Origin of the sequence: Siculibacillus lacustris (genome assembly GCF_004328075.1) — a bacterium.
GTDB lineage: Bacteria > Pseudomonadota > Alphaproteobacteria > Rhizobiales > Ancalomicrobiaceae > Siculibacillus > Siculibacillus lacustris.
Map to the genome: position 1 here is coordinate 1 of NZ_SJFN01000012.1, position 55035 is coordinate 55035.

Annotated in this window: 56 protein-coding genes and 1 pseudogene (1 of these 57 only partly in view); 21 read left to right on the top strand and 36 right to left on the bottom strand. The window is 68.6% G+C overall.

The features are described from left to right. Window positions 1-462, bottom strand: a pseudogene (locus EYW49_RS09525) (flagellar biosynthetic protein FliO); the annotation flags it as partial. Between the two features lie 278 nt (window positions 463-740). On the opposite strand from EYW49_RS09525, the gene flgB reads away from it, so the two are divergent. The 8 genes from flgB to EYW49_RS09565 all read left to right on the top strand — a co-directional run bounded on the left by flgB (window position 741) and on the right by EYW49_RS09565 (window position 7576). Next, the gene (flgB, locus tag EYW49_RS09530) at window positions 741-1157 is read left to right on the top strand and encodes a flagellar basal body rod protein FlgB (protein WP_131308824.1); all 417 of its coding nucleotides are present in this window, start codon (window positions 741-743) and stop codon (window positions 1155-1157) included. A 24-nt stretch (window positions 1158-1181) separates the two neighbouring features. After that, window positions 1182-1598: a flagellar basal body rod protein FlgC gene (flgC, locus tag EYW49_RS09535; RefSeq protein WP_131308827.1), complete on the top strand. Its 417-nt coding sequence runs from the start codon at window positions 1182-1184 to the stop codon at window positions 1596-1598. 77 nt (window positions 1599-1675) lie between these two features. Then, the gene (locus tag EYW49_RS09540) at window positions 1676-1987 is read left to right on the top strand and encodes a flagellar hook-basal body complex protein FliE (protein WP_131308830.1); all 312 of its coding nucleotides are present in this window, start codon (window positions 1676-1678) and stop codon (window positions 1985-1987) included. Window positions 1988-2024: 37 nt separating this feature from the next. After that, complete coding sequence (fliQ, locus tag EYW49_RS09545) at window positions 2025-2288, top strand: flagellar biosynthesis protein FliQ (protein WP_131308833.1); 264 nt, start codon at window positions 2025-2027, stop codon at window positions 2286-2288. A gap of 31 nt (window positions 2289-2319) precedes the next feature. Beyond that, a complete protein-coding gene (gene fliR, locus EYW49_RS09550) occupies window positions 2320-3084 on the top strand; it encodes a flagellar biosynthetic protein FliR (protein WP_131308836.1) in 765 nt (254 codons plus the stop codon). A 4-nt stretch (window positions 3085-3088) separates the two neighbouring features. Continuing rightward, window positions 3089-4174 (top strand): flagellar biosynthesis protein FlhB, encoded by a 1086-nt coding sequence (flhB, locus tag EYW49_RS09555; protein ID WP_131308839.1) that lies wholly within the window; start codon window positions 3089-3091, stop codon window positions 4172-4174. Window positions 4175-4347: 173 nt separating this feature from the next. Then, complete coding sequence (gene cckA / locus EYW49_RS09560) at window positions 4348-6915, top strand: cell cycle histidine kinase CckA (RefSeq protein WP_131308842.1); 2568 nt, start codon at window positions 4348-4350, stop codon at window positions 6913-6915. Window positions 6916-7000: 85 nt separating this feature from the next. Continuing rightward, entirely contained in the window at window positions 7001-7576 is a 576-nt protein-coding gene (locus EYW49_RS09565; protein WP_131308845.1) for a hypothetical protein, read from the top strand. Between the two features lie 97 nt (window positions 7577-7673). Here EYW49_RS09565 and EYW49_RS09570 read toward each other — a convergent pair whose 3' ends face one another. Beyond that, window positions 7674-8591 (bottom strand): pseudouridine-5'-phosphate glycosidase, encoded by a 918-nt coding sequence (locus tag EYW49_RS09570; protein WP_131308848.1) that lies wholly within the window; start codon window positions 8589-8591, stop codon window positions 7674-7676. A 203-nt stretch (window positions 8592-8794) separates the two neighbouring features. Further along, a complete protein-coding gene (locus tag EYW49_RS09575; protein ID WP_131308851.1) occupies window positions 8795-9562 on the bottom strand; it encodes a hypothetical protein in 768 nt (255 codons plus the stop codon). 550 nt (window positions 9563-10112) lie between these two features. On the opposite strand from EYW49_RS09575, the gene recA reads away from it, so the two are divergent. The 3 genes from recA to EYW49_RS09590 all read left to right on the top strand — a co-directional run bounded on the left by recA (window position 10113) and on the right by EYW49_RS09590 (window position 15292). Beyond that, a complete protein-coding gene (gene recA / locus EYW49_RS09580; protein WP_131308854.1) occupies window positions 10113-11192 on the top strand; it encodes a recombinase RecA in 1080 nt (359 codons plus the stop codon). A 178-nt stretch (window positions 11193-11370) separates the two neighbouring features. Beyond that, on the top strand, window positions 11371-14040 hold the full coding sequence (alaS, locus tag EYW49_RS09585; protein WP_131308857.1) for an alanine--tRNA ligase: 2670 nt from the start codon (window positions 11371-11373) through the stop codon (window positions 14038-14040). A 13-nt stretch (window positions 14041-14053) separates the two neighbouring features. Beyond that, window positions 14054-15292 (top strand): cyclic nucleotide-gated ion channel, encoded by a 1239-nt coding sequence (locus tag EYW49_RS09590; protein WP_131308860.1) that lies wholly within the window; start codon window positions 14054-14056, stop codon window positions 15290-15292. Window positions 15293-15342: 50 nt separating this feature from the next. Here the strand turns inward: EYW49_RS09590 and EYW49_RS09595 are convergent, their stop codons facing one another. The 5 genes from EYW49_RS09595 to EYW49_RS09610 form a co-directional block, all read right to left on the bottom strand. Then, window positions 15343-15786, bottom strand: a complete 444-nt coding sequence (locus EYW49_RS09595) for a GNAT family N-acetyltransferase (RefSeq protein ID WP_131308863.1) — start codon at window positions 15784-15786, stop codon at window positions 15343-15345. 321 nt (window positions 15787-16107) lie between these two features. Continuing rightward, window positions 16108-16239 carry a hypothetical protein gene (locus EYW49_RS23600; RefSeq protein ID WP_265937392.1) on the bottom strand — a complete coding sequence of 44 codons (132 nt, stop codon included), beginning with the start codon at window positions 16237-16239 and terminating at the stop codon, window positions 16108-16110. A gap of 108 nt (window positions 16240-16347) precedes the next feature. Beyond that, window positions 16348-16746: a hypothetical protein gene (locus EYW49_RS09600; protein WP_131308866.1), complete on the bottom strand. Its 399-nt coding sequence runs from the start codon at window positions 16744-16746 to the stop codon at window positions 16348-16350. 164 nt (window positions 16747-16910) lie between these two features. After that, the gene (locus tag EYW49_RS09605; protein WP_131308869.1) at window positions 16911-18131 is read right to left on the bottom strand and encodes an NADP-dependent isocitrate dehydrogenase; all 1221 of its coding nucleotides are present in this window, start codon (window positions 18129-18131) and stop codon (window positions 16911-16913) included. Window positions 18132-18262: 131 nt separating this feature from the next. Further along, complete coding sequence (locus EYW49_RS09610; protein WP_206365435.1) at window positions 18263-18640, bottom strand: hypothetical protein; 378 nt, start codon at window positions 18638-18640, stop codon at window positions 18263-18265. A 140-nt stretch (window positions 18641-18780) separates the two neighbouring features. Here EYW49_RS09610 and EYW49_RS09615 point away from each other — a divergent pair, with 140 nt between their 5' ends. From EYW49_RS09615 to rpsD, 3 genes are all read left to right on the top strand, one after another. Continuing rightward, window positions 18781-19590: an RNA methyltransferase gene (locus EYW49_RS09615; RefSeq protein WP_131308875.1), complete on the top strand. Its 810-nt coding sequence runs from the start codon at window positions 18781-18783 to the stop codon at window positions 19588-19590. Window positions 19591-19830: 240 nt separating this feature from the next. Continuing rightward, on the top strand, window positions 19831-20649 hold the full coding sequence (gene murI, locus EYW49_RS09620) for a glutamate racemase (RefSeq protein WP_131308878.1): 819 nt from the start codon (window positions 19831-19833) through the stop codon (window positions 20647-20649). A gap of 216 nt (window positions 20650-20865) precedes the next feature. Further along, the gene (gene rpsD / locus EYW49_RS09625) at window positions 20866-21483 is read left to right on the top strand and encodes a 30S ribosomal protein S4 (RefSeq protein WP_131308881.1); all 618 of its coding nucleotides are present in this window, start codon (window positions 20866-20868) and stop codon (window positions 21481-21483) included. Window positions 21484-21607: 124 nt separating this feature from the next. On the opposite strand, the gene EYW49_RS09630 is transcribed toward rpsD, so the two are convergent. After that, window positions 21608-21835 carry a hypothetical protein gene (locus tag EYW49_RS09630; RefSeq protein ID WP_131308884.1) on the bottom strand — a complete coding sequence of 76 codons (228 nt, stop codon included), beginning with the start codon at window positions 21833-21835 and terminating at the stop codon, window positions 21608-21610. 516 nt (window positions 21836-22351) lie between these two features. On the opposite strand from EYW49_RS09630, the gene EYW49_RS09635 reads away from it, so the two are divergent. Further along, on the top strand, window positions 22352-22813 hold the full coding sequence (locus EYW49_RS09635) for a Fur family transcriptional regulator (RefSeq protein ID WP_131308887.1): 462 nt from the start codon (window positions 22352-22354) through the stop codon (window positions 22811-22813). 68 nt (window positions 22814-22881) lie between these two features. On the opposite strand, the gene EYW49_RS09640 is transcribed toward EYW49_RS09635, so the two are convergent. The 10 genes from EYW49_RS09640 to purC form a co-directional block, all read right to left on the bottom strand. Next, window positions 22882-24216: an MFS transporter gene (locus EYW49_RS09640; protein ID WP_131308890.1), complete on the bottom strand. Its 1335-nt coding sequence runs from the start codon at window positions 24214-24216 to the stop codon at window positions 22882-22884. A gap of 366 nt (window positions 24217-24582) precedes the next feature. Next, window positions 24583-24918 (bottom strand): Grx4 family monothiol glutaredoxin, encoded by a 336-nt coding sequence (gene grxD, locus EYW49_RS09645; RefSeq protein ID WP_131308893.1) that lies wholly within the window; start codon window positions 24916-24918, stop codon window positions 24583-24585. 50 nt (window positions 24919-24968) lie between these two features. Next, on the bottom strand, window positions 24969-25202 hold the full coding sequence (locus tag EYW49_RS09650; RefSeq protein ID WP_131308896.1) for a BolA family protein: 234 nt from the start codon (window positions 25200-25202) through the stop codon (window positions 24969-24971). Window positions 25203-25289: 87 nt separating this feature from the next. Beyond that, complete coding sequence (gene purL / locus EYW49_RS09655) at window positions 25290-27509, bottom strand: phosphoribosylformylglycinamidine synthase subunit PurL (protein WP_131308899.1); 2220 nt, start codon at window positions 27507-27509, stop codon at window positions 25290-25292. A gap of 249 nt (window positions 27510-27758) precedes the next feature. Beyond that, window positions 27759-28445: a phosphoribosylformylglycinamidine synthase subunit PurQ gene (gene purQ / locus EYW49_RS09660; protein ID WP_131308901.1), complete on the bottom strand. Its 687-nt coding sequence runs from the start codon at window positions 28443-28445 to the stop codon at window positions 27759-27761. A 109-nt stretch (window positions 28446-28554) separates the two neighbouring features. Continuing rightward, complete coding sequence (purS, locus tag EYW49_RS09665; protein ID WP_131308904.1) at window positions 28555-28794, bottom strand: phosphoribosylformylglycinamidine synthase subunit PurS; 240 nt, start codon at window positions 28792-28794, stop codon at window positions 28555-28557. A 168-nt stretch (window positions 28795-28962) separates the two neighbouring features. After that, entirely contained in the window at window positions 28963-29469 is a 507-nt protein-coding gene (locus EYW49_RS09670) for a hypothetical protein (protein ID WP_131308907.1), read from the bottom strand. A gap of 63 nt (window positions 29470-29532) precedes the next feature. Continuing rightward, window positions 29533-30036 (bottom strand): hypothetical protein, encoded by a 504-nt coding sequence (locus EYW49_RS09675; protein ID WP_131308910.1) that lies wholly within the window; start codon window positions 30034-30036, stop codon window positions 29533-29535. Window positions 30037-30182: 146 nt separating this feature from the next. Further along, complete coding sequence (locus EYW49_RS09680) at window positions 30183-30677, bottom strand: hypothetical protein (RefSeq protein WP_131308913.1); 495 nt, start codon at window positions 30675-30677, stop codon at window positions 30183-30185. Between the two features lie 107 nt (window positions 30678-30784). Continuing rightward, a complete protein-coding gene (gene purC / locus EYW49_RS09685) occupies window positions 30785-31582 on the bottom strand; it encodes a phosphoribosylaminoimidazolesuccinocarboxamide synthase (protein WP_131308916.1) in 798 nt (265 codons plus the stop codon). A 418-nt stretch (window positions 31583-32000) separates the two neighbouring features. On the opposite strand from purC, the gene EYW49_RS09690 reads away from it, so the two are divergent. Together EYW49_RS09690 and EYW49_RS09695 are read left to right on the top strand one after the other, a co-directional pair. Then, window positions 32001-32324, top strand: coding sequence for a DUF1476 domain-containing protein (locus EYW49_RS09690; RefSeq protein WP_131308919.1), 324 nt, complete (start codon window positions 32001-32003; stop codon window positions 32322-32324). Window positions 32325-32486: 162 nt separating this feature from the next. After that, window positions 32487-33278, top strand: coding sequence for an HpcH/HpaI aldolase family protein (locus EYW49_RS09695; protein WP_165498195.1), 792 nt, complete (start codon window positions 32487-32489; stop codon window positions 33276-33278). Between the two features lie 82 nt (window positions 33279-33360). On the opposite strand, the gene purB is transcribed toward EYW49_RS09695, so the two are convergent. After that, window positions 33361-34704: an adenylosuccinate lyase gene (gene purB, locus EYW49_RS09700; RefSeq protein WP_131308925.1), complete on the bottom strand. Its 1344-nt coding sequence runs from the start codon at window positions 34702-34704 to the stop codon at window positions 33361-33363. Between the two features lie 149 nt (window positions 34705-34853). On the opposite strand from purB, the gene EYW49_RS09705 reads away from it, so the two are divergent. After that, window positions 34854-36104, top strand: a complete 1251-nt coding sequence (locus EYW49_RS09705) for an NAD(P)/FAD-dependent oxidoreductase (protein ID WP_165498196.1) — start codon at window positions 34854-34856, stop codon at window positions 36102-36104. A gap of 6 nt (window positions 36105-36110) precedes the next feature. On the opposite strand, the gene EYW49_RS09710 is transcribed toward EYW49_RS09705, so the two are convergent. From EYW49_RS09710 to EYW49_RS09750, 8 genes are all read right to left on the bottom strand, one after another. Further along, a complete protein-coding gene (locus EYW49_RS09710; RefSeq protein ID WP_131308931.1) occupies window positions 36111-36590 on the bottom strand; it encodes an Lrp/AsnC family transcriptional regulator in 480 nt (159 codons plus the stop codon). Window positions 36591-36764: 174 nt separating this feature from the next. Then, window positions 36765-37796: a P1 family peptidase gene (locus EYW49_RS09715; protein ID WP_131309138.1), complete on the bottom strand. Its 1032-nt coding sequence runs from the start codon at window positions 37794-37796 to the stop codon at window positions 36765-36767. Window positions 37797-38740: 944 nt separating this feature from the next. Beyond that, the gene (locus EYW49_RS09725) at window positions 38741-39856 is read right to left on the bottom strand and encodes a branched-chain amino acid ABC transporter substrate-binding protein (protein ID WP_131308937.1); all 1116 of its coding nucleotides are present in this window, start codon (window positions 39854-39856) and stop codon (window positions 38741-38743) included. Window positions 39857-40268: 412 nt separating this feature from the next. Beyond that, window positions 40269-40616 carry a DUF6867 family protein gene (locus tag EYW49_RS09730; protein ID WP_131309141.1) on the bottom strand — a complete coding sequence of 116 codons (348 nt, stop codon included), beginning with the start codon at window positions 40614-40616 and terminating at the stop codon, window positions 40269-40271. Window positions 40617-40631: 15 nt separating this feature from the next. Then, window positions 40632-41357 (bottom strand): ABC transporter ATP-binding protein, encoded by a 726-nt coding sequence (locus EYW49_RS09735; protein ID WP_131308940.1) that lies wholly within the window; start codon window positions 41355-41357, stop codon window positions 40632-40634. Further along, window positions 41354-42265 (bottom strand): ABC transporter ATP-binding protein, encoded by a 912-nt coding sequence (locus EYW49_RS09740; protein ID WP_131308943.1) that lies wholly within the window; start codon window positions 42263-42265, stop codon window positions 41354-41356. Before EYW49_RS09740 ends, EYW49_RS09735 begins: the two co-directional genes overlap by 4 nt. Further along, complete coding sequence (gene livM, locus EYW49_RS09745) at window positions 42265-43629, bottom strand: high-affinity branched-chain amino acid ABC transporter permease LivM (protein WP_131308946.1); 1365 nt, start codon at window positions 43627-43629, stop codon at window positions 42265-42267. Before livM ends, EYW49_RS09740 begins: the two co-directional genes overlap by 1 nt. 3 nt (window positions 43630-43632) lie before the next feature. Next, a complete protein-coding gene (locus tag EYW49_RS09750) occupies window positions 43633-44550 on the bottom strand; it encodes an ABC transporter permease subunit (RefSeq protein WP_131308949.1) in 918 nt (305 codons plus the stop codon). Window positions 44551-44988: 438 nt separating this feature from the next. Here EYW49_RS09750 and EYW49_RS09755 point away from each other — a divergent pair, with 438 nt between their 5' ends. Further along, window positions 44989-45549, top strand: a complete 561-nt coding sequence (locus EYW49_RS09755) for a flavin reductase (RefSeq protein WP_228259554.1) — start codon at window positions 44989-44991, stop codon at window positions 45547-45549. A gap of 19 nt (window positions 45550-45568) precedes the next feature. On the opposite strand, the gene EYW49_RS09760 is transcribed toward EYW49_RS09755, so the two are convergent. The 5 genes from EYW49_RS09760 to groES all read right to left on the bottom strand — a co-directional run bounded on the left by EYW49_RS09760 (window position 45569) and on the right by groES (window position 51439). After that, on the bottom strand, window positions 45569-46045 hold the full coding sequence (locus tag EYW49_RS09760) for a protoglobin domain-containing protein (protein WP_131308952.1): 477 nt from the start codon (window positions 46043-46045) through the stop codon (window positions 45569-45571). Between the two features lie 131 nt (window positions 46046-46176). Then, entirely contained in the window at window positions 46177-47763 is a 1587-nt protein-coding gene (locus tag EYW49_RS09765) for a multicopper oxidase family protein (protein WP_165498197.1), read from the bottom strand. A 149-nt stretch (window positions 47764-47912) separates the two neighbouring features. Continuing rightward, complete coding sequence (locus EYW49_RS09770) at window positions 47913-49262, bottom strand: ArsB/NhaD family transporter (RefSeq protein ID WP_131308958.1); 1350 nt, start codon at window positions 49260-49262, stop codon at window positions 47913-47915. 199 nt (window positions 49263-49461) lie between these two features. Next, complete coding sequence (gene groL, locus EYW49_RS09775; protein ID WP_131308961.1) at window positions 49462-51099, bottom strand: chaperonin GroEL; 1638 nt, start codon at window positions 51097-51099, stop codon at window positions 49462-49464. A 52-nt stretch (window positions 51100-51151) separates the two neighbouring features. Beyond that, window positions 51152-51439, bottom strand: coding sequence for a co-chaperone GroES (groES, locus tag EYW49_RS09780; RefSeq protein ID WP_131308964.1), 288 nt, complete (start codon window positions 51437-51439; stop codon window positions 51152-51154). Window positions 51440-51792: 353 nt separating this feature from the next. Here groES and EYW49_RS09785 point away from each other — a divergent pair, with 353 nt between their 5' ends. After that, the gene (locus EYW49_RS09785; RefSeq protein WP_131308967.1) at window positions 51793-52074 is read left to right on the top strand and encodes an usg protein; all 282 of its coding nucleotides are present in this window, start codon (window positions 51793-51795) and stop codon (window positions 52072-52074) included. Window positions 52075-52135: 61 nt separating this feature from the next. Here EYW49_RS09785 and EYW49_RS09790 read toward each other — a convergent pair whose 3' ends face one another. Beyond that, window positions 52136-52885, bottom strand: a complete 750-nt coding sequence (locus tag EYW49_RS09790) for a peptidase (protein WP_131308970.1) — start codon at window positions 52883-52885, stop codon at window positions 52136-52138. A gap of 565 nt (window positions 52886-53450) precedes the next feature. Here EYW49_RS09790 and EYW49_RS09795 point away from each other — a divergent pair. Further along, on the top strand, window positions 53451-53630 hold the full coding sequence (locus EYW49_RS09795) for a hypothetical protein (protein WP_131308974.1): 180 nt from the start codon (window positions 53451-53453) through the stop codon (window positions 53628-53630). Window positions 53631-53707: 77 nt separating this feature from the next. Here EYW49_RS09795 and EYW49_RS09800 read toward each other — a convergent pair whose 3' ends face one another. Then, window positions 53708-54520 carry a transglutaminase N-terminal domain-containing protein gene (locus EYW49_RS09800; RefSeq protein WP_131308977.1) on the bottom strand — a complete coding sequence of 271 codons (813 nt, stop codon included), beginning with the start codon at window positions 54518-54520 and terminating at the stop codon, window positions 53708-53710. Between the two features lie 72 nt (window positions 54521-54592). Beyond that, window positions 54593-55035 carry the final stretch of an alpha-E domain-containing protein gene (locus EYW49_RS09805; RefSeq protein WP_131308980.1) on the bottom strand. Its footprint extends 502 nt past the window's final position, so 443 of the gene's 945 nt are visible here — the last part of the coding sequence; its start codon lies beyond the right edge, outside the window — the gene reads right to left on this strand; the stop codon is at window positions 54593-54595.

Below are 55035 nucleotides of genomic sequence, written 5' to 3' on the forward strand. Positions count from 1 at the left end.
TCCGGCGAGGCCGGCGAAGGCGGCGGTGCGGTCGCGGGTGGCCGGCGCGGCGATGGCGTCGTCGCCCGAATCGGCGCGCGGCGCGGCGATCGCCGGGGTGGCGGCGGCCGGGGCGGCGAGGGGGGCGATGGTCGGACCGGCGAGCGGCGGCCGCTGCTGTGCGGCGGCGCGGACGATCCGGCTCTCGACCAGGAGGTCGTTGGGGCCGCCGATCATCACCAGATGTTCGACGTCGTCGCGGCGCAGCAACACCAGGCGGCGGGTGGTGTCGACCGCGGCGGCGTCGACGACGCCGAGGCGGCCGCCCTTGGAATTGGCGAAGCCGCGGCCCGACAGGCGGCGGAACAGCCAGGTCAACCCGATCAGCAGCGCCACCACCACCAGCAGGGCCAGGGCGATCTGGGCGCCCCGCCCGGCGTCGGCACCCAGTTGGAGGTTCAACCAATCCCGCAGCGCGTTCATCTCGGGTACTCCTCGTGGCGACACCGTCCGCGGTCCCGTCCGGCGACGGGGATGCGAATCTGTGGGGCTCGCCGCAATGTTAACCAAGATCGGTCGAACTTGCCGGGCCCACCCTCGTCGTTTACCCAAACTTCACGGAAAACGCGAGCCGCCGATTGCACTTCGTGCCCGTCGTCCCGAAACGGAGGTCGCCGTTAACCGCTCGTTAACCATGCACTGGGAAGATCTTGCCCAGTGACGGTTGCCGCCGACGGTTCGGACGGCGAGAGGGGGATGGGATGGCGATCGGCGACCTCAGACTGATGGACACGCTGAAGACCAAGATGCAGTGGCATCAGGCTCGCCAGCGCCTCCTCGCCGAGAACGTCGCCAATTCCGACACCCCTCGCTACAAGGCCCGCGATCTGCGCCAGCCGGTGCTGGCCGAGGCGCCCAATCCGTCGGGAGTCCAGGCGACCCGGGTGCCGGCGGTGCAACTGGCGGTGACCGAGGCGGGCCACGTCGCCGGCCGCGGTGGCGACAAGGGATTCAAATCCGATTCGTCGTCGAAGTTCGAGGTCACGGCCAACGGCAACGCCGTCGACCTGGAAGACCAGATGGCCAAGTCGGCGGAGAACCAACTCGACTACCAGACCGCGGCGAGCCTCTACCAGCAGTCGCTGGCGCTGATCCGCACCGCGCTCGGCCGCAAGTAACCGCGCCCCACCGGGAGACGCCGCATGTCGACGGAATTCATCCAGTCCCTGAAGATCGCCGCCTCGGGCCTCAAGGCCCAGTCGGGCCGGATGCGGGTGATCGCCGAGAACGTCGCCAACGCCGATTCCACGGCGCGCACCGCCGGCGAAGACCCCTATCGGCGCAAGGTGCCGACCTTCACCGCCCATTTCGACAAGACGCTGGGCGCCCAGACCGTCGAACTCGGCAAGGTCCAGCGCGACCGCACCGACTTCAAGAGCCGCTACGAGCCGGGCCATCCGGCGGCCGACGCCAACGGCTACGTCAAATATCCCAACGTCGAGCCGCTGATCGAATCGGTCGACATGCGCTCGGCGCAGCGGTCCTACGAGGCCAACCTCAACATCGTCACCGCCACCCGCCGGATGATCTCCAAGACGCTGGAGATCCTGAAGGCCTGAGTTTTCCCCGCTCGCTCCCGCCGCGGCGGCGCGGGCGGTTCCGATCCCCGATGCCGCCCCGCCTCCGGAGACGCCCCATGTCGACCGCCGCCTATGCCGCCAATGCCTATCGTCTCGCCCAGGGGCTCGCGAATCGACCCGATCGGGGTCAGAGTGCCGATACCGCCGGCCGGCCCGACTTCGGCCAGATGGTCAAGGCGGCGATCGGCGAAGTCGCCAATCAGGGCCGGGTGTCGGAGAACAAGGCGCTGGCCTATGCCAACGGCAAGGCCGACGTGATCGACGTGGTCACCGCGGTGGCCGAGACCCAGACCGCCTTCGAGACCATGGTGACCCTGCGCGACAAGGTCATCTCGGCCTACGAAGAGATCATGAAGATGCCGATCTGAGCCGCCACGGCCGGTCGGACGACAGTCAGGAGCCGACGTGACCGGACCGGAAGTGCTCGACGTAGCCCGCGAGGGGATCGTCACGCTGGTCCTGGCGGCGGGGCCGGTGATGGTCGTCGGACTGGTGGTCGGCGTGATCATCGGTCTGTTGCAGGCAGTGACCCAGATCCAGGAGGCGACCCTGGTCTATGTGCCGAAGATCCTGGCGATCTTCGCCACCATGCTGATCGCCTTCCCCTTCATGGGATCGCAGCTGTCTGGCTTCTGGGCGCGGATCATCGTCCGGATCGCGGCAGAATGACGCGGGGCGCAACGGGGCGGGAGGATCGGCCATGACCATCCGCCTGCTGCCCGAGGTCGCGGTGCTGTACATGCTGGTGTTCGCCCGGGTCGCGGCGATCGTCATGTTGCTGCCGGGCTTCGGCGAGACCGCGGTGCCGGTGCGGGTCCGCCTCGGCTTCGCGCTGTTCCTGGCCCTGGTGCTGCATCCGGCGGTGTCCGGGCTCTATCCCACGGGTCTTTCGCGCAATGCCCCGGCGGCGGTGACGCTGCTCGCCGGCGAGATCGCCATCGGCCTGTTCCTCGGCATGGCGACGCGGCTGTTGCTGGCCGGTGCCCAGGTCGCCGGCACCACCATCGCCACCCAGCTCGGTCTCGGCTTCGCGATGACCGTCGATCCGACCCAGGGCAGCCAGGGGGTGATCGTCGGCAACTTCCTGTCGATCACCGCGGTGACGCTGATCTTCGTGACCGACCTGCATTTCCCGGCGATCGCCGCGGTGACCTCGAGTTTCGAGCTGTTCCGCCCGGGCACCTGGTTGCCGGCCGGCGATTTCGCGCAGGTGACGGTGCAACTGGTCGCCGAATCGTTCAAGGTCGGGATCCAGATCTCGGCGCCGTTCCTGGCCTTCGGGCTGATCTTCAACCTCGGGCTCGGCATGCTCCAGAAGATGATGCCGCAGTTCCAGCTGTTCTTCGTGGCGATGCCGCTGTCGATCGGCGCCGGCCTGCTCTTGTTCGGTCTGGTGATCGGCAGCGCCATGCTCTGGTACATGGACCACGTGCGCGACGGCCTCGGCCGTCTGGTGGCGGGGTGAGGCCATGGCCGAGGGTGGCGACGAGGACGACGATTCCAAAACAGAAGAACCGTCCCAAAAGAAGATCGACGAGGCGATCAAGCGCGGCGACGTGGCCAAGAGCCAGGAGCTGTCGACCTTCTTCGTGCTGTCGGGGGCGACGATCTTCGTCGCCTTTCTCACCCCCGGCCTGACCCGCGATCTCGCCCGCCCGCTGGCGGCCCTGATCGAACATGCCGACGAGATCGTCCTCGACCAACGCGGGCTGACCGACGTCTATCTGCACATCGGGCTGATCGTCGCCGGGGTTCTGGCGTTGCCGGCGCTCCTGTTCCTGGTCGCCGGGGTCGGCGGCAGTGCCATCCAGCACCGGCTCCTGTGGACGATGGAACCGATCATCCCCAAGTTTTCCAAAGTCTCGCCGCTGGCCGGACTGAAGCGCATCTTCTCGGCCGAAGGGGGGATGCAGGGCGTCAAGGGGGTGATCAAGATCGTCGTCGTCGGGGTGGCGATGGTGATGGCGTTGCGTCCGGAGATGCGCCGGCTCGACACCATGGTGCAGGTCGAGACGGTCGGCCTGCTGGCGGTGATCCAGTCGGCGGCGGTCAAGATGATGTTCGCCGTGCTGATCGTCATGGCCTTCGTCGCTGGTCTGGACTACATCTTCCAGCGTCGGCGCTGGATGAAACGACAGCGGATGAGCCGCGAGGAACTCAAGGAAGAGTTCAAACAGACCGAAGGCAATCCGGAGATCAAGGCCAAGATCCGCCAGATGCGTCAGGCGCGAGCGCGGCGACGGATGATGGCGGCGGTGCCCAAGGCGACGGTGGTGGTGACCAACCCGACCCACTTCGCGGTGGCGCTGCGCTACGAGCCGGGGATGCGGGCGCCGACGGTGGTGGCCAAGGGGGTCGACGACCTCGCCCTGAAGATCCGAGAGGTCGCCGCCCAGCACGACGTGCCGGTGGTGGAGAACCCGCCGCTCGCCCGCGCTCTGCACGCGACCGTCGACATCGACAAGGAAATACCGGAAGAACACTACAAGGCGGTCGCGGAGGTGGTCGGCTTCGTGATGCGGCTCGATCGACGGCGGGGCGCCCGGCCGCTCTGAGCGGTGCGGCAAGCTCTTGTCGCGCCGGGCGTTTCGCGCGACTTTCCGGGCGAGTCCGCGCGGGCAGATTCGCACGCTCCCGGGCGACGTTCCGATGCGGGTGCGGATCGACGGACGCGGCCGGCGCAGGGCCGTGGTGGAACGACGGGCCGTGGGCCCCGGGATCGGATGACATGGGACAGGTCGACGACCTCAACTCGGACACCACGGCGACGATCGACCGCGGTGGCAAGACCGGCAGCATCGGGCTCCTGGTGGCGTTGGCCTTGTCCTTCGTCGCGGCGGCGGCGGCCTTGGCCTTGGTCAAACCCGAGCAGGCCGAGCCCTATGTCCAGATCATTCTCGGCCTCCTGGCGGTGGTCGGCGTCTTCGCGCTGTTCGCCGGGGCGATCGGCCTGGTGCGCTTCGGGGCGCGGCCGCAGGGCCATACGCTGTCCAAAGGCTTCATGGACGACTTCGACGAAGGCGTGCTGGTCACCGACGACGAAGGGCGGATCATCTACACCAACCCCGGCTACGCGGTCCTGACCCGTTCCGACACGCTCAACGACCTGAAGACGATCGAACGCCTGTTCGCGGCCAATCAGGACGCCGCGGAATCGATGTTCCGGCTGTCCGATGCGCTGCGCCGGCGGGTGCCGGCGGAAGCCGAGATCCGCACCGTGCAGCCGATCGGCGCGACCGAGGGCGGCGCCCGCTGGTACCGGGTCAAGGTCAAGCCGCTGCCCGACATCGCCGAGCGCGGCGGCGACGGCCGCCGGCTGTCGGTGTGGCGGATCGCCGACGTGACGCGCGAACGCGATCGCCAGGAATCGAGCTTCCAGGAGTTGCAGCAGGTCGTGACCTTCCTCGACCATGCGCCGGCCGGCTTCTTCTCGGCCGATCCGGCGGGGCGGCTGACCTATCTCAACGCGACGCTGGCCGACTGGCTCGGCTACGATCTCGCCAAGTTCGAGCCCGGGGCGATCCGCCTCAAGGACATCGTCCAGGGGCAGGGCATGGCGCTGATCGGCGACACGGTGCCCGACGGGCGGACGCGGATCGTCGATCTCGACTTCGTCAAGCGCAACGGCCAGAGCCTGCCGGTGCGCCTCCTGCACAAGGTGCCGCCCGGCCCCGGCGGCAAGCCCGGCGACAGCCGCACCCTGGTGATCAACCGCTCGGCCGGCGAGGACGTCTCCGAGGCGCTGCGGGCGGCCGAGGTGCGCTTCGAGCGCTTCTTCAACAACACGCCGATCGCCATCGCCGCGCTCGACCGCACCGGCACCATCGGCCGCACCAACGCGCCGTTCCTGAAGCTGTTCGGCGGCATGGTGCGGGCCGACGCCGACGGCAGCCGCGGCCAGCTGATCGACACGGTGATCGACGCCGACCGGCCGAAGCTCGCCGAGGCGCTCGCGGCGGCGCTCCTGGGGCGCGGCGACATCGCCCCGGTCGACGCCCAGTTGATCGACGACGAAACCAAGAAGCGCTCGGCGCGGTTCTTCGTGTCGCCGGTCGAGGAGGGCACCGGCGAGGGCGAGGCGGCGATCGTCTATGCGCTCGAGACGACGCAGCAGCAGGAGCTCGAGCAGCGCTTCGCCCAGAGCCAGAAGATGCAGGCGATCGGCCAGCTCGCCGGCGGCATCGCCCACGACTTCAACAACGTCCTGACCGCGATCATCGGTTTCTCCGATCTGCTGCTCGGCAGCCATCGGCCGTCCGATCCGGCGTTCCAGGACATCATGAACATCAAGCAGAACGCCAACCGGGCGGCGGCGCTGGTGCGCCAGTTGCTGGCGTTTTCGCGGCGCCAGACGCTGCGGCCGGAGGTCGTGCAGTTCGGCGACACGCTGGCCGATCTGCACATGCTGCTCGGCCGTCTGCTCGGCGAGAAGGTCGAGCTCGACGTGCTGCACGGCCGCGATCTGTGGTCGATCCGCGCCGACACCAGCCAGATCGAACAGGTGATCGTCAATCTGGCGGTCAACGCCCGCGACGCCATGCCGGCCGGCGGCAAATTGACCATCGCCACCCGCAACGTGCCGTCGACCGAGAAACTGCCCTACAAGACCCTCGGCATGCCGGCCGGCGACTATGTGCTGATCGAGGTGTCGGACACCGGCACCGGCATTCCGGCCGACATCATCGAGAACATCTTCGAGCCGTTCTTCACCACCAAGCCGGTCGGCCAGGGCACCGGCCTCGGCCTGTCGACGGTCTACGGCATCGTCAAGCAGACCGGCGGCTTCGTCTATTGCGCCAGCGAGATGGGGGTCGGCACGACCTTCCGGATCTTCCTGCCGCGCCATGTCGAGACGCCGGCGGAAGCGGCCAAGGCGGCGGCGGAGGCGCGCAACGACGGCCCGGCGCAGGTGGCGACAGATCTGACCGGCTCGGCGACGATCTTGCTGGTCGAGGACGAAGAGGCGGTCAGGGCCTTCGCGTCGCGGGCCTTGACCTCGCGCGGCTACACCGTGCACGAGGCCGGCACCGGCACCGAGGCGCTGGCGATCATGGACGAGACCGGCGGCACCATCGATCTGGTGGTCTCCGACGTGGTGATGCCGGAAATGGACGGGCCGTCGCTGCTGCGCGAATTGCGCAAACAGCGACCCGACCTCAAAATAATCTTCGTTTCCGGCTATGCCGAAGACGCCTTCGCCAAGAACCTGCCGGAAGGGGAGAATTTCTCCTTCCTGCCCAAGCCCTTCACGCTCAAGGCCCTGGCCACCGCGGTCAAGGAGGCCCTGGGGCGTTAGAGGGATCGGCGGCGCCCTTCGGGCGCGGCGATCGGCGGGGGCGCGGCCCCGGCGATCGATTCAGCCTCCGCGGGAGGACGATCCAGTGGCCAACAGTACCGCGTATCTTCGTTACGTCATCAGAAGCATGCCCCAGGGCAACGGCTGGCGCGCCCGCGCGCTCAGCGGCGACCTGGCGGTCGGAGCGATCCGCTCGGCCCCGACCGAAGCCGCGGCGATCGACGCCGTACGCGCCGATCTCGACGCCGCGGCGACCGCGCAGGCCGCGCTGCGCGGCGACGACGGCTATCCGACCGCCGGCGAGGTGCGCGAGGCCTATGCGGTGTGCGAGCCGAAGTTCAACTCGACCCAGCGCAAGATGCTGCGCGCCCATCTCGAGGCGCCCGACCACGTCCTGACCGCCACCGATCTGGCGCTGGCGGTCGACCGCACCACCCATCGCTTCGCCAACAGCCAATACGCCATCCTCGGCCACCGGCTGGCGACCGAACTGGCCTGGGAACCGCCGCAGCACGCCGGCGAGCCGATGTGGATCTATGCCCTGGCGGTCGCCGCCGACACCGACGAGACCGCCGGTGACGCGGGCGAAGACCCGACCAAGAGCGGCGACCGCCGCTGGCAGCTGCGCCCGGAAGTGGTCGCGGCGATGACCAAGGGCTGAGGGCCGGCGGTCGCCTCCGGGCGACCGCGGTCGCGGGATGCGGCGGGACGTCGATCGACGTCGCGCCGATCCGCGCTCGGCCTCGCCGATCCGCGCCTCACGCCCCGCGCGCCAGCGCCCCCGCGATCTCCGCCGCCACCGCGGCGTTCGACAGGATGAGCGCGCGGTTGGTCACCAGGCTGCGGCCGGCGGTGGCCTCCAGGATCAGCGACAACAGTCGCGGCGTCACGTCCTTGGCGCGGACGCCCTCGGCATCGGCCCGGGCGATCGCCGCTTCGACCACCGGCTCCATCTCGGCGCGCGAGATCTCGAAGGCGACCGGTACCGGGTTGCCGATCAGCGCGCCGCCGCCGATCCCGAGGCTCTTGCGGGCGCGCCAGAAGGCGGCGAAGCTCGCGCCGTCGTCGATCCGCAAGGGCGCCGGCAGGCCGGAGACGCGCGACCAGAAGGCCGGAAAGTCGTCGGTGCCCCAGCCGATCACCGGCACGCCCTCGGTCTCCAGCACCTCCAGCGTCTTGGGCAGATCGAGCAGCGCCTTGGCGCCGGCCGAAACCACCACGACGGGGGTGCGGCCGAGTTCCTTCAGATCGGCGGAGACGTCGAAGGTCGTCTCGGCGCCGCGATGGACGCCGCCGATGCCGCCGGTGGCGAAGACCTCGATGCCGGCGAGATGGGCGCAGATCATGGTCGCCGCGACGGTGGTCGAGCCGGGGCGGCGGCTCGACACCGCGAAGGCGAGATCGGCGCGCGACAGCTTCATCACACCTTGAGCCTGGGCGAGGCGCTCGAGGCGGGCATCGTCGAGGCCGACGACGATCGCGCCGTCGAGCACCGCGATGGTCGCCGGAATCGCGCCGCCGGCGCGCACCGCCGCTTCGACCTCGCGGGCCACCGCGACATTGTCGGGCCACGGCAATCCATGGGTGACGATGGTCGATTCGAGCGCCACCACCGGCCGGTGGGCGGCGAGGGCGGCGGCGACTTCGTCGGCGACGACGAGGGGAAGAGAGGTCATGGAAGGCTCCCGTCGGGCCGGCCGGAGGGCCGCGCCTGCTGGAGCGTTGGTACACCGGATCGCCGGACCGGCAAACCCGCGGGGTGTGCGGGGCGGGGGCGCCGCGGCGGTCGAGCGGGCGTCGGCCGGCGACCTCGAACCTCTATCGGGTCGATCGAACGGGGGCCTCGTGGGGCGTCGAAGCAGAGCGATCGGTCGAATGATCAGCGCTCAGTGCGGGCTCCTGAAATGAAGTCTGATTCTACTATGCTTCTTCCATACTGATGGTTCTTGGTCATGGGTTCGAGGTCGCTGCCCTTGACCATCTCAGTGATCACTTTTCTTGGAAGCGTTATCCACGGAATCGTCTGCCGGACGCGAGCGATCGAATCGGTGATCTCCTTCACCTCGATCTCGTCGGTCAGCTTTGCTCCGGGCTTCATCGGCGGCTTGCCCAGAATCTCGTAGTCCACCCGAGAAATCGCCACGCCGGCACCGAAGGCCTTTTCCAGATCCGTCGGATCGATCCATTCCGCCGTCGATGGCTGAGCTGGATCCCTGAAGCGAACCAATGCCGGGAGATTCTCGAGCGCGATCGGCGTCTTCGGGCGGGCTTCCACGATCGCGTCGACCGTTCGAGGCATCGGACGATCGAGATACGGACGACCGGCGTATTTGATCAGGAGTCCTTGCTGCGAGTCGCTGCCTTTCCGAGTGATGTCCCGATCGAGGAGGCAGAAGAGGTAACCGCGCGCGCCGAGGTCGACGACGGTGGCGGCGCCCTTCACGTTGAAGAAGATCGCCGCCCCCATTCTGCCCAGCGGGCCGTCGCCGAAGCCGACCCACAGCCGTGCGACGCTCGACCCGACCTTCGGCCCCTCCGGCGTGTCGACGGTGATCGTCAACCGGTAGAGGAGCGCCCGCGGCGGGCTCTCCTGCCGGCAGCCGACGAGCGCCACCACCACCGCCAGCGCGGCCAGAAGCCGTTTCATGTTTCGCCTCCGCGTCGGTCGCAGTGGAGAGGCCGTTGCCTCCGCTCGCGCGCGACCCGTGCACGGACGTCATTCTACGGGCAGAGTTGCTTCGAGCCCGTTTCCGGATTTTCAGGGTGGGGCCTTGTGCCACACGCAGCCGATGCCGGTCTGCGGTCGCAGGCGGCTTCTAGGGTCCTTCGAACGCTCGACGAGAGGGTCGATCGGCCGCCGTCTCCAGTGTCCGCCCCGGGCGTCAGGGGGGTGGCGGCTCGCGTCCGTCCCCGGTAGTCAGGATCGCGCGGACCGGCGACGGCGGGCGATTTCGGCGCCGCGGCGGGGCCGCCCGCGCGCGGCTTCGACGCCTTCGAATCGCCGATCCGCCACCCGCTCGGCGCGAGCCCGACAGGCCGCGCGAAGGGACGCGCGGTGCGGCGTGAACAGATCTCGAACACGCGGCGATTATACGCTTTGTTCCAATGGCTTGAAGACCCCCTTGCGGAACGGAACAAAACATGTACATTGACTGAGTTTGAACGCGAAGGGCACGCGTGACATAAGGAGCGGGACGATGGCACAGGCGCAACTCCGCCTCGTCGAAGGGGACGGCATGGACAAGACCAAGGCTTTGGACGCGGCGCTGCAGCAGATCGAGCGCAATTTCGGCAAGGGCTCGATCATGCGGCTCGGTCAGGGCAAGGTGGTGGAGATCGAGACGGTGCCGACCGGCTCGCTCGGTCTCGACATCGCGCTCGGCGTCGGCGGTCTGCCGCGCGGCCGCATCGTCGAAATCTACGGGCCGGAATCCTCCGGCAAGACCACGCTGGCGCTCCACTGCATCGCCGAAGCGCAGAAGAAGGGCGGCGTCTGTGCCTTCGTCGACGCCGAACACGCGCTCGATCCGATCTATGCCCGCAAGCTCGGGGTCGATCTCGAGAATCTCCTGATCTCGCAGCCGGACACCGGCGAGCAGGCGCTGGAGATCACCGACACGCTGGTGCGCTCCGGCGCGGTCGACGTGCTGGTGATCGACTCGGTGGCGGCGCTGACCCCCAAGGCCGAGCTCGAGGGCGAGATGGGCGACAGCCTGCCGGGCCTGCAGGCGCGGCTGATGAGCCAGGCGTTGCGCAAGCTCACCGGTTCGATCTCCAAGTCCAAGACCATGGTGATCTTCATCAACCAGATCCGTCAGAAGATCGGCGTGATGTTCGGCAACCCGGAGACCACCACCGGCGGCAACGCCTTGAAGTTCTATGCTTCGGTCCGGCTCGACATCCGGCGGATCGGCGCGATCAAGGATCGCGACGAGATGATCGGCAACCAGACCCGGGTCAAGGTGGTCAAGAACAAGATGGCGCCGCCGTTCAAGGAGGTCGAGTTCGACATCATGTACGGCGAAGGCATCTCCAAGGTCGGCGAACTGGTCGATCTCGGGGTCAAGGCCGGGGTGGTCGAGAAGTCGGGCTCGTGGTTCTCCTTCGAGAGCCAGCGGGTCGGTCAGGGCCGCGAGAACGCCAAGCAGTTCATGCGCGACAATCCGGCCGTCGCCACCAAGATCGAGCTGGCGATCCGCCAGAACTCCGGGCTGATCGCCGACAAGATCATCCCGACCGGCACCGCCGAGGACGAGGACGGCCCGGTCACCGACTGAACCGCACCCGCGGGGCCGATCACGATCGGTCCCGCGACGGCCCCGGACCCGTCGCCCGCGTCGTCGCAGAGCTCTGCGGTGCGGATCGCCGTGCGTCGGGCGGACGGCGTCGGTGGACAGCGGGCGATGCGACGGATAAAACCCGAACCCGGTTCCGTTCACAGGACAGAGTTCGAACATGAGTGGCGTCAACGAGATCCGCGCGACCTTCCTCGACTATTTCGCCAAGGCCGGCCACGAGGTGGTGGCGTCGAGCCCGCTCGTGCCGCGCAACGACCCCACTCTGATGTTCACCAATGCCGGGATGGTTCAATTCAAGAACCTGTTCACCGGCATGGAGCGCCGCGACTACGTGCGCGCCACCACGGCGCAGAAATGCGTGCGGGCGGGCGGCAAGCACAACGACCTCGACAACGTCGGCTACACCGCGCGCCATCACACCTTCTTCGAGATGCTCGGCAATTTCTCCTTCGGCGATTATTTCAAGGAAGAGGCGATCTTCCACGCCTGGAAGCTGGTGACCGACGAATTCGGGCTCGATCGCAACCGCCTGCTGGTCACGGTCTATGCCGACGACGACGAGGCCCACGGGTTGTGGAAGCGCATCGCCGGGCTCCCCGACGAGCGCATCATCCGCATCGCCACCTCCGACAACTTCTGGCAGATGGGCGACACCGGTCCCTGCGGTCCCTGTTCGGAGATCTTCTACGACCACGGTGACCATATTCCGGGTGGCCCGCCCGGCTCGCCCGATCAGGACGGCGATCGCTTCATCGAGATCTGGAATCTCGTGTTCATGCAGTTCGAGCAGGTGGCCGGGGGCGCGCGGTCGCCCTTGCCGAAGCCGTCGATCGACACCGGCATGGGGCTCGAGCGGGTCGCGGCGGTGCTGCAGGGGGTCCACGACAACTACGACATCGATCTGTTCAAGGCGCTGATCCGGGCTTCCGTCGAGGCCACCGGCGTGCCGGCGGAGGGGGCGGCGCGGGCCAGCCACCGGGTGATCGCCGATCACCTGCGCGCCACCTCGTTCCTGATCGCCGACGGGGTGCTGCCGTCGAACGAAGGCCGCGGCTACGTGCTGCGGCGGATCATGCGGCGCGGCATGCGCCATGCGCATCTGCTCGGCGCCCGCGATCCGCTGATGTGGCGCCTGGTGCCGGTGCTGGTGCGCGAGATGGGCCGCGCCTATCCGGAACTGGCGCGCGCCGAGGCGCTGATCGCCGAGACGCTGCGGCTCGAGGAGACGCGGTTCCGCAAGACGCTCGAGCGCGGCCTCGGCCTGCTCGACGAGGCCAGCCGGGATCTCGGGGCGGGTGCCCGCCTCGACGGCGAGACGGCGTTCAAGCTCTACGACACCTTCGGCTTCCCGCTCGATCTCACCCAGGACGCCCTGCGCCAGCGCGACATCGACGTCGATCTCGACGGATTCGCCGCGGCGATGGCCCGCCAGAAGGCCGAGGCCCGCGCCTCCTGGGCCGGCTCCGGCGAGGCGGCTTCGGCGGCGGTGTGGTTCGGGTTGAAGGATCGGGTCGGACCGACCGAATTCCTCGGCTACGACACCGAGAGCGCCGAAGGCGTGGTGGTCGGGCTGGTCGTGGCGGGCGGCGAAGTGGGGGCGGTCGAGGCCGGCGCGGAGGCTGCGCTGGTCGTCAACCAGACGCCGTTCTATGCCGAATCGGGTGGCCAGAGCGGCGACGTCGGTGTCGCCCTCGGCGACGGCAGCCGGTTCCGCGTGACCGACACCCGCAAGGAAGGCGAGGGCCTGTTCGTCCACCATGGTGTGGTCGAAGCCGGGCGGATCGCGGTCGGCGATCCGGTGCGCCTGTCGGTCGACGGGGCGCGGCGGTCGGCGATCCGGGCCAATCATTCGGCGACCCATCTGCTGCACGAGGCGCTGCGCGAAGTGCTCGGCGACCATGTCGCCCAGAAGGGATCGATGGTCTCGGCCGATCGTCTGCGCTTCGACTTTTCCCATCCCAAGCCCCTGTCGGCCGACGAACTGGCGCGGGTCGAAGAGCTCGCCAATACGGTGGTGCTGCAGAACGACGAGGTGACCACCCGTCTGTTGTCGGTCGACGACGCCATCGCCTCGGGGGCGCGGGCGCTGTTCGGCGAGAAATACGGCGAAGAGGTCCGCGTCGTGACCATGGGGCGGCAGACCGACGGCAATCGCGCCGGGCGGCCGTTCTCGGTGGAATTGTGCGGCGGCACCCACGTGCGCCGCACCGGCGACATCGGTCTGGTGTCGGTGGTCGCCGAGACCGCGGTGGCGGCCGGCGTGCGGCGCCTCGAGGCGCTGACGGCGCGCGGCGCGCGCGAGCATCTGGTCGCTCAGGATCGTCGGGTGCGTGAGCTCGCGTCCTTCCTGCGGGTGGCGCAGGCGGAGGTGCCGGCGCGGGTCGAAGCGATCGCCGAAGAGCGGCGCCGCTTCGAGCGTGAGCTCGCCGACGCCAAGAAGAAGCTGGCGATGGGCGGCGGCGGCGAGGGCACGTCGGCGCAGCGCACGGTCGGCGGCGTGGCCTTCGTCGGCCGGGTGGTCACCGGCGTGTCGCCGAAGGATCTCAAGGGCCTCGCCGACGAGGCCAAGAAGGGCTTCGACGCGGGCGTGGTGGTCCTGGTGGCGGTCGGGGAGGACGGCCGCGCGGCGGTGGTGGTGGCGGTCGGCGGCGGGCTCGAGAGCCGCTTCGATGCGGTCGATCTGGTCCGTGTCGGTGCCGAGACGATGGGCGGCAAGGGCGGCGGCGGCCGCGCCGACATGGCGCAGGCCGGTGGCCCCGACGGATCGCGGGCGGAGGCGGCGATCACGGCGATCGCCGCGCGGATCGAGGCGCTCGCCGGGGCGTGAGAGGGCCGACGCCATGGCGAGGACGGCGCGACGCAGCAGCTGGAAACAGCGGGTCTTCGACGCACTCGAAGCGCCGGCGATCGGCGACCCGGTCGGTATCGCGGTCGAACGGGCGATCGTCCTGCTGATCGTCGTCAATCTCGCGGCGGTGATCCTCGGGACGGTGCCCGACTACAAGCTCACCCATGCGCCGCTGTTCCTGGCGATCGAGGCCGGGACGGTCGCATGTTTCGCGGTCGAGTACCTGCTGCGGGTGTGGGTCGCCGACCTCCACCGGCCGCTGCGCCGGCATGGCCGGTGGGGTGCGCGGGTGCGCTACATGGCGTCGTGGTCGGCGCTGATCGATCTCTTCGCCGTGGCCCCGACGCTGGTCGGATTCGCCTTCGGGATCAACGACGTCAACGTCCTGGTGGTGTTCCGCCTGCTGCGCTTCCTCAAATTGGCGCGTTATTCGACCGGCATGAGTTCGCTGTTCAACGCGGTCGCTTCCGAGCGGCGGGCGCTGTTCGCCAGCGGCGTGGTGATGGCCGGCCTGATCGTCACCGCCGCGTCGCTGATGCATTGGATCGAAGGGCGGGTGCAGCCCGATCACTTCGGTTCGATTCCGCTCGCCATGTATTGGGCGGTGACCACCCTGACGACGGTCGGCTACGGCGATTTCGTGCCGATCACCCCGGCCGGCCGGGTGCTGTCGGGGGTGGTGATGATGTTCGGCTTCTGCATGTTCGCCCTGCCGGTCGGCATCATCGCCACCGCCTTCGCGCGCGAGATCCACTCGCGCGACTTCGTGGTGACCTGGGGTATGATCGCGCGGGTGCCGCTGTTCTCGGAACTGTCGGCCGCCGAGATCGCCGACGTGATGCGCCTCTTGCGGGCGCAGACGGTGGAGAGTGGGGCGATCATCACCACCGCCGGTGATCCGGCCCATTCGATGTATTTCATCATGTCGGGAACGGTCGAGATCCGCCTGCCGAAATCGACGGTGCGGCTGTCGGACGGCACGTTCTTCGGTGAGATCGCGGTGCTGCGCAAGGCGCGGCGCTCGGCCGACGTGGTCGCGGTGACCAATTGCCGGCTGCTGCTGCTCGATGCCGAAGATCTGCAATATCTGATGCAGCGCAATGGTGAGATCGCCGATCACATCCGGGCGGTGGCGCGCGAACGGGTCGCCCAGGAGACCGCGACGCCGCGCGGCGACATCGGGCTCGACGAACTGGGCGATCGGGACGGCAAGCCGGATCCGCAAGGCTGACGTCGAGCGATCGGCGCGGCGGCTCGTCGTGTCGTCGGCGCTCGCTGCCGTCAGACGTCGAGGCGGTACTGAATGAAGCCCGAGCGGGTGGCGACCGCGTCGTAGAGGCGGCGAGCGGTGGCGTTGTCCTCGCGGGTCAGCCAGTGGACGCGAGGAACGTCGCGAGCGCGGGCCAGCGCCGCCACCGCGGCGATCAGCGCGCCGCCGGTGCCGGCGCCACGGTGATCGGGATCGACGAAGAGGTCCTGGAGATAGCAGCTCTCGGTCGGCAGCCAGCAGGAGCGATGGAAGATCGCGTGGACGATCCCGACCAGACGCTCGCCGTCGAAGGCGCCGAGCGCGGTCATCGGTTCGGCCGGATCGAGAAACCGGCTCCAGGTGAGGTCGGTGGTCGTCGGCGGGAGGGCGACCTCATAGAAGCGCTGATAGGCCGCCCACAGCGGCTCCCAGGCTGGGCGATCGGCGGCGACGAGCGGACGGACGACGACGGTCATGACGGATCTCGCGTTCGGGGATGAGCGAAGGTGCCATTTCGGGCGGCGGCCGGCCAGGGAAATCCGGCGCGCGCGATCGGCGCACCGCCAGGCCGCTCGGTCGTGGCGGGGCGGGCGAATCGGGAGAGGCGCCAAGTTCGGGGCCTCCTCACGGCTTCAGGATCTCGCGGAAGGCCGAGAATCGGTCCTTCCAGGTGAGGCCTCGTCGGCGAGGGTGTCGAGGATGAAGGCGAGGCGGCGCGCCTCGTCGACGGTGATCGCCGCCGGGGGCATGAGCACCGCCAGAAAGATCGCGATCTCGTCGAAGGTGTCGGCCTCGGCCTAGCCGAAGATGTTCATGCCGAGGAAGCCGGTGGCGAGCATGCCGATCTGGCTGAACAGGGTGACCACGGTGAGCTGCAGGATGGTCACCGCCCGACGGGGCAACAAATCGGTCTCGAGATCGGAGGCCATGTCGCCAAAGCGAATCGCGCCGGCCCGGATCGACGCGGCTCATGGTGGTGACCGGGCGGTCCGACCGCATCGGGAGCGCGGCGCGGTCGGAGTGTGCGATCAGGCCGGTCAGGAAGACCCGGTGACGGAACTGCGCCAGCAGGCCGCATTCGGGATCCGTGGTGAACAGCGTGCGGCGGGCATCGCCGACGACGGCGAAGGCCGGGTCCGAGCATGGCATGCGGGTGTCGGCCCAGATCTCGGCGCGGGCCGGATCGGCGAGGGCGAGCCAGACCACAGCCGGCAGGCGGTGGAACACGAATTGGCGACAGCGGGGGGCCAGCGGGCGGCATCGTCGGGGAAATCGTCGTCGAGCTCGATCCAGCGGCCTTTGGCGGCGCCGGCCAGCACCTCCCAGGGGGCGCCGCGGCCGCCTTCCGCCGGCATCAGCTGCAGGGGCCAGATCAGGATCTGGCGAAAGGTCACGACATGCGGCCGCCCCGCCGCTCCGTCCGCCGTCTCGGTCACGCCCGCCTCCGCCCGGTCGCCCGCCCCGCCGATCAGCGCGGCCGACGGCGAACTTCCCTGGGGGCGCGGGGGGACAAGCGCTGCGAAAGGGGCAGCGCGGCAGATGAAACGCGAAACGGCGGGGTTTCCCCCGCCGTCTCCAGAAAGCGATCGATCCGAGGCGATCAGGCCCAGGTGGCCATCTCGGCCTCGAGGTTGGCGGCGACCTTCTCCAGGAAGCCGGTGGTAGACAGCCACTTCTGGTCGGCGCCGACCAGCAGCGCCAGATCCTTGGTCATGAAGCCGGCCTCGACGGTGTCGACGCAGACCTTCTCCAGGGTCAGGGCGAACCGGCCGAGAAGCTCGTTGTCGTCGAGCTTGGCGCGATGGGCGAGGCCGCGGGTCCAGGCGAAGATCGAGGCGATGGAGTTGGTCGAGGTCTCCTTGCCCTTCTGATGCTCGCGGTAGTGGCGGGTGACGGTGCCGTGGGCGGCTTCGGCCTCGACGACCTTGCCGTCGGGGGTGAGCAGAACCGAGGTCATCAGACCGAGCGAGCCGAAGCCTTGCGCGACGGTGTCGGACTGGACGTCGCCGTCGTAGTTCTTGCAGGCCCAGATGTAGCCGCCCGACCATTTCATCGCCGAGGCGACCATGTCGTCGATCAGGCGATGCTCGTAGGTGATGCCGAGGGCGTCGAACTGGGTCTTGAATTCGGTCTGGAAGATCTCTTCGAAGATGTCCTTGAACCGTCCGTCATAGGCCTTGAGGATGGTGTTCTTGGTCGACAGATAGACCGGCCACTTGCGCATCAGCCCGTAGTTCATCGAGGCGCGGGCGAAGTCGCGGATCGAATCGTCGAGGTTGTACATGGCCATCGCGACGCCGGCGCCCGGCGCCTTGTAGACTTCCTTTTCGATCACCGCGCCGTCGTCGCCGACGAACTTGATGGTCAGGGTGCCCTTGCCGGGGAACTTGAAGTCGGTCGCCTTGTACTGGTCGCCGAAGGCGTGACGGCCGACGACGATCGGCTGGGTCCAGCCGGGGACGAGGCGCGGCACGTTCCGGCAGATGATCGGCTCGCGGAAGATCACGCCGCCGAGGATGTTGCGGATGGTGCCGTTGGGCGACTTCCACATCTCCTTGAGGTTGAACTCCTTCACGCGGGCTTCGTCCGGCGTGATGGTCGCGCACTTGATGCCGACGCCGTGCTTCTTGATGGCGTTGGCCGCGTCGACGGTGACCTGATCGTTGGTGGCGTCGCGATGTTCGACCGAGAGGTCGTAATATTCGATGTCGAGATCGAGGTAGGGCAGGATCAGCTTGTCCTTGATCGCCTGCCAGATGATGCGGGTCATCTCGTCGCCGTCGAGATCGACGACCGGGTTGGTTACCTTGATCTTCGCCATGGAGAGTTCCCTCTGAGTTCGCGGGCCGGGCGACCGCGCGGGCGCGCCTTCGCGTGCGCGAGACGGATGCGCCGGTCTATATCGCGGCAGAATGTCGCCGCCAAGCTATCCGTTTCGGCGAGGCCAGCTTTTCAGCGACCGCGGGGCTTGCCGGCGATCAGCGCTTCCTGGGCGGTGATCGCGCCCGCCCGCGGGTCGACGATTTCGGCCACGCAGGCGCCCGGCAAGGTCGGCCCGCAGGTGCGGGCGAGGTCGCGCCAGGCGACGCAGCGGCCGTTCGGGCCGCGGTAGCCGGGGCCGCCCTTGCAGCCGCAGCCGGAGCAGGCGGCGGCCGAAGGGTCGCCCTTCGGCGTGGGGAGAAGCCGGGTGGACGCCGGGTCGGGCGCGTCGGGGGTGCAGTGCGTGCTCGCCGGCGTGCCGCAGCGCGTCTCCAGGAGCCGCCACGTGACGCAGTGGCCTTCGGCGTCGCGCCAGCCGGGGGCGTCGGGCTCGCAGGCGCGGGCGGGCACCGCAAATCCGCTCGCCGACACTGCGACGACGGCCAGAATCGCCGTAGAAAGTCGGATTCGACGGGGCAGGGTGTTTTGCGTCATGACCTTCGGCACTATACAAACGCCCTTCATCGGGCAACGTGCCGTTCAATCGAGGAATGCAACTCAAGATGGAGAGCTTCGAGCATCCGTCGGCCGCGCTGCCGCCGCCGGCGATCATTCTGGTCGAGACCCAGATGGGCGAGAACATCGGCGCGGCGGCGCGGGCGATGGCCAATTTCGGCCTGCGCGATCTGCGTCTGGTGCGTCCTCGCGACGGCTGGCCCAACGAGCGGGCGCGGGCGGCGGCGTCGCGCGGCGACGCGATCATCGACGTGGTGCGCCTCTACGACGACCTGCCGGCGGCGATCGCCGATCTCGAGCTGGTCTATGCCACCACCGCGCGGCCGCACGACATCGCCAAGGAGGTCGAGAGCCCGGCCGTTGCAGCGGGGGCGCTCGGCGCCGCGGCGGCGCGCGGGGCGCGCACCGGCGTGGTGTTCGGGCGCGAGAAATGGGGCCTGACCTCCGAGGAGATCGGCCACGTCGACCGGATCATCACCATTCCGGTCGATCCGATCTTCGCCTCGCTGAACATCGCCCAGGCGGTGATCCTGGTCGCCTACGAATGGCGGCGGGTGGTGCTGGGCGATCCCACCTGGACGCCCTTCGCCGAGCGGGAACGCTCGCCGCAGGCCTCCAAGGCCGACGTCTTCGCCTTCTTCACCCATCTCGAGGCGGCGCTCGACGCGGTCGAGTTCTTTCGGCCCGAGACCAAGCGGCCGCACATGGTGCGCAACCTGCGCCAGATCTTCCAGAAGGCGCGGCTCAGCGAGCAGGAGGTGCGGACCTTGCGCGGCGTGTTGGCGGCGCTGGAACGGCGGCCGACGCGGCGCGACGCGGCCCAGGCGGCAGAGACCGGCGAGTGACCGGAAACGAGACGGAAGTCGTTCTGCGAGCTTCATTTTCCGTCAATCTTTCCTCAACCTCCCCTTAACCACGTCGGCGTATCACTGCACGTGGGGCCGGACGATTGAAGGTATTGCGTCGCGTCCGTGCCCCACCTCCCTCCCGGCCGGATATTGGCGGCTCGGGGTTCTCGTGAGGGGAGAGCGGTCGGCCGCGGCCCCGCCACGTTCTCGCCCTCGGGCGATGCCAGACCTCGGCTCATGACCCAGTCTCTCCCATCCGCGACGCCCGTTCCCCCACGTCTCGTGGTCTTCGACAGCGGCATCGGCGGATTGTCGGTGGCGCGCGAGATCCGCGCCGCGCGGCCCGATGCCGAGATCGTCTATGTCGCCGACGATGCCGGCTTTCCCTATGGCGAGCGGGCGCCGGCCGAGCTCGCCGCGCGGATCGTCGACCTCGCCGGGCGGCTGATCGCCGATCATCGCCCCGACCTGTTCGTGATCGCCTGCAACACCGCTTCGACCCTGGTGCTGCCGCCCCTGCGCCGGGCCTACGACGTCGCCTTCGTCGGCACGGTGCCGGCGATCAAACCGGCGGCGGCGTCGACCCGCTCCGGGCTGATCTCGATCCTGGCGACCCCGGGCACGGTGCGGCGCGACTATACCCGGGCGCTGATCGACACCTATGCCAGCCATCTCGAGGTGACGCTGGTCGGTTCGACGCGGCTCGCGGCGCTGGCCGAGGCGGAACTGGCCGGCGAGCCGGTCGACGCGGCGACGGTGGCCGCCGAGATCGATCCGTGCTTTCGCGCGCGCGACGGCCGGCGGACCGACCGGGTGGTGCTGGCCTGCACCCATTATCCGTTCCTGATCGAGCATTTCCGCCGGACCGCACCCTGGCCGGTGGAGTGGATCGACCCGGCGCCGGCGATCGCCCGGCGGGTGACCAGCCTGATCGGGCCGGCGGTGTCGGGAGCTGCCGCCGGCGGCGGGCGGGCGCTGTTCACGTCGGGGCGGAGCCCGGGGGCGGCGCTCGCCGCCGTTCTGGCCACCCTGGGGCTGATCTGCGCGCCGGGGTGAGCCGTCGGCGTTGACATCGGATCCTTCGCCGCCTATAGCCGAGCAGCTTCGCGGGCCGTTCGGTCCGCGAAGTCATTTCACGTGCACCCGTGATCACCCTCGAACGCTCGAGACCCGGTGATCTGTCGGCGCCGATCGGCGCAGAGGAGGGCGCGCTCGCCAGACCGAGCGGGCGGGGACAGTCCCCGATCCCGCGCCCAACCAGACGAGACCGCGATGTCGAAGCGTCATTCCGCAAAGTTCAAGATCGATCGCCGCATGGGCCAGAATCTCTGGGGCCGCGGCAAGTCCCCGGTGACCAAGCGCGAGTACGGTCCGGGTCAGCACGGCCAGCGCCGCAAGGGCAAGCTGTCCGACTTCGGCGTCCAGCTGAAGGCCAAGCAGAAGCTCAAGGGCTACTACGGCAACATCTCCGAGAAGCAGTTCAAGCGCACCTATCAGGAAGCGCTGCGGCTCAAGGGCGACTCGTCGGAGAACCTGATCGGCCTGCTCGAGCGTCGTCTCGACGCGGTGGTCTACCGCGCCAAGTTCGTGCCGACGGTGTTCGCGGCGCGCCAGTTCATCAGCCATGGCCACGTCAAGGTCAACGGCCGCCGGGTGAACGTCGCCTCCTACCGCGTCAAGCTCGAGGACGTGATCGAGGTCAAGGACGCCTCCAAGCAGCTGGCGATCGTGCTCGAAGCCGTGCAGTCGGGCGAACGCGACGTGCCGGACTACATCGAGGTCGATCACTCCAAGATGATCGCCAAGTTCCAGCGCATCCCGACCCTGTCGGACGTGCCCTATCCGGTCCAGATGGAACCGAACCTGGTCGTCGAATTCTATTCGCGCTGAGCCGCCGAGCGGTTCGCCCCACAGACGAAAGGCCGCCGATCATCCGATCGGCGGCCTTTTTCATGGGTGGGTCACGGTTTGCGACCGAAGGGGCGGGCGGCCGGGAAACGGTCGCCGAAAGGGCTCAGGCCGCCGGCGAAGCGCAGCGGCAAGGGGTCGGCCGAGCGGCCAGACGCGACGCGTGGCCACGCAGGAAGTGCTCGACGTTGTCACGGTGGAGGGAATCGCGACGGAACACGAGTTCCATCATCGGGTCGGCGAGAATCTCGGACAGGCTCGGTTCGAGACAGGGATCGGTCCAATCGCGCAGGTCGGGCCCGCTGTCGGGGTGGCGGCGGATGTCGTAGGTCATCGTCGGTCCTCCTTTCCCGCCCCCTCATCGGGGACGTCGTGTCGTCCGGCGCCGGTCGAAGGATTTCGAGGCGGCGCCGACGCGTGAGATGGCCATCCTAGCGGAACGGCCGAACAATAGGCGAAGGCCGTGTCATTCGTGTGAATGACGTTCATGACACCGTGAAGGAAGCATGAACGGCCACGTCGAAGTCGGGGACCATTCGGTGCCCGCTGTCGACGCCCCTACAGTCGGGGGGCGACGTGGCGGAAATGAGTCCATTTCCTCGATTGCCCGATCTTCGTGCATCGCGTCGGATCGCGCCAGGCACGTCGCCGTGATCCGACCCGTGATCCGGGAAAATTCGTATCGGCGACGGCCTCGGTCGCGCAAAAGGCGGGCGGCGCCCGGCCGGGCGGACGTCGCCACCGCGGTTTTCCTCGGACGCGCGAACTCGTCGATCAGGTCGGTTCAACTGGACCGTCACATGCTCTAGACTGGGGCGAGGCGGCTCCCCCGAGCCGACACGAGGAACGCATGGCCCGGAGCCGCACCGATACCGACGAAGTCGTCCTGACCCTGCTGAAGGGCGCGCCGACGCCGATGAGCGCCTATCAGGTGCTCGACCGGCTGCGGCCGGAAGGGATCCAGTCGCCGCCGATCGTCTACCGGGCGCTCGAGCGCCTGGAGAAGGCCGGGCAGATCCATCGCCTGGAAGGGCTCAACGCCTATTTCGCCTGCTGCGGGCGCGACCATCATACGGTCGGCACGGTGTTCGCCGTGTGCACCGGCTGCCGGCGGGTCGAGGAATGGTCCTGCGAGGGCATCGACGATCTGCTCGGCGGGGCGGCGGCCAAGGCCGGCTTCGCACCGGTGGGGCGCATCGTCGAGGTGCGTGGCCTCTGTGCGATCTGCCGCGGCGCGGCGCGGCCGGAAGACGCCCATGGGCTCACCGCCCATGGGCCGGGCTGCGAATGCGGCCACGGTTCCGAGGGCTGAGGCGCGCCGGCGGGTATCGGGCGGGGGGGGCGAAGCGCCCGCGACCCGGAGGCCGCGGGCGCGCAAGCTCAGGCCTTGCGATCGATCAGATCGGCGTCGATCAGCGAGGTCTTCTTGGTGTCGGGCATCAGGAAGTAGACGATCAGCGAGCAGCCGGCGACGGCGCTGGCGTACCAGAAGAAGCCCGATTCCATCCCGGCGTTCTTGAACCACAGCGCGACGTATTCGGCCGAGCCGCCGAAGATCGACACGGTCAGCGCATAGGGCACGCCGACGCCGGTGGCGCGGATCGAGGCCGGGAATAGCTCGGCCTTCACCACGGCGTTGATCGAGGTGTAGCAACTGAGGATCGCCCAGGCGACGGCGATCAGCAGGAAGGCGGTCAAGGGGCTCTTGGCCTGCTGGATGCCGGTGAGCAACGGCACGGTGCACAGCGTCGAGAGCACGCCGAAGGCGAGCAGCAGCGGCCGCCGGCCGATCTTGTCGGAGATCGCCCCGTAGATCGGCTGCAGGATCAGCGCGAACAGCAGCACGCCGGCGGTGACCAGGGTGCTCTGGACGTAGGTCAGGCCGGTCGACAGCTTCAGGAACTTCTGGATGTAGGTGGTGTAGGTGTTGAATGCCAAGGTGCCGCCGGCAGTCAACCCGATGACGATCAGCACGGCGCGTGGATGCTCGAACAGGGCGGCCAGCGTCGACTTGCGTTCGCCCTCGGTATGGGAGGCGCGTTTGAAGTGCTCGGTCTCCGGCAGGCTGCGCCGCATCCACAGGGTCACCAGGGCGAGCAGCGCGCCGATCAGGAACGGGATGCGCCAGCCCCAGGCCTTCAACTGATCGGGCGTCAGGATCAGGTTCTGGAGGAGCAGGAGGACGATCAGCGCGACCAGCTGGCCGCCGATCAGCGTCACGTATTGGAAGCTCGAATAGAAGCCGCGGTGTTTTGCGGTGGCCATTTCCGACAGGTAGGTGGCCGAGGAGCCGTATTCGCCGCCGAGGCTGAGGCCCTGCAGTAGCCGGGCGAGGAGGAGGAGGGCGGGGGCGGCGACGCCGATGGTCTGGAAGGTCGGGGTCACCGCGATCATCAGCGAGCCGAAGCACATCAGGAACACCGACAGCATCAGCGCGGTGCGGCGGCCGCGGCGATCGCCGATGTGGCCGAACAGCAGGCCGCCGATCGGTCGCATGAAGAAGCCGAGGGCGAAGACCCCGGCCGACGACAGCATCTGGGCGACCGGATCCTTGTTCGGGAAGAACGAGTCGGCGAAGTACAGCGCGAAGGACGCATAGGCGTAGAAGTCGTACCACTCGACCAGATTGCCGGCCGACCCGATCAGGATCGCCTTGATGCGGCGCATCGTGTCGTAGAAGCCCTCTTCGGGCACCGTGTCTGCGATCTGGGTCATGCGGGTCCTCGCGCTGTCGAAGGTCGGCGGTCCGCCGACCCGGCAGCTGGCGCGGCGTCAGGTCGGATGGCCGAGACTAGGCCGGTCGAGCACTTCGGCGTGAGTGACATTTCAACGCGGCAACCTCAGACTTTCGTCTCGGGTGCGCGGGAAAGATGCAGAAATCTTCCGGTTTTATCGATTCGTCGAGAACAAAGTCGTCGGTTGGTCGCAGGGCGCGCCGCGCATTTGGCTCGGCGGCGACGGTGCTGCGGCGATTCGGTACGGACGAAACGGACCGATGCGAAAACCGGCCCCGAACGCGAACGACCGGCCGGAGCCTGGGCTCCGACCGGTCGTCGATGATGCTTTCGCGTGGGGTCGTGCTCAGGCCTTGGCGGTCACCGGCACGCCCTTGTCGGCGAGCAGGGTCTGCAACTCGCCGGCCTGGAACATCTCGCGGGTGATGTCGGCGCCGCCGACGAACTCGCCCTTGACGTAGAGCTGGGGGAAGGTCGGCCAGTTGGAATAATCCTTGAGGCCGGCGCGCAGGGCGTCCGACTCGAGGATGTTCACGCCCTTGAACGGCACGCCGAGGTGGCTGAGGATCTGGACGACCTGCCCGGAAAAGCCGCACTGCGGCATCTTCGGGGTGCCCTTCATGAAGAGCACGACGTCGGCGGACTGCACTTCGGCGTCGATGGTGGACTTGATGTCGGACATCGCAGTTTCCTTTCAGCGGCGGGGTCAAGGCCCGCGGTGGGAGGGTCGTGTCAGGCGGGCGCGCGGGTGGTCAGCGACAAGGCGTGGAGCGGGCCGGCGAAGGCCTCCTTGAGCGCGGCATTGACCAGTTGATGCTGTTGGACCCGCGACTTGCCGGCGAAGACCGGGGCGATGATCTCGGCCGCCCAGTGATCGCCGTCGCCGACGAGGTCGGTGATGGTGACGGTGGCATCGGGAAAGGCGTCGGTGATGAGCTTCCGGACTTCAGCGGCGGTCATCGCCATGGGTGTTCGTCTCCTCGGGTGCCGGCTTGCCGACACGGTCTGTCGGCAAGTCCACGGGATCTCGGGCGCGACCGTCGCAGAAGCGCCTCAGGCGGCGCTCATCCAGTTCGGCATCCAAGATTCGTGCCGCTGACTTAAGGCGTCGATCGAAACCGTCAAGAGGCCGCCGAGCGTGAGGCTGTCGCCACCGACCGCGCCGATCGCGGTGGCCGGGACGCCGGCCATCGCCGCATCGACGATCAGGCGCGAGGCGTCTTCCGGCGCCGCGGTGACCACATAGCGCGCCTGGTCCTCGCCGAACAGGAAGGCATGCAGCGGCACCTCGGTCTCGGGCAGCAGCAGGCGGGCGCCCTTGGCCCCGGCCATGGCCATCTCGGCCACGCCGACCAGCAGGCCGCCGCTCGACAGATCGTGGGCGGCGGTGACCCGGCCGTCGATCACCGCGGCGCGGACGAAGTCGCCGTGGCGCTTCTCGGCGGCGAGATCGACCGGCGGCGGGGCGCCCTCTTCGCGGCCGTGGAGCTCGTAGAGATAGGACGACTGGCCGAGCCAGCCGGTGGTGTCGCCGATCAGCACCAGCACGTCGCCGTCGGCGGCGAGCGCCACGCCGATGGTCCTGGTGACGTCGTCCATCAGGCCGACGGCGCCGATCGCCGGGGTCGGCAGGATCGCCTCGCCGTTGGTCTCGTTGTAGAGCGAGACGTTGCCGGAGACGATCGGCATGTCGAGGGCGATGCAGGCCTCGCCGACGCCCTTCAGGGCATGGACGAACTGGCCTATGATCTCGGGGCGCTCGGGATTGCCGAAGTTGAGGTTGTCGGTGACGGCGATCGGCAGGGCGCCGACCGCGGAGAGGTTGCGCCAGGATTCGGCGATCGCCTGCTTGCCGCCCTCGTAAGGGTCGGCCTCGACGTAGCGCGGGGTGACGTCGCAGGTGAAGGCGAGACCTTTCGCATGGCCACCATTGGGGCGCTCGACCCGCACCACCGCGGCGTCGCCGCCGGGGCGCTGCACGGTGTTGCCCTGGATCAGGTGGTCGTACTGTTCCCACACCCAGCGCCGCGACGACTGGTTGGGCGAGCCGACCAGGTCGAGCAGGGCGCGGCCGTAGTCCTGCGGCGCCGGCACGTCGGCGGCGGCGAGCACCGGCTGGCGCTTCGGCTCGACCCAGGGGCGGTCGTATTCGGGGGCCTGATCGCCGAGGTCCTTGATCGGCAGATCGGCCATGACCTGCCCATGGTGCTCGACGACGAAGCGCAGGGTGTCGGTGGTTTCGCCGACGATCGCGAAATCGAGGCCCCATTTGCGGAAGATCGCTTCGGCCTTTTCCTCGAGATGGGGGTGGAGGACCATGAGCATGCGCTCCTGGCTCTCCGACAACATCATCTCATAAGCCGTCATGCCGGGTTCGCGGGTCGGCACTTTGTCGAGGTTGAGGGTCAGGCCGAGGTTGCCCTTGGCGCCCATCTCGACGGCGCTGCAGGTCAGCCCCGCCGCGCCCATGTCCTGGATGGCGATGACCGCGCCGGAGGCCATCAGCTCCAGCGAGGCTTCGAGCAGCAGCTTCTCGGCGAAGGGGTCGCCGACCTGGACGGTCGGGCGCTTCTCGTGGCTGTCGTCGTCGAACTCGGCCGAGGCCATGGTCGCCCCGCCCATGCCGTCGCGGCCGGTCTTGGAGCCGAGATAGACGACCGGCATGCCGACGCCCTTGGCTTCGGACAGGAAGATCTCGTCGGTCTTGAGCAGACCGGCGGCGAAGGCGTTGACCAGACAGTTGCCGTTGTAGCGCGGGTGGAACTCGACCTCGCCGCCGACGGTCGGCACGCCGAAGGAATTGCCGTAGCCGCCGACGCCGGCGACCACACCGGCGACGATGTGGCGGGTCTTGGGATGGTCGGGAGCGCCGAAGCGCAGAGCGTTCATCGCGGCGATCGGCCGGGCGCCCATGGTGAAGACGTCGCGCAGGATTCCGCCGACCCCGGTGGTCGCGCCCTGGTAGGGCTCGATGTAGGAGGGATGGTTGTGGCTCTCCATCTTGAAGACCACCGCCTGGCCGTCGCCGATGTCGACCACGCCGGCGTTTTCGCCGGGGCCGATCAGCACGCGCGCGCCCTTGGTCGGCAGCTGCTTCAGCCACTTCTTCGAGGATTTGTAGGAACAGTGCTCGTTCCACATCGCCGAGAAGATGCCGAGCTCGGTCCAGGTCGGCTCGCGGCCGATCAGATCGAGGATCCGTTGGTACTCGTCGGGCTTGAGGCCATGGGCCTTGATCAGCTCGGGGGTGATGGCGATGTCGTTCTTCAGCATCGTTGCCTTCCTTCGCAGGGCCGAAGCCCTCACATCCCACACCGACCGTCGAGCGATCGGGTCCAAGTTCGTTTCTCGATCCGGCGATCCCGCGGGCCCTCCCTTCTCCCCTCGTGGGAGAAGGTGGCGCGAAGCGCCGGATGAGGGGCGGTGCGTCGCCCCTCGGCTCGACGTGCGCGGCGAGGCCCGGACCCCTCATCCGCCCTTCGGGCACCTTCTCCCTCGAGGGGAGAAGGGACGCCGCCTCGCTCACGCCGCGCGGGCGAGGCTCTCGAAGATGCCGCGGCCGTCGAGGCCGCCCTGCAGGGCTTCGATCAGATTCTCCGGGTGCGGCATCATGCCCAGCACGTTGCCGGCGGCGTTGACGATGCCGGCGATGCCGTCGACGGCGCCGTTGGGATTGGCGGCTTCGGTGATCCGGCCCTCGGCGTCGCAGTAGCGGAACACCACCCGGCCTTCGCCCTCGAGTTCGGCGAGGGTCTCGGGATCGGCGAAATAGTTGCCCTCGCCATGGGCGATCGGGCAGCGGATGACCTGGCCCGGGGCATAGGCCGAGGTGAAGGCGGTGGCGGCGTTGTCGACCCGGAGCCGCACCTCCTTGCACACGAAGCGCAGCGAGGCGTTGCGCATCAGCGCGCCGGGCAAGAGGCCGGTCTCAGTGAGGATCTGGAAGCCGTTGCATACGCCGAGGACGTGGCGGCCGGCGGCGGCGTGGGCCCTCAGCGCCGGGATGATCGGGCTGCGCGCGGCGATGGCGCCGCAGCGCAGGTAATCACCGTAGGAGAAGCCGCCGGGCACCGCCACGACGTCGACGTCCGGCAGTTCGGTCTCGGTGTGCCAGACCATGATCGGTTCGACGCCGGTCACTTCGCGAAAGGCGCGGGCCATGTCGCGTTCGCGGTTGATGCCGGGGAAGACGAGAACGGCGGACTTCATGGGGCTCATCCTGATCGGGGGATCCGTCGGGAGCGGGGCCGAAGGGCGACCCGCGCGAGGGGCATGGCGGGCGCGCGGCGGCCCGCGGGCCGCCCGGTGCCCGTCCGGGTCAGATCAGTTCGATCCGGTAGTTCTCGATCACCGTGTTGGCGAGCAGCTTCTCGCACATGTCGGTGAGCTGGGCCTGAGCTTCGGCGCGATCGGCGGTCGCGAGCTCGAGTTCGATCAGCTTGCCCTGGCGGACGTCGTCGACGCCGGCAAAACCGAGGCTCTTCAGCGCCCCCTGGATGGCCTTGCCCTGCGGATCGAGAACGCCGTGCTTCAGGGTGACGGTGACGCGGGCTTTCATCGGCAGGTCCTCGTGCGATCGGGAACGGCCCCGCGTCCGCTCGGGACTCGGTCGGGAGCGGGCAGGGCCCATCGGCCCCGCGCGTAGCACGCGAGGGCTCGGGGGGCAAGGCGTGCGGGCCTCTCGGGCGGCGTTCGGCAGCCCCGCAGCGGCCCGCACGGGATGCGTTCAACGCTGCCCGCCGGGCTTCGGCGGATGGCGGGCGAGCCAAGTCGCGACGCCGGTGAAGTTGCGTTCGGCGGCGGCCGGATCGGGCGAGAGGCTGAACAGCGACAGGCTGAGGTCGTCGCCGACCAGGACACCCATCGGGCCGATCTGCCTGCGGCCGTCGGGCAGGGTCAGGGTGCGGGTGGCGCGATAGAGCACGAAGCGGCCGATCACGCTGCGGCGCACCGGCCCGGTCGCGACGGTGATGCCGCGGCGGGCGAATTCGGGCGCGGGATGGGCGAGGGTCGCCTCATAGGTCGCGAGATCGGCGACGGCGTGCGGTGGTTTCACGGTGAAGGTCACCAGCGAGCCGGGCACGCAGGCCGGCGCGTCGCAGTCGAGCCGCCAGCCGCCGTCGTCCGAGGTGCTGCCGCGCCATTGGTCGCGGTCGAAGGCGTGGGCGCCGGCGGGGACCGCGAGGGCGAGGAGGGCGGCGAGAGAGATCGTGCGGGCGAGGGTGGACGACATCGCAACACCTCCCGGGCAGGGACCGGTCCGAGCGCGGGCCGTCCCCGCGCCGCCGCGACCGGTTCAGATCGCGTCGTCGAGCGGCGGCCGGCCGGCGGCCAATGCGTCGGACAATTCGCGGTAGTGGCGGCGGGCGCGGTCGGCGTCGTGCGCCGAACTGACGATCGTGTAGCTCAGGCGATCACCGACGAGAACGCCGGAGATGTAGGCCTCGTGGCCCCCTTGCCGGGAGACCACGGAGCTTTCGACCCAGTATTCGGTATAGGCGCCGTGCCGCCGCCGGTTCGGCTTGCCGTCGCTCATGATCGAGCCCAACACCTCGCGCAACGTCGTCACGCGCGCCGGTCGCGATTGCGCATAGGCTTCGAGGCTCGCGTAGAGGCGCGGCTTCTGCACGCGGTAGGAGGCGATCGAGTCGCCGCCGCAGGCCGCCGCCCGGCACCTCAGGTACCAGGTGCCCGTCGAGGCCTGACCGAACGACCACTGCGCCCGGTCGAAGGCGGCGGCAGGGGCGGGCAGCGCGAGGGCCGCGGCGAACAGTGCGACGGTGACGGCAAACGGACGCATCGGCGGCTCCTCGTGCGACGGGCGCCGCCGCGTTTCATCGCGACGGCGCCCGCAGGAAGGAGCTTATATTTCCGGTTGTGACGCGGCGACGCGGCGCAGTGCCGCGCTCACTGCACCAACGTCGGGCCGGTCGCCGCCGCGGCCGCTCACGGTACCCAGCCGGGCCTCGGCGCGTGATGGGCGAGGTAGGTCGCGAAGTCGGAAAAGTTGCGTTCGGCGACGGCGGGGGCGAGCGACAGGCTGTAGAACTCCACGCTGACCTCGTCGCCGACCAGCATACCCACCGGGCCGACCTGCTTGCGGCCGTTCGCAAAGGCGAGGGTGCGGGTGGCGCGGTAGAGGGTATACGCACCGATCGCCGAGCGCCGCACCTCGCCGGTCGTGGCGAGGATACCGGCCTTCGCAAAACCTGGGACCTGGCCGGCGAGCCGGGCGCGAAAGCCGGCCGCGTCGGCGACGGTGCGGGGTGGTTCGATTTCGAAGGCGAGCAGAGACCCATCGGTGCAGGCGTCACACCACAGGCGATAGAATCCGTCGGCGGCTCTTTCCCCGCTCCACTGCGCCCGGTCGAAGGCGGCGGCCGGGGCGGCGAGGGCGATGGCTGCCGCGAGAAACGCGACGGTGACGGCAAACGGACGCATCGGCGGGCTCCTCGTGCGACGGGCGCCGCCGCGTTGATCGCGACGGCGCCCGCAGGAGAGAGCTTATATTTCCGGTTGTGGCGCGGCGACGCGGCGCAGTGCCGCGCTCACTGCACCAGGGTCGGGCCGGTCGGCGCCGGGCCGGAATTGTCGTTGAGGATGCCGAGACGACGGGCGACTTCCTGATAGGCCTCGAGCATGCCGCCGAGGTCGCGCCGGAAGCGGTCCTTGTCGAGCTTGTCGCCGGTCGACTGGTCCCACAGACGGCAGCTGTCCGGGCTGATCTCGTCGGCGAGCACGATGCGCATCATGTCGCCTTCCCACAGCCGGCCGAACTCGATCTTGAAATCGACCAGACGGATGCCGACGCCGAGGAACAGGCCGGACAGGAAGTCGTTGACGCGGATGGCCAGCGCCATCACGTCGTCGATGTCCTGGGGGCTCGCCCAACCGAAGGCGGTGATGTGCTCTTCCGAGACCATCGGGTCGTTGAGTTCGTCGTTCTTGTAATAGAACTCGATGATCGAGCGCGGCAGCTGGGTGCCTTCGGGGATGCCGAGGCGGGTCGACAGCGAGCCGGCCGACACGTTGCGGACGACGACTTCGAGCGGGATGATCTCGACCTCGCGGATCAACTGCTCGCGCATGTTGAGCCGCTTGATGAAGTGCGTCGGCACCCCCAGCGCATTGAGCTGGTTGAAGACGAACTCCGAGATACGGTTGTTCAGCACGCCCTTGCCATCGATGACGGCGTGTTTCTTGTTGTTGAAGGCGGTCGCGTCATCCTTGAAGTGCTGGATGAGCGTTCCCGGCTCCGGACCTTCGTAGAGGATCTTGGCCTTGCCTTCGTAGATGCGACGCCGACGATTCATGGGGATGTACCGTGGTGTGAAAGGGAAATCCATGTGGCCGGAGGCCTCCGATCGGGACCGGCCCCCGAGCGCTGCCGGTCGTACGCCCTCGGGGCGAACGCCCGGCGGTGAGCTGCGATGCGATTTCGGCGGACCGGGCGGCGGGGCCGCCGAGCGGGCGCCTTCGTTTGGAAGGACGACGCGCGGGTCCGAAGGAATCATCCCGTCGGCCCGCGCGCTCGGACCGTACATTAGCCGAAGCCGCGCGGAACCACAACGAGCCGCTCGCAGGCCCGGCGGCCGGGCCGGCCGGGTGGAATGTCGCAACCCTCGAGCGGGAGCGACGACCGGACGGTGGCGACAGTCAAACGAACGTATCGTTGCGCGATTTTTCGCCGAAGGTTATCCAAGTTCCTCGACATCGGCCTCCCTATACGCGAAGCGACCGGCCTTTTCCAGGAGATTCGGGGACATGACCACGTTCGACAAGCGCGAAGAGGCTTTCGAGACCGGGTTCGCCCATCACGAAGAGCTACGCTTCAAGGCGGAGGCGCGTCGCGACAAGCTGCTTGGTCTTTGGGCTGCCGAGAAACTCGGCTTGACCGGCGAGGCCGCGACGACCTACGCCAAGTCGTTGATCGAAACTGCGGTGTCCGATCACGGCCAGGCCGGGGTTTTCGCCAAGATCCGCGCGGATTTCGATGCCGCCCACGTGGCGCAGTCGGATCACCAGATCAAACGCACCATGGACGAGCTCGAGGCCAAGGCCTGGATGCAGGTCAAGGCGGAGCGCTGAGACGCCCGGTGCGCCGTGCAGCCGACGCAGAGCCGGGCGGCGGCGGTGCGCGGCGTCATGGACTCCCACGGCCGCGGCGATCGGCGTAGGGTCGCCCCGACGGGAGGTTTCGGTGCGCGTCGCCGACGCCTATCCCGCGTCAGACCGCTCCGGGAGCCCGTAATGACCACAGATCCTGCATCGCCGTCGATCTATTCCCTGTCGCGCCGCCTCCGGGCGGGTGAGACGGTCTATCCCGGTTGGGTCAATCTGGCCGATCCGCTGCTCGCCCGGGCGATCGCTCAATCGCGCCTCGACGGCGTGGTGATCGACATGCAGCACGGCCAGTTCGACACCGCGACGGTGATGCAGACGATCGGCGAAGTCGCCGGCGTCGGCAAATCGACGATCGTGCGCGTGCCGGTCGGCGACTTCGCGATGGCCGCGCGGGCCTTCGACATGGGTGCGGCGGGGGTGATCGCGCCGATGATCAACACCGCCGACGACGCGCGGGCGCTGGTCGACTTCGTCAAATATCCGCCGGTCGGGCGGCGTTCGTGGGGGCCGATGCGGGCGATGGATCTCGCCGGGCGTTCGGACGCCACCGCGCACCTCCACGGCGGCGCCGACGAGACCCTGGCGCTGGTGATGCTCGAGACGCGGGACGCGCTCGCCAACATCGACGAGATCCTGGCGGTGCCGGGCATCGACGGGACCTTCGTCGGTCCGTTCGATCTGTCGGTGTCGCTGTCGAACGGCGCCTTCGTCGATCCGAATTCCGCGATGCTCGCCGAGGCGCTGGCCCACATCCAGGCGCGCACGCACGCCGCGGGCAAGATCCCGGCGGCCTTCGGCGGCGCGTCGGTGCGCGTCCGGGCGCTGACCGACCTCGGCTTCCGGATGATCAACGTCGGCTGGGACACCGTCTATCTCGACGTCGGCATCACCGCGATGATCGAGGCGGCCGGGATCTGAGCGACGACCGACGACCGGACCGAGGGTCCGGTCGTCCCGATCCGTCGGCCGGCCGAGATCGATCGGCCGGCGGCGTGGTCCTTCAGTCGGCCTTCGCCGGCGCTTCGCCGAACACCCGCGCGAAGATCGTGTCGACGTGCTTGAGGTGATAGCCGAGGTCGAAACGTTCGCGGATCGTCTCTTCCGAGAGCGCGGCGCGGACGTCCGGGTCGGCGAGCAGCTGCTCGAGGAAGTCGACCTCGGCAGATCCGGTCTGCTGGTAGCTGTCCCACACCTTCATGGCGTTGCGCTGGACCAGTCGGTAGGACTCCTCGCGGCTGACCCCGGCCTGGGTCAGGGCCAACAGGATGCGCTGGGAATGGACCAGACCGCCGAGGCGGTCGAGGTTGCCGCGCATGCGTTCCGGGTAGATCACCAGCTTCTCGATCACCCCGGCCAGCCGCGACAGCGCGAAGTCGAGGGTGATGGTGGCGTCGGGGCCGATCATCCGCTCGACCGAGGAGTGCGAGATGTCGCGCTCGTGCCACAGCGCGACGTTCTCCAGCGCCGGCACGACCATGCCGCGGACCAGACGGGCGAGCCCGGTGAGGTTCTCGCTCAGCACCGGGTTGCGCTTGTGCGGCATCGCCGACGAGCCCTTCTGGCCGGGCGAGAAATATTCCTCGGCCTCCAGCACTTCGGTGCGCTGGAGATGGCGGATCTCGGTGGCCAGCCGCTCGATCGACGAGGCGACGACGCCGAGGGTGGCGAAATACATGGCGTGGCGGTCGCGCGGGATCACCTGGGTCGAGGCCGGCTCGACGCTCAGGCCCATCTTCGCCGCGACATGGGCTTCGACCGCCGGCTCGATGTTGGCGAAGGTGCCGACCGCGCCGGAGATGGCGCAGGTCGCGACCTCGGCACGTGCGGCGACCAGACGGGCGCGGTTGCGGGCGAATTCGGCGTAGGCCTGGGCGAGCTTGAGGCCGAAGGTCACCGGCTCGGCATGGATGCCGTGGGAGCGGCCGATGGTGGCGGTGTGGCGGTGTTCGTAGGCGCGGGTCTTCAGCGCCGCGAGCAGACGGTCGACGTCGGCGATCAGCAGGTCGGCGGCGCGCACCAGCTGGACGTTGAGGCAGGTGTCGAGCACGTCGGATGAGGTCATGCCCTGGTGGACGAAGCGCGCCGAGGGGCCGACGATCTCCGACAGATGGGTCAGGAAGGCGATTACGTCGTGCTTGGTCACCGCCTCGATCTCGTCGATGCGGGCGACGTCGAAGGTGACGCCGCTGCCCTTGGCCCAGATCTCGGCGGCCGCCTCCTTCGGCACCACGCCGAGTTCGGCCAGCGCGTCGGTGGCATGGGCCTCGATCTCGAACCAGATGCGGAAACGGCTCTGCGGCTCCCACACGGCGGTCATCTCGGGGCGCGAATAGCGCGGGATCATGGGGCACCTCTTGAGCAGCGGGGGGACAGCGGTCGCGGTCGGATTATCAGACGCAGGGGAAGCCGCCAACGCAAAAAGGTCTCAGTCGAGGGCTAGAGTGCGCGCTCGTGATCGTCCTGGGGGCACGACAGGGGCGGGCGGGCGCGATGATGAAATTGCGGACAGGGCCGGGCATCCTGGTGCTCGGGGCCGGCATGGTCGGAACGGCGGCGGCCTGGCACCTCGCGCGGCTCGGCCACCGTGTGGTCCTGGTCGACACCCATCCGATCGGCGATGCCCCCGATCCCGACGATGCCCATGTCATCGACCCCGAAGCCGGCCCGGCGATCGCCGCGGCGAGCGATGCCCTCGATCTCGGCGGGCCCGCGGCGGGCGCGCCCACGGGGTGTCGGCTGGCGGCACTGATCCGCGACCTGTTCGATTTCACCGATCCCCTCGACCGTGAAGATCGGGCCGAGCGCGCCCGGGCGCTCGCCGGTCTGTGCCGTCTGGCCCCCCTGGAGCATCGCCGCATGGCCCGGGTCGCCGGCGCCGAGGCGCTCTATCGCGACACCGGGCGGATCCGCGTCTATCGCTCGCGCGCCGGTTTCGCGGCGGCGGCGTCGCTGCACGCCGCGGCCGATCGGGCCGGCATCGACCATCGCTGCCTCGACGGCGACGAGTTGCTCGACCTCGAGCCCGATCTCGCGCCGATCGCCCATCGTGCGGTGTGGTGGCCGCAGACCCGCACGGTGGCGAGCCCCGCCGCCCTGTTGCGGGTGATCGGCGCGGCCTTCCTGGCCGAGGGCGGCCGCTTCGTGATCGGCGACGCGCGCTCGCTGCGGCGCGGCGGCGAGGGCTGGACGGTGGCGACGCGGTCGGGCGAGATCTCGGCGCGGCGGGTGCTGTTGGCGCTGGGCGCCGCCTCGCAGACGCTGTTGGCGATGTTCGGCGTGCGACTGCCCTTCGCAGTGCCGTCGCGGCGGTGCCTGCGCTTCCAGACCGACGGCGAAACCCGGCTCGGCCGGCCGGTGCTCGACGTCGAGGGCGGCTACGGGCTGACGCCGATCACCGCCGGCGTGCGCCTGACCACCGGCTTCGGCATCGCCGCGCCGGTCGGAGGGCCCCCCAAGCTGCGCCCGCTCGATCGGGTCACCGCCTCGGCGCGGCAACTGTTCCCGCTCGGGCGGTGGATCGAGGCCGCCGAGGAATTGCGCCGGCGCGCCGCCTTCACCGACGGACTGCCGGTGATGGGACGGGCGCCGGGCCTGCCCGACGCGTGGCTCGATCTCGGCCAGGATGCGCGGGCCTTCGCGCTCGGACCGATCTGCGGGCGGCTGATCGCCGAGGCGATGTCGGGACGGCCGACGGCGCTGCCGCTCACGCCGTTCGGGGCGGAGCGCTTCGGCAGCGGCTGGTGAGCGGCATCAGCTCTCGCGCAACGGCAGAGCCGGCGTGTCCTTCACGGTGGCGACGACGATGTGGCTCTGCACGTCGGTGACCAGCGTATTGTCGAGGAGCTTCATGCGCAGGAAGGTGTCGTAGGCCTTCATGTCCTCGGCGACCACCTTGATCAGATAGTCGACCGCGCCGGTGACCCGTTCGCAGGTGATCACCTCCGGCCAAGTCCGGACCTTGCGATCGAACTCGGTCATGTTGTCGAGCGACGGCACCCCGAGCTTGACGAAGGTGTAGACGACGAATTCCAGCCCCACCGCCTCACGGTCGACGAGCGCGGCGATCTGCTTGATGATCCCCGCATCCTTCATCCGCTTGATGCGCCGCCAGCACGGCGTCTGGCTCATGCCGGCTTCCTTGGCGACGTCGGCAATGGCGAGAGAGGCGTCGCGCTGCAGAACCCGGAGGATGCGCACGTCCTGGGGATCGAGGACAATCTTTTCCGACATCCGGGCTCCCCTGGAAGAAACGCATGCGCTCGAGCGGTTGGACCGGCAAGGTAACACGGTTCGCGGCGAAAAGAAGATGCTTTTGGCTCGCCGCCGATCCGGCGAGGGTTGCGTCGGCGGGGGTTGCGTTTCACGCGAGGAACAGGGTCGGCGGCGCGCGCGACGGGTGTCGCCTCACAGCACCAGCGGCGGTGGTGTCGGTTCCTCGACCCACAAGTCGTCCCAGGCCGGCAGGGCGTCGCCCGGTGCCGATCGGGCGGCATGGACCCCGCGGGCGATGGCGCGGGCGACCACCTCGACGGCGGCGATGCCGAGGGCGACGCGGTCGGCCAAGGGCTCGGCGAGCGGATGGGCGCCGGTCGCCAGGGCGAAGACGATGTCGCCGTCGAGCGGCGTATGGGCCGGCCACAGGGCGCGGGCGAAGCCGTCGTGGGCCTGGACGGCGAGGCGTTCGCATTCGGCCTTGGTGAGCGCCGCGTCGGTCGCCACCACCGCCAGCGTGGTCGCCGTGCCGGGGCGGGCGGCGGCCTTGAGGCGCAGGCGGACGGCATCGGCCGGCCAGGGATGGGGCAGGCCGAGGCCGCCGAACTCGTCGCCGATCTCGTGGGGCGCCGCCCAGAAATGGCCGCTGTCGCCGATCGTCGCGGTGCCGACGGCGTTGACCGCGACCAGGGCCGCGACGGTGACGCCGTTGTCCAACACCACCGAGGCGCTGCCGATGCCGCCGCGCAGATCGGCGGTGGTGGCGCCGCGGCCGGCCCCGACGCTGCCCAGCGGCACCGAGCGCGTGGATGCCGCGTCGATGGCGGCGCGGCCGAGGGCGCGCCACGGCGGATCGTCGCCCCAGTCCTTGGGACCGCCGTCGAGGAGGTCGAACAGCACCGCGGCGGGGACGATCGGCACGCGCACGTCGCCGACCGCGAAACCGCGGCCGCGGGCCCGGAGCGCCGCCTGGACGCCCGAGGCGGCGTCGAGACCGAAGGCCGAGCCGCCCGACAACACCACCGCATCGATCGCCCCGACGGTCTGGCGGGCGGCGAGCAGGTCGGTCTCGCGGGTGCCCGGCGCGCCGCCCATGACGTGGCAACTGGCGACCACCGGCGTCTCGGCGATCACCACGGTGACCCCGGTGCGCAGACGCGGATCGTCGGCGTGGCCGACGGCGAGGCCTGCGACGTCGACGAGGCTGTTGGTCGGGCCGGGCATGCGGGTCACGGGCGGTCCTCGGCTGGAGATGGTCGGCCGACGATAGCACGGCGGGCGGCGGGGTCGCCAAGGTCAAAGCGCGGGGGKGGAGGGGGGGCCGGGCGTGGGGCGAGGGCGAGGGCGAGGGCGGGGGTAGGGGGCGAGGGAGAGGGCGGGGGTAGGGGGCGAGGGAGAGGGCGAGGGGGGCCAAGGCGCGCCGGGCGATGGCGGGGTGCGTGCGAGCGCGGGAATGGTGGCATGTCGTGAATTGGGCACGGACTCGCCGCAAGTCCCTTCTCCCCTCGTGGGAGAAGGTGCCCCGCAGGGGCGGATGAGGGGGCGCGCGCGACAGCGCGCAGGGGACGCCGATGGCCCGATCGCCCTCGCCCCAGGGTCCTCTCCCCCCTCGAGGGACCTTTGCGCAATTTCCCGATTCGCTTCCCTGGAGATCGAGCTCTACCGTCGCTCCCGGCGAGCGCAGCGAGGGAAGGGAGCCCAGAACTTCGTTAAGCTACTGAAAAAATTATGGATCCCCTTCCCGGCGCGTGCCGCGCCGCCGGGGATGACGGCGGTGGGTGTGCACCCTCTCGGGTATCCGTTCGAGCGGATCGAAGACCCTGGGACAGATTGTGCAAAGGTCCCCTCGAGGGGGAGAGACAGAGAGGGGGGCGCGGCCTTTCCCTCACTCGCCACCATGATGGGGGCACCTTCTGTCCCCCCCTCCCTGTCCCTCCCCCTCGAGGGGGGAGGGGACGAAATCCGCGAGATTGGGCATGCGGCGGTGCCGCCCGGCCTCTCACCCGAGAGGGGAGAAGGGACGCCCGCGGCTCCGACTCGGGTTGCGGCCGCGGCCTTCCATTCGCTCACCCCCGACGCGAAACCGCCGCGGAGGAGCTCCGCGGCGGTTCGGGATCGAGCGATGCGAGGTCCGGCGCTCGGGCGGCGGACCGGGCGAACGGCCGAGCTCAGTTCTGCTCGTAGCCGATCTTGCCGTCGGCGAGCTTCTTCCAGGTGTACATCACGTAGTCGACGTCCTTGCGGTCGCCCTTGGCGTCGTAGGACAGATCGCCGAGCACCGTCTTGAAGACGAAGCCGGAGTGGATCACGTCGGCGACCTTCTTGGTGTCGAGCGTGCCGGCCTTCTCGGCGGCCTGCTTGATGATCTCGACCGCGGCGTAGGAGTAGAGGGTGTAGGCCTCCGGCTCGTACTTCTTGGCGCGGAACTTCTCGATCACGCCCTTGGCGGCGGCGCTCTTCAGCGGATCCGGGCCGAAGGACATCAGGGTGCCGACCACGCCTTCGCCGCCGATGGTGGCGAACTCGGCCGAGGTGATGCCGTCGCCCGAGAGCATGACGGTCTTCAGACCCTGGTCGCGCAGCTGACGGATGATCAGGCCGCCTTCGGTGTGCAGACCGCCCCACATCAGGACGTCGGCACCCGAAGCCTTGATCTTGGAGACCAGCGCCGAATAGTCCTTTTCGCCGGCGTTGACGCCTTCGTAGAGGACTTCCTTGATGCCGGCGGTGTTCATGAAGCCCTTGGCGGCGTCGGCGAGACCCTGGCCGTAGGTGGTCTTGTCGTGGACGACGGCGATCTTCTTGCCCTTGAGGTTGGCGACCGCGTAGTCGGACCACAGCTTGCCCTGCTGGTCGTCACGACCACAGGTCCGGAAGACGTTCCACAGGCCGCGCTCGGTCAGCTTGGGGTTGGTCGCCGAGGGGGTGATCTCGACGATGCCGTTCTCGGCGTAGACTTCCGAGGCCGGGATCGAGACGCCGGAGTTGAAGTGGCCGACGACGTACTTGACGCCGTCACCGACGAACTTGTTGGCGATCGACACGCCCTGCTTCGGGTCGGAAACGTCGTCGCCGAGCGAAATGACGATCTTCTGGCCGAGGATGCCGCCGGCGGCATTGATGTCTTCGACGGCCTGCTCGGTACCGTTCTTCAGCTGAGCGCCGAAGGCGGCGTTCGGGCCGGTGATCGGACCGGCGACGGCGATCTTGACGTCGGCCGAAGCCACGCCGGACCAGGCGAGACCCGCGGCCAGGACCAAGCCGGACAACCACATCTTCTGCATCGAACTACTCCTCATCAATCGTTCGCTCGCGAACGGTCACAGCTCTCGGCCCGGGCGGGCCGTATCCGTCGTGCCTCTCCGAGGAGGGCCCTTGCGGCCGGTCCGACCCGGGTCGGTGGCGCGGGGGGCGCGAACCTCTGCCCTCGCGGCGGGAGGCTCTTGTCACGGTGCGCGTACTTTCACCTGCTTCCGTGCCGTTGTCATCCCCTTTCTTGCGTAATAATTGAGCTCGCAAGGGGAATGCCGAGTGGAATGGCAGTTTGTCGCAGGACGGATGCACGTCAAGGCCGCGCGGCGATTCGCGACGGCGCGAGACCCACGCCGCCCGAATACCGGAGGTCCCGGACGAACGTCGAAAAACTGGAATGTCTCCACTGGCGGCGAAAGCGAAACTACCTTCGCCGCCCAACCTTCAGAGGCGGGCCTTCCAGAACAGCGGACCGTTCGGAAGATAGAGCCAGCGGTACTTGGCGGTCATCTGGGCGACCCGCGTGAAGCGGTAGCCGATGGCGCCGATCGCCTGCACCACCAGGGTGTCGACGATGTAGTAGTGCAGCGTCAGCAAGGTGCCGCCGAACAGCGCGAAATGGATGAAGCGCACCACCAGGCCGAGGAGCAGCAGATAGGCGACGAGCACCGGATAGGGCCGCCAGGTCGAGGCCATGGCACGGCCGGTCATCCAGGCGGCCCAGCCGCCCATGACGCAGGTGACGAGGAGGAACAACCAGATCGACGGTTCCTCGTGGACGAGACCTTGCAACATGACTGTCCTCGATCAGTGGGCTCCGCCCTCGAGATAGGCCGCGCGGACCTCCTCGCTGGCCAGCAGTTCCTTGCCGGTGCCGCTCATGGTGATGAGGCCGTTGACCATCACATAGCCGCGGTGGGCGAGCTTCAGGGCGTGGAAGGCGTTCTGTTCGACCAGGAACACCGTCATGCCCTGCGAGCGGTTGAGCTCGCGGATGGCGTCGAAGATCTGCTTGACCACCAGGGGCGCGAGCCCCAGCGACGGCTCGTCGAGCAGCAGCATCTTCGGCCGCGACATCAGCGCCCGGGCGATCGCCAGCATCTGCTGTTCGCCGCCCGACAGCGTGCCGCCGCGCTGGTGGGCGCGTTCGGACAGCCGCGGGAACAGCGAGAAGACCTGATTGAGGTCCTCGTCGAAATGGGCGAACTCGTCGATCGCCGCGCCCATCTGGAGATTTTCCAGCACGGTCATGCGCGGGAAGATGCGGCGGCCCTCGGGCGACTGGGCGATCCGCATGCGGGCGATCATGTGGGTCGGCATGCGGGTGATGTCGGTGCCGGCATAGACGATGCGGCCTTCGCGGGCTTGCGGCGCGCCGAAGATGGTCATCATCAGGGTCGACTTGCCGGCGCCGTTGGCGCCGATCATGGTGACGATCTCGCCTTCGTGGACGTCGAGATCGACGCCCTTCAGGGCGATGATGTTGCCGTAGTAGGTCTTGACCCCACGGACGGTCAGCAGGGGTTCGGTCACGACGCCACCTCCGCGGTCACTTCCTCGACCTCGTCGTCGCCGACGCCGAGATAGGCGGCGACGACCTTCGGGTCGTTCTTCACGTCGGTCGGGGTGCCGTCCGAGATCTTGGTGCCGTAGTCGAGCACCACGACGTGGTCGGAGATCTCCATCACCACCGACATGTCGTGTTCGATCAGCAGCACCGAGGTGCCGTCCTCGGCGCGGATCGAGCGGAGCAGCCTGTTCAACTCGGCGCTCTCGCGCGGGTTGAGGCCGGCGGCCGGTTCGTCGAGGCACAGCAGCACCGGTTCGGTGCACATCGCCCGGGCGATCTCCAACCGGCGCTGGTCGCCGTAGGGGAGGTCGCCGGCGGGATCGTCGGCGCGATCGGTGAGGCCGATGCGGTTCAGCCAGTGTTCGGCCTTGGCGATCGAGGCGCGCTCGGCCCGCTTGTAGGAGGCGATGCCGAGAATGCCGAGGAGCGACATGCCCGAGGCCAGCATCAGGGGATTGTGCTGGGCGACGAGCAGGTTCTCGAGCACGGTCATGCCGGAGAACAGGCGGATGTTCTGGAAGGTGCGGGCCACCTTGGCGTGGGCCGAGACCTCGAAGTCGGGCATGCGCTCGAGCAGCCACAGCGCCGATCCGTCACGGCCGAAGCGGCGGCCGGGGGCGGTGGTGGCGTGCGGCAGGTCGGCCCAGATCGACTGAGCGCCGTGGCGCAGGGCGATGCGGCCCTCGGTCGGCTTGTAGAAGCCGGTGATGCAGTTGAACACCGTGGTCTTGCCGGCGCCGTTGGGGCCGATCAGAGCGGTGATGTCGCCTTCGCCGACGGTGAAGGAGAGATCGTTGATCGCCACGAGGCCACCGAAACGCATCGTCAGATGCTCGACCTCGAGCAGGGGGGCGGTCTGCCAGCGGGCCATCAGCCGTGACCCTCCGAGACGTGGGATCCCGAGACCGACTTCGACACCTTAAGGAAGGCGGTCGGTTCGCGGGTCGAGATCAGACCGCGCGGCTTCCACAACATGATCGCCACCATCGCGGCTCCGAACAGCAGGGTGCGGTATTGGGTCGGATCGAAGTCCTGACCGAACACCATCTTGAGGAAGTCCATCTCACGCATCAGCTCGAAGCCGCCGACCAGCGCCACCGCGGCGATGACCACGCCCCACAGCGAGCCCATGCCGCCGAGCACGACGATCGCCAGGATGTTGGCGGACTCCATGAAGGTGAAGCTCTCGGGCGAGATGAAGCCCTGGCGGGCGGCGAAGAACGACCCCGCGAAGCCGGCGAACATCGCGCCGGTGGCGAAGGCGGTGAGCTTGGTGGTGGTGGTGTTGATGCCGAGCGAGCGGCAGGCGATCTCGTCCTCGCGCAGAGCTTCCCAGGCGCGACCGATCGGCAGATGTCGCAGCCTCACCGTCACCCAGGCGGTCAGCAGCGCCAGCGCCAGGATCAGGTAGTAGAGGAAGATGGTTCGATAGATCGGCGAGAACTCCAGCCCGAAGACCGCGGCGAAGCCCTTGTCGGTGGCATTGAAGGGAATGCCGAACAGGGTCGGGCGGGGGATGCCGGAGATGCCGGCATAGCCGTTGGAGAAGTCGACCCAGTTGATCAGGATCAGCCGGATGATCTCACCGAAGGCCAGCGTCACGATGGCCAGATAGTCGCCGCGCAGGCGCAGGACCGGGAAGCCGAGGATGATGCCCCAGAACGAGGCGAGGATGCCGGCGAGCGGCAGGAGCACCCAGAACGACAGGCCGAAGTTCTTGGCGAGCAGGGCGTAGGAATAGGCCCCGACCGCGTAGAAGGCGACGTAACCGAGATCGAGCAGGCCGGCGAGGCCGACGACGATGTTCAGACCCCAGCCGAGCATGATGTAGATCAGGATCTGGATGCCGAAGTTGTCGATCCACTTGATCGAGCCGCCGGCGCCGAGTCCGGCCAGGACGAAGATCGGATAGCAGAACAGCAGGCCGAGAAAGAACGGGGCGGCGAAGCGCTCGATCTTGAAGGGCACGCGCGCCGGGGCGACCTTCTTGATCTTGACCGCGCGGTTCCACACGAACAGCGAGAAGAACACGCGCACGCCGACGATCACGGCGATCAGGGCGGCGAGAAGGGGCCATCGCGTCTCGAGGATCAGCTGATGGTCCATGTTCTGGACGGTGATCAGGCCGATGAAGGGCCCCAGGATCGCGGTGGCCACCAGACCGGTGACCAACGCTTCGCGCGCGATCCGGCCGTAGTCGAGCGACGGCGCGGCGGCAGAGACGGGATTCGCCATGGTTCAAACCTTCTCGACTTCGGGTTTGCCGAGGATGCCCTGGGGCATGAAGATCAGCACGATCACCAGGATCGAGAAGGCGGCGACGTCCTTGTAGTCGATGGTGAAGTAGGCCGACCAGAAGACCTCGATGAGGCCGATCAGCAGCCCGCCGATGACCGCGCCGGGCAGCGATCCGATGCCGCCGAGCACCGCCGCGGTGAAGGCCTTCACGCCGGGGGTGAAGCCGTCGGAGAAGCTCACCACGCCGTAGTAGACCATGTACATGACACCGGCGACCGCGGCGAGCGCGGCGCCCATCACGAAGGTCAGCGAAATGGTGCGGTCGACGTCGATGCCGAGCAGCGAAGCCATCTTGCGGTCCTGCTCGCAGGCGCGCTGAGCACGACCGAGCGACGTCTTCTGGACGAGGTACCAGAAGCCGAACAGCAGCACCGCGGTGACCGCCCAGATCATGATCTGCTTGTAGGAGATCGTGACGTCGTAGGTGTCGGACTTCACCAGGGTGATGACGTCGCGCAGCATCGGCGTGACCGGCTTGTTGCGGGGGCCCTGGGCGACCTGCACGAAGTTCGACAGGAAGATCGACATGCCGATCGCCGAAATCAGCGGCGCGAGCCGGAACGATCCGCGCAGCGGTCGATAGGCGATCCGTTCGATCGCCCAGTTCCAGATCGAGGTCAGCACCATCGCCGAGACCAGGCAGATCATCAGCACGACGGCGATCGAGCCGATGCCGAGCCAGGTGGTCAGGAGCAGGAAGGTGATGACGGCGATGAACGCCGACACCATGAACACGTCGCCGTGGGCGAAATTGACCATCCCGATGATGCCGAACACCATCGTATAGCCGATGGCGATCAGGCCGTAGATCGAGCCCAGGGTGATGCCGTTGATGAGCTGTTGAAGGAATACTTCCATCAGGGCACGAATGCTCCCAGTCGAGAACGGTGAAGCGCGGGTGCAGCCGAGCGAAGCCGAGGTAGGCGGCCCGTTCGGCGATGACCCCGGCGGTGACGCGATCACGAGATCTCGCGATTTTCGCCGGGTCGACGGATGCACCTTAGGACGAGACAATTCCCGTCGTCAAACCCCTTCGGCAAAAGTGATTTCTTCCCCACAGACCATTGAAGAGAGAAGGATTTGCCGCACGACTGTGCAGCCCCGACGCGACCTTGGGCAATGCGCGCGCGATCCGGGCGCTCGACGCCCGAACTCGGCCTGTTTTTCGTGCGATCTTCGGAGGCTCTGCCGATCCGACATGCGGCGTAGGTAGGAATTTCTATATGCGGACATGATATGTCGCAGTCGCATATGCGGCGTCGCAGGTGGCGACGGCGGAGACGAGGACGTTCCAACATGACCATTCGAAGCGAGGGACGGCGGATGCGACGGCCGATCGAGGCGGCGATGCCGCCGGTGCTGCCGGTGTCGGCCGAGACCTTCCGCGAGGCGATGAGCCGGATCGCCGCCGCCGTGCACGTGGTGACCACCGACGGCGTGGCCGGCCTCGCCGGTGCCACCATGACCGCGGTGACCTCGGTGTCGGACGCACCGCCGACCATCCTGGTGTGCCTCAACCGCAGCGGCCGGACCAGCGCCGTGTTGCAGGCCAACGGGGTGTTCTGCGTCAACACGCTGGCGGCCGGCGACGAGGCGCTGGCCGGGGTATTCGCGGGGCTCGGTGGCCTCGATCCCGCCGAACGGTTCGCCACCGCGACCTGGACGACCGGCGCGAGCGGCGCGCCGATCCTGGTCGGGGTGCGCTCGGCGCTCGACTGCCGGGTGTCGCAGGTCGCCGAGGTCGGCTCGCACACGGTGATCTTCGGCGAGGTCGTGGCGGTGGCGGTGGCCGAACGCCGGCCGGCGCTGCTCTATCTCGATCGCGCCTATCGCACCCTGGCGCCGGCCGAAGGCTGACGGCGGGATCTGCGGCCGGTCAGTCGATCCAGGTCATGCCGATGGCGGCCTGGGCCAGCGCGAGGTCGAGATAGGCGAAGCGGCCGAGGGCGATGATCAGGGCGATCCGATCGTCCGGCGCGATTTCCGGGGCGTCGCCGATCTCGCGGGCGAGATCCAGATGGAACCACTCGGCGGCGACCAGCAGGACCTTCGGCGGCAGACGCGATTCGATCGCGCGGCGGCCGATGTTCTCCGCATAATCGGTCCAGACGCCCGCGAAATCGGCGTCGAGCAGCTGTTTCCAATGGGCGACTCGGATCGCCCGCAGGCTCACGGCGCGGTCGCCTTCGAGCGGCGGCAGTCCGAGGTCGAGCGTGCGGAGATGCGCGAAATAGCGATCGACGAGCCCGTCGATCCGGGTCTCCAGCAACGGGCGATGGGTGCGGACCCGGGCGATGGTGTCCTCGTCGAGGCCCATCGTCCGCATGTAGGTCGAGACGATCGTTTCGGTCATGTCCTCTGGTCCAAATTCGAAGTCGAATCCTCGCCACCCGCCCTCACATGGGGCGTGGCGGGTGTCGATGCAACCCTCGGTCGGGAATGGTCTCGGCAGAGCTGTGCGGCGGGGCCGCGAAGTCCGCCGACTCAGGCGACGGTGAAGGTGCCCATCATGCCGCCGTCCTCGTGTTCGAGGAGGTGGCAATGATAGACGAAGGGCGCGGCCTGATCGGCGCGACTAGCGAAGGTCACCAGCAGTTCGGCGCTGTTTTCGACCAGCACCGTGTCCTTGGCGCCGGTGTTCCAGGCCTTGGGGCGGCCGCCGTCCTCGCCGAGGACGCGGAAGTGGGCGCCGTGGACGTGGAACGGGTGGGCCATCTCCGGCGAGACGATTTCCCAGACCTCGACGGCGCCGAAATCGACCTTTTCGTCGATGCGGCCGGGATCGAAGACTTGGCCGTTGATGGTGACGCGCGGCGCCACCGGGGCGAGCGGGGCGATCGAGCGGGCGACCGGCGCGCCGGAAATCATCGCGGCGTGGTCCATGCCGGCATGAACCATCGCCGCATGGGGGTCGACGCCGGGTTCGACCCGCAGTTCGAACCGCCGCCGCTTGAGGCCGGCGGTGGTGCGCGGCAGGGCGGGCAGGGCGGCGAGCGTGGCGGGGACCGTGTGGTGCGGGGCGGCGTCGGCGACCGCGTCGAAGGCGACGAGGCGGGCCGGCGCGGCGAGCACGTCGGGGACCGTCATGATCCGCGCGCCGGAGCGATGTTCGTGGTCGTCGGGACCGGTCATCAGAGCGGTGCCACCCTCGGCGAAGTCGACCAGAATCTCCGCCCGCTCACCCGGCGCCAGCGCCATGTAGGTGAGATCGACGGGGGCCCCGAGCAGGCCGGCATCGGTGGCGATCAGGCGGAAGGTGCGCTGGTCTTCGAGGAACAGGCGGAAGGTGCGCGAGCCGGAGGCGTTGACGAGGCGCAGGCGGACGAGGCGCTGCGGCACGCGGGCGACGGCGTCGGCGATGCCGTTGACGATCATCGTGGCGCCGTGGAAACCGTGTTCGAGGACGGCGGTGGTTTTCTCATAGAGGGGGCGGCCGTCGGGGTCGAAGGTACGGTCCTGGAGGACCAGCGGCAGGTCGTCGACGCCCCAGGTCGCGGGCAGGGCGCGGGCGACGGCGTCGTTGGGGTCTTCGACCAGGAGCAGGCCGGCGAGCCCGTCGTGGACGTCCTCGGCGGTGCGGCCGTGGACATGGGCGTGGTACCACAGGGTTGCCGCCGGTTGGTCGACCGCGAGGCGGGCGGTCCAATCGCCGCCCGGCGCGACACCGCCGTGGCTGCCACCGTCGAAGCGGCCTTCGACCAACAATCCGTGCCAGTGGACGTTGGTCGGCCGATCGAGGCGGTTGACCAGACGCACCTTGGGCGCGGTGCCGCGGCGCAGGCGCAGGGCGGGGCCCATGTAGGTGCCGCCGTAGCCGATCACGGCGACCGGCTTGTCCTTCAGGAAGGCATGGGTGGCCGGCTCGGCGACGAGATCGAAGGTGTCGCCGTCGCGCAGATCGATCAGCTTGGGATAGGTCAGCGGCGTGCCGGCGACCGTAGGGGCGGCCTTGCGGGCCGGCTCGTGCTTCTTCCGCTTGGCCGCGAAGGCCGGCGCGGCGAGGCCGCCGAGCCCGATGGCCGTGGCCAGGAGCAGGGTACGGCGGGAGAGACGAGTCGACGGTTCGTTCATGTATCGCGGTTCCGGACGGGTGCTGCGGGCCGAATCGATGGGCGCCGCGGGATGGGGCACGCGGGCGAGCCCGCGTTGCATCGGCTGCCGATGGGGCGATTTCGAGGCGGGGCCCCAACCGTCTCGCGGGACGGGTCGGGCGCGCCCGTTCAGAAGTAGCGCAGCCAGATGTAGAGATGACTGATGGCGATGCTGACGATCATCAGCGGCAGACCGAACTTCAGGTAACGCAGGAAGGTGATCATGTAGCCCTGCTTGGCGGCGATACCGGCGACCACCAGATTGGCACTGGCGCCGATCAGCGTGCCGTTGCCCCCGAGACAGGCGCCGGCCGACAGCGACCACCACAGGACCTCGGTGTGTTCGGGCGTGCCGAGCTGCGGCGCCATCGCCTGGAGCAGCGGAATCATCGTCGCGACATAGGGGATGTTGTCGATGATCGCCGACAGGAAGGCGCTGCCCCACAGCACCGCCATGGTGGTGGCGAGCAGGTTGCCGCCGGTCGCCTCGAGCAGGCGATGGGCGAGGGCGTCGATCAACCCGACCTTGACCAGCCCGTGGACCACCACGAACAGGCCGACGAAGAACAGCAGCGTCACCCATTCGGCCTCGGCGACGGCGCTCTGGACCTTGTGGTGTTGCTCCTCGCTGGTGTGGCTCCAGGTCTCGAGCAGCAGCAGCAGCACGGCACCGGCCATGGCGATGCTCGCCACCTCGAGACCGGTGGCGTGGTGGAGAGCGAAACCGGCGATCACCACCGCCAGCACGCCGAGGCAGTTGACCAGCAGGCGGCGGTCCTGGAGCGCGTCGGCGGGATGCATGGCCATCACCGCGGCGCGGGCCTCGGGCGTGGCGACCAGGTCCCTGCGCCAGACCAGCACCAGGAGGCCGACGGTCACCACATGGATGACGGTGATGACCGGGGTCAGGTGCCAGATGAAGGCATTGAAGCCGAGGCCGGTGGCCGAACCGATCATGATGTTGGGCGGGTCGCCGACCAGCGTCGCGGTGCCGCCGATGTTGGAGGCGAAGATCGCGCCGATCAGATAGGGCCAAGGGTCGATCTTCAACATCGAGGTCAGCGACAGGGTCACCGGGGCGATCAGCAGGACGGTGGTGACGTTGTCGAGGAAGGCCGAGCAGACCGCGGTGATCGTCGACAGCATGATCAGCAGGGCGATCGGCTCGGCGGCGACCAGTTGCGCCGCCTTCAGCGCCATGTACTGGAAGAGCCCGGTCTCCTTGGTGACGGTGACGATCACCATCATGCCGAGCAGCAGGCCGATGGTGTTGAAGTCGATCGCCGCGACGGCTTCGGATTGGGACAGGAGGCCGGTCAGCACCAGGACGCCGGCGCCGGCCAGAGCGACCAGGGCGCGATTGACGCGTTCGGTGAGGATCACGGCGTAGGTCACCAGAAACACGCCGGTGGCCACGGGCAGAACGGGCAGTCCGAGCACGGTGGCAGCGGTCACGGCGTCGGCAGGCGAAGCGATCATCGGCGGTCCCCCCGGTCCCGTCGCCCGATCGACACGTCCGGTTTCCGAACGGAGACCAGACTGCACGGCGAGCGGCCCGAGTCAGACTTCAATCGATACGAGAGGTCAAGTCCCGCCGATCGTCGCGCATCGCAGGGCCCCCGACGCAGAAGAGGCGGCCCGAAGGCCGCCTCTCCATGTCTCTCTTTCCGATCTTCGATCAGAAGTCCATGCCGCCCATGCCGCCGCCGCCCGGCATCGCCGGGGGGGCATCCTTCTTGGGCTTCTCGGCGATCATCGCTTCGGTGGTGATCAGCAGGCCGGCGACCGAGGCCGCGTCCTGGAGGGCGCAACGCACGACCTTGGCCGGGTCGATGACGCCGAAGGCGTACATGTCGCCGTACTTGCCGGTCTGGGCGTTCCAGCCGAAGGCCCCGTCCTCGTTCTCGAGGATCTTGCCGACCACGATCGAGCCGTCGTCGCCGGCGTTGATGGCGATCTGACGGGCCGGGGCGGTGATCGCCTTGCGGACGATGTCGACGCCGGTCTTCTGGTCGGCGTTGGCGGTGACGACCGCGTCCAGGGCCTTGATGGCGCGCAGCAGGGCGACGCCGCCGCCCGGCAGGATGCCTTCTTCGACGGCCGCACGCGTGGCGTGCATGGCGTCGTCGACGCGGTCCTTCTTCTCCTTGACTTCGGTCTCGGTGGCGCCGCCGACGCGGATCACCGCGACGCCGCCGGCGAGCTTGGCCAGGCGCTCCTGGAGCTTCTCGCGGTCGTAGTCGGAGGTGGTCTCTTCGATCTGGGCCTTGATCTGGGCGACGCGCGCCTCGATCTCGGTCTTGGCGCCGGAGCCGTCGACGATCGTGGTGTTCTCCTTCTCGATCGTCACCTTCTTGGCGCGGCCGAGCATGTCGAGCGTCACGTTCTCGAGCTTGACGCCGAGGTCTTCGGAGATGACCTGGCCGTTGGTGAGGATGGCGATGTCTTCCAGCATCGCCTTGCGACGATCACCGAAGCCCGGCGCCTTGACGGCGGCGATCTTCAGGCCGCCGCGCAGCTTGTTGACGACGAGCGTGGCGAGCGCCTCGCCCTCGACGTCTTCGGCGACGATCAGCAGCGGCTTGCCGGTCTGGACCACCGCCTCGAGGATCGGCAGCATCGCCTGGAGCGACGACAGCTTCTTCTCGTGGATGAGGATGTAGGGGTCCTCGAGCTCGGCGCGCATCTTCTCGGCGTTGGTCACGAAGTAGGGCGAGAGATAGCCGCGGTCGAACTGCATGCCCTCGACGACGTCGAGTTCGGTGGTCAGCGACTTGGCTTCCTCGACGGTGATGACGCCTTCGTTGCCGACCTTGGCCATGGCGTCGGCGAGGAACTTGCCGATCTCTTCGTCGCCGTTGGCGGAGATGGTGCCGACCTGGGCGATCTCGGCGTTCGAGGTCACCTTCTTGGCGCGCGCCTTGATGTCGGCGACGACGGCCGTGACGGCGAGATCGATGCCGCGCTTCAGATCCATCGGGTTCATGCCGGCGGTGACCGCCTTGGCGCCCTCCTTGACGATCGCCTGGGCGAGGATCGTCGCGGTGGTGGTGCCGTCACCGGCCATGTCGTTGGTCTTCGAGGCCACTTCGCGCACCAGCTGGGCGCCCATGTTCTCGAACTTGTCCTCGAGCTCGACTTCCTTGGCGACGGTGACGCCGTCCTTGGTGATGCGCGGCGCGCCGTAGGACTTTTCGATCACCACGTTGCGGCCCTTGGGGCCGAGGGTGACCTTCACCGCGTTGGCGAGGATGTCGACGCCGCGCAGCATCTTTTCGCGCGCGTCCACGGAGAACTTGACGTCTTTGGCAGCCATGAGGGGCTCCTGTTCGTAGAGAGGAAGAGGTCGGAAGGCAGAGGCGGACGGCTCAGGCGACGACGCCGAGGATGTCCGCTTCCTTCATGATCAGGAGGTCCTGGCCGTCGATCTTGACCTCGGTGCCGGACCACTTGCCGAACAGCACCTTGTCGCCGGCCTTGACGCTCAGCGGGACGAGCGCACCCTTGTCGTCACGGGCGCCGGGACCGACGGCGACGATCTCGCCTTCCTGCGGCTTCTCCTTGACGGTGTCCGGGATGATGATTCCACCGGCGGTCTTCTGCTCGGCTTCGATACGCTTGACGACGACCCGATCGTGCAGCGGGCGGAACTTCATGGACTTCTCCTCGAGACTATCCGAAGGGGATGGCGGGGCCCCGAGGGGACCCGCGCCCGGCCTTCGGCGCGACCGCCGGCGACACGAAGCCGCCAGGGCCGGACGCGTCCGGTGCCGGTGACGCTCACTTGGGCGATCTCTCCGCGGTGATCAAGGGGGCGGCGTGAAAAATCTGGCACTCGTCGACAGCGAGTGCCAACAATGGTGAACAGGCCGCACGGGCCGGGCTGTCAGCAGTCTCCGGGATCGGCTGCCAAGCCCTTGAAAGGGAACCACAAAGGCGGCTCCGATCTTGCATGGGGAGTGGCGTCGGCGCGCGGGGCGTCGACCGTGCCCGAGAGGAGATGTCACCCATGCCGAATCGCGTGATCGACGACGCCTTCCGCCGTCAGCTCGACGGCTTCTCGCTCACCACCGCCCACATCCTTTATCGGATGCCCGATCGGCCGGTCTTTCTACAGAGTTTCCTGTGGCAGCACTACGACGTCGCGCCGGAGTTTCCCGAGCTGCGGCGCTTCCTGGAGTTCTGGGATCGGGAGATCGAGGGCCCGATCCACTCGGTCGAAGTTGCCCACGCCAAGCTGATCGGCCCGGCAGAATGGCGCCGGGTCGACGGGGTCCTGGTGCTGCATTGAGCAGGCGTCCCGCCCGATCCGATGGCGCGCGCGATCGGATCGGCGCGGGGGCGACGGGCGATCAGGATTCGCGCGGCCCGTAGGGCGGGCGCGGAATGTCCTGATGGGCCTTGCGCAGGGCCGCCGACCAGCGTTCGCGCAGGTCGTGGAAATAGGGCTCGCCCGCCTCGATGCGATGGCTGGCCTCGGCGCCGAGGCCGTCGCGACGGACCACCGCGAAGTCGATCGGCATGCCGACCCCGAGATTGGAGCGCATGGTGCTGTCCATCGAGATCAGCCCGAGCTTCAGCGCGTCGTGCAGATCGTAGTCGTATTTGACGGCGCGATCGAGGATCGGCTTGCCGTATTTGTGCTCGCCGATCTGCAGATAGGGCGTGTCGGCGGTGGCCTCGATGAAGTTGCCGGCGGCATAGACCATGAACAGGCGCAGGCGCCCGCCCTTGATCTGGCCGCCGAGCAGCATGGAGACGTCGAAGGTGAGGTTCTTCTTCTCCAGCATCGGGCCGTCGAGGCGGTAGACCTCGCGGATCGCCCGGCCGACCAGCTGCGCCGAGCGGAACATCGACGGCTGGTTCCAGATCGTGTCGGTCTCGCCGGTCTCGGGGTTCTCGATGCCTTCGGTGACCAGGGACACCACCGACTGGGAGATCGCCAGATTGCCGGCGGTGGCCAGCGTCAACACGCGGTCGCCGGGCTTTTCGAAGACGTTGAGCTTGCGGAAGGTGGCGATGTTGTCGAGCCCGGCGTTGGTGCGGGTGTCGGCGATCATCACCAGTCCGTCGCGGACCAGAATTCCCACACAATAGGTCATCGTTCCCCCCGGAACACGGCCGACCGCCGAGCATGGGCCCGACCCGGACCGGCCGGCCCTCGTTTCTCGCCGGACCATAGGGATGCGGCGGGCGGCATGCAACCGCGGGCCTCCGCGACCGCATCCGACGGCCCTCGGGGCGCTCGCGCGGCGGCGACGGTGTGCAGGCGGTGCGTTTCAAAGGTCCCGGCGCCGCGATGACGGTGCCGGCGGCGGATCGGCGTGGCGTCGAAGGCGTCGGCGGACCGGACGACGGTCGCGCGGCCGCGCCCGTCGTCCGGTTGCCGGCGGAGGAGCCGAATCCCGGCGAAATCGGCCGGTGGTAGCCCTTTCCCCTGGGTAGATTCCGATTCTCCCGCGTCTGCGGGCGACAGCCTATGGATGTCGGGTCGGGGCTTCGCCCGCGTGCGACGGGGCGACGACTCGGTATGGGTTCGACCGATCGCTTCGGATCGAAGCCACAGGGAAACTCGCGGAACCCGTCGCGTCGATCGGACGTTTCGGCCCGATCGGACCGGGCTCCAGGAACAGGCGCGTCGAACGGCGCGAACCCGGAGGCATCAAAATGGAATATCGAATCGCGCGGATAGAATTCGAAGACCAGGGTGATCGGTCGGACTTCCTGGTGGCCCGTCTCAACGAATTTGCCAAGGACGGCTGGCGGGTCGCGAGCATCGACCTCACGCCGCATCCGTCGTTCTCGGCGAAGAGCCTTCCCGTCTTGCTCGAGCGGACGCCGAAGTGATCCCGGACGCATGAAACTCGGGGCCCGGACGCCGAACGAAATCGGCGTTCCGGTCCTCTCGCCGTTTCGGCGCCTGCTCAGACGGCGGCGATCTCGCGCAGGGTGATGCGGGTTTCGCAGGTCTCGGCGCCGCGATGGCTGCGCACGCCGCGAATCGGCGTGGCGTCGAGGGCGTCGAGGCCGACCGCGAGGCGGACCCAGGCATCGGTCGGGCAGCTGTTCTCGACGGCGTCGAAACCGACCCAGCCGAGGCCGGGGCCGAGATGGGCCTCGATCCACAGATGCGGGGCGCCGGCGACCGTCTCGTCGCCGCGGTAGACGTAGCCGACGACCACCCGGGTGGCGATGTCGAGGGCACGGGCCGCGGCCGCGAACAGATGGGCGAGGTCGCGGGCGGTGGCGCTGCCGGCCGCGAGGGTCTCGGCGGGACGGCGCTCCGGCGCTTCGGGATCGATGGCGATGCGCTCGTGCAGCGCGCCCATCAGGGCATGGAGTTCGGCGATCCGGTCGGGGCCGGCCGACACCGCGGTGTCGAAGGCGAAGTCGCGCACCGGGGTCTCGATCGCGGTGCGGTCGGTGCAGCGGCCATAGGCCGACAACGGCAGGCGATCGCGGGTGTGGCGCAGCACGCCCGAGGTGTCGAGGGTGGCGACGCGGCCGGAGGCGACGATCGACAGTTCGTCGATCGGGCCGTCGATCGAGAAGGTGTGGGTGAGATTGCCGAAGGCGTCCTCGACCGGCACCAGCCGGCAGTCCTGCGACACGTCGATGCGCCAGCTCTGGACGAGCTGGGCGTCGGTGTTGCGCGGCGTCAGGCGCAGCGTCTGGATGGCGCGGGTGGCCGGATGCTCGAAGCGGTAGACCGTTTCGTGGATGATGGCGAAACGCATGGGGCGGTCTCGTGTGGGCTGTGCCGAAGTCGGGGGAGGCGCCGTCGCCGGCGGAGCGGGCCCGGTCGAGCGTCAGAGCAGATACTGATCGGTGATCAGGCTGGTCAGGCGGATGTTCTCCTCGACGAAGGTGCTCAGGAACTCGTGCAGGCCGCCGGCGATCACCGTGTCGATGTCGGTCGACTCGAGATTGGTGAAGGCGGTGCGGGCGGCGCGCTGGGCGGCGCCCTGGCGGCCGTAGATCTGAGCGATCTGGTCGAGATAGCGGGTCAGGTTCTCGTAGCACGAGGCCAGCGAGCGCGGCATCTGCGGATTGAGGATCATCAGGTCGGCGACCAGCCAGGGCTTGAGGCTCTGGCGGTAGACCCAGTGATAGGAGGTCTGGGCGGAGACGGCGCGCAGGATCGCCGACCACTGGAAGTAGTCGAGGCTGCCGCCGACCGCCGCTTCGGGGGGCAGCAGCACGTGATACTTGACGTCGAGCAGGCGGGCGGTGGCGTCGGCGCGCTCGATGT

What these genes read in the sequence shown, in the direction of transcription:
- flgB (WP_131308824.1), top strand. Translation starts at nt 741, where the DNA reads ATGGCGATCGGCGACCTCAGACTGATGGACACGCTGAAGACCAAGATG.
- flgC (WP_131308827.1), top strand. Translation starts at nt 1,182, where the DNA reads ATGTCGACGGAATTCATCCAGTCCCTGAAGATCGCCGCCTCGGGCCTC.
- EYW49_RS09540 (WP_131308830.1), top strand. Translation starts at nt 1,676, where the DNA reads ATGTCGACCGCCGCCTATGCCGCCAATGCCTATCGTCTCGCCCAGGGG.
- fliR (WP_131308836.1), top strand. Translation starts at nt 2,320, where the DNA reads ATGACCATCCGCCTGCTGCCCGAGGTCGCGGTGCTGTACATGCTGGTG.
- flhB (WP_131308839.1), top strand. Translation starts at nt 3,089, where the DNA reads ATGGCCGAGGGTGGCGACGAGGACGACGATTCCAAAACAGAAGAACCG.
- cckA (WP_131308842.1), top strand. Translation starts at nt 4,348, where the DNA reads ATGGGACAGGTCGACGACCTCAACTCGGACACCACGGCGACGATCGAC.
- EYW49_RS09570 (WP_131308848.1), bottom strand. Translation starts at nt 8,591, where the DNA reads ATGACCTCTCTTCCCCTCGTCGTCGCCGACGAAGTCGCCGCCGCCCTC.
- EYW49_RS09575 (WP_131308851.1), bottom strand. Translation starts at nt 9,562, where the DNA reads ATGAAACGGCTTCTGGCCGCGCTGGCGGTGGTGGTGGCGCTCGTCGGC.
- recA (WP_131308854.1), top strand. Translation starts at nt 10,113, where the DNA reads ATGGCACAGGCGCAACTCCGCCTCGTCGAAGGGGACGGCATGGACAAG.
- alaS (WP_131308857.1), top strand. Translation starts at nt 11,371, where the DNA reads ATGAGTGGCGTCAACGAGATCCGCGCGACCTTCCTCGACTATTTCGCC.
- EYW49_RS09590 (WP_131308860.1), top strand. Translation starts at nt 14,054, where the DNA reads ATGGCGAGGACGGCGCGACGCAGCAGCTGGAAACAGCGGGTCTTCGAC.
- EYW49_RS09595 (WP_131308863.1), bottom strand. Translation starts at nt 15,786, where the DNA reads ATGACCGTCGTCGTCCGTCCGCTCGTCGCCGCCGATCGCCCAGCCTGG.
- EYW49_RS23600 (WP_265937392.1), bottom strand. Translation starts at nt 16,239, where the DNA reads ATGGCCTCCGATCTCGAGACCGATTTGTTGCCCCGTCGGGCGGTGACC.
- EYW49_RS09605 (WP_131308869.1), bottom strand. Translation starts at nt 18,131, where the DNA reads ATGGCGAAGATCAAGGTAACCAACCCGGTCGTCGATCTCGACGGCGAC.
- EYW49_RS09615 (WP_131308875.1), top strand. Translation starts at nt 18,781, where the DNA reads ATGCAACTCAAGATGGAGAGCTTCGAGCATCCGTCGGCCGCGCTGCCG.
- murI (WP_131308878.1), top strand. Translation starts at nt 19,831, where the DNA reads ATGACCCAGTCTCTCCCATCCGCGACGCCCGTTCCCCCACGTCTCGTG.
- rpsD (WP_131308881.1), top strand. Translation starts at nt 20,866, where the DNA reads ATGTCGAAGCGTCATTCCGCAAAGTTCAAGATCGATCGCCGCATGGGC.
- EYW49_RS09630 (WP_131308884.1), bottom strand. Translation starts at nt 21,835, where the DNA reads ATGACCTACGACATCCGCCGCCACCCCGACAGCGGGCCCGACCTGCGC.
- EYW49_RS09635 (WP_131308887.1), top strand. Translation starts at nt 22,352, where the DNA reads ATGGCCCGGAGCCGCACCGATACCGACGAAGTCGTCCTGACCCTGCTG.
- EYW49_RS09640 (WP_131308890.1), bottom strand. Translation starts at nt 24,216, where the DNA reads ATGACCCAGATCGCAGACACGGTGCCCGAAGAGGGCTTCTACGACACG.
- grxD (WP_131308893.1), bottom strand. Translation starts at nt 24,918, where the DNA reads ATGTCCGACATCAAGTCCACCATCGACGCCGAAGTGCAGTCCGCCGAC.
- EYW49_RS09650 (WP_131308896.1), bottom strand. Translation starts at nt 25,202, where the DNA reads ATGGCGATGACCGCCGCTGAAGTCCGGAAGCTCATCACCGACGCCTTT.
- purL (WP_131308899.1), bottom strand. Translation starts at nt 27,509, where the DNA reads ATGCTGAAGAACGACATCGCCATCACCCCCGAGCTGATCAAGGCCCAT.
- purQ (WP_131308901.1), bottom strand. Translation starts at nt 28,445, where the DNA reads ATGAAGTCCGCCGTTCTCGTCTTCCCCGGCATCAACCGCGAACGCGAC.
- purS (WP_131308904.1), bottom strand. Translation starts at nt 28,794, where the DNA reads ATGAAAGCCCGCGTCACCGTCACCCTGAAGCACGGCGTTCTCGATCCG.
- EYW49_RS09670 (WP_131308907.1), bottom strand. Translation starts at nt 29,469, where the DNA reads ATGTCGTCCACCCTCGCCCGCACGATCTCTCTCGCCGCCCTCCTCGCC.
- EYW49_RS09675 (WP_131308910.1), bottom strand. Translation starts at nt 30,036, where the DNA reads ATGCGTCCGTTTGCCGTCACCGTCGCACTGTTCGCCGCGGCCCTCGCG.
- EYW49_RS09680 (WP_131308913.1), bottom strand. Translation starts at nt 30,677, where the DNA reads ATGCGTCCGTTTGCCGTCACCGTCGCGTTTCTCGCGGCAGCCATCGCC.
- purC (WP_131308916.1), bottom strand. Translation starts at nt 31,582, where the DNA reads ATGGATTTCCCTTTCACACCACGGTACATCCCCATGAATCGTCGGCGT.
- EYW49_RS09690 (WP_131308919.1), top strand. Translation starts at nt 32,001, where the DNA reads ATGACCACGTTCGACAAGCGCGAAGAGGCTTTCGAGACCGGGTTCGCC.
- EYW49_RS09695 (WP_165498195.1), top strand. Translation starts at nt 32,487, where the DNA reads ATGACCACAGATCCTGCATCGCCGTCGATCTATTCCCTGTCGCGCCGC.
- purB (WP_131308925.1), bottom strand. Translation starts at nt 34,704, where the DNA reads ATGATCCCGCGCTATTCGCGCCCCGAGATGACCGCCGTGTGGGAGCCG.
- EYW49_RS09705 (WP_165498196.1), top strand. Translation starts at nt 34,854, where the DNA reads ATGAAATTGCGGACAGGGCCGGGCATCCTGGTGCTCGGGGCCGGCATG.
- EYW49_RS09710 (WP_131308931.1), bottom strand. Translation starts at nt 36,590, where the DNA reads ATGTCGGAAAAGATTGTCCTCGATCCCCAGGACGTGCGCATCCTCCGG.
- EYW49_RS09715 (WP_131309138.1), bottom strand. Translation starts at nt 37,796, where the DNA reads ATGCCCGGCCCGACCAACAGCCTCGTCGACGTCGCAGGCCTCGCCGTC.
- EYW49_RS09725 (WP_131308937.1), bottom strand. Translation starts at nt 39,856, where the DNA reads ATGCAGAAGATGTGGTTGTCCGGCTTGGTCCTGGCCGCGGGTCTCGCC.
- EYW49_RS09740 (WP_131308943.1), bottom strand. Translation starts at nt 42,265, where the DNA reads ATGGCCCGCTGGCAGACCGCCCCCCTGCTCGAGGTCGAGCATCTGACG.
- livM (WP_131308946.1), bottom strand. Translation starts at nt 43,629, where the DNA reads ATGGCGAATCCCGTCTCTGCCGCCGCGCCGTCGCTCGACTACGGCCGG.
- EYW49_RS09750 (WP_131308949.1), bottom strand. Translation starts at nt 44,550, where the DNA reads ATGGAAGTATTCCTTCAACAGCTCATCAACGGCATCACCCTGGGCTCG.
- EYW49_RS09755 (WP_228259554.1), top strand. Translation starts at nt 44,989, where the DNA reads ATGACCATTCGAAGCGAGGGACGGCGGATGCGACGGCCGATCGAGGCG.
- EYW49_RS09760 (WP_131308952.1), bottom strand. Translation starts at nt 46,045, where the DNA reads ATGACCGAAACGATCGTCTCGACCTACATGCGGACGATGGGCCTCGAC.
- EYW49_RS09765 (WP_165498197.1), bottom strand. Translation starts at nt 47,763, where the DNA reads ATGAACGAACCGTCGACTCGTCTCTCCCGCCGTACCCTGCTCCTGGCC.
- EYW49_RS09770 (WP_131308958.1), bottom strand. Translation starts at nt 49,262, where the DNA reads ATGATCGCTTCGCCTGCCGACGCCGTGACCGCTGCCACCGTGCTCGGA.
- groL (WP_131308961.1), bottom strand. Translation starts at nt 51,099, where the DNA reads ATGGCTGCCAAAGACGTCAAGTTCTCCGTGGACGCGCGCGAAAAGATG.
- groES (WP_131308964.1), bottom strand. Translation starts at nt 51,439, where the DNA reads ATGAAGTTCCGCCCGCTGCACGATCGGGTCGTCGTCAAGCGTATCGAA.
- EYW49_RS09785 (WP_131308967.1), top strand. Translation starts at nt 51,793, where the DNA reads ATGCCGAATCGCGTGATCGACGACGCCTTCCGCCGTCAGCTCGACGGC.
- EYW49_RS09790 (WP_131308970.1), bottom strand. Translation starts at nt 52,885, where the DNA reads ATGACCTATTGTGTGGGAATTCTGGTCCGCGACGGACTGGTGATGATC.
- EYW49_RS09795 (WP_131308974.1), top strand. Translation starts at nt 53,451, where the DNA reads ATGGAATATCGAATCGCGCGGATAGAATTCGAAGACCAGGGTGATCGG.
- EYW49_RS09800 (WP_131308977.1), bottom strand. Translation starts at nt 54,520, where the DNA reads ATGCGTTTCGCCATCATCCACGAAACGGTCTACCGCTTCGAGCATCCG.